The sequence below is a fragment of the Telmatospirillum siberiense genome (genome assembly GCF_002845745.1).
GTDB classification, from domain to species: domain Bacteria; phylum Pseudomonadota; class Alphaproteobacteria; order Rhodospirillales; family Magnetospirillaceae; genus Telmatospirillum; species Telmatospirillum siberiense.
In genome coordinates this window covers 342597-400267 of sequence record NZ_PIUM01000001.1, presented here as the reverse complement: position 1 = coordinate 400267, position 57671 = coordinate 342597, and the positions used below count along the sequence as shown (strand labels likewise).

Annotated in this window: 49 protein-coding genes and 3 tRNA genes (1 of these 52 only partly in view); 28 read left to right on the top strand and 24 right to left on the bottom strand. The window is 62.1% G+C overall.

What is annotated here, in order from left to right:
• The 9 genes from arsA to tcuA form a co-directional block, all read right to left on the bottom strand.
• Nucleotides 1-92, bottom strand: the 5' end (the start) of a protein-coding gene (gene arsA, locus CWS72_RS01850) for an arsenical pump-driving ATPase (RefSeq protein ID WP_101248831.1). 1609 nt of this gene lie to the left of the window's left edge; only the first 92 of its 1701 coding nucleotides appear in the window; its start codon is at nt 90-92; its stop codon lies off the left edge, out of view.
• 7 nt (nt 93-99) lie between these two features.
• Complete coding sequence (gene arsD / locus CWS72_RS01845; RefSeq protein ID WP_101248910.1) at nt 100-465, bottom strand: arsenite efflux transporter metallochaperone ArsD; 366 nt, start codon at nt 463-465, stop codon at nt 100-102.
• A gap of 66 nt (nt 466-531) precedes the next feature.
• Nucleotides 532-1599, bottom strand: coding sequence for an ACR3 family arsenite efflux transporter (gene arsB / locus CWS72_RS01840; RefSeq protein ID WP_101248909.1), 1068 nt, complete (start codon nt 1597-1599; stop codon nt 532-534).
• Between the two features lie 47 nt (nt 1600-1646).
• The gene (locus CWS72_RS01835) at nt 1647-2105 is read right to left on the bottom strand and encodes an arsenate reductase ArsC (RefSeq protein ID WP_101248830.1); all 459 of its coding nucleotides are present in this window, start codon (nt 2103-2105) and stop codon (nt 1647-1649) included.
• Nucleotides 2106-2190: 85 nt separating this feature from the next.
• Nucleotides 2191-2613, bottom strand: coding sequence for an ArsR/SmtB family transcription factor (locus CWS72_RS01830; protein WP_101248829.1), 423 nt, complete (start codon nt 2611-2613; stop codon nt 2191-2193).
• 221 nt (nt 2614-2834) lie between these two features.
• Nucleotides 2835-2911: transfer RNA gene (locus CWS72_RS01825), tRNA-Arg, on the bottom strand.
• A gap of 44 nt (nt 2912-2955) precedes the next feature.
• Nucleotides 2956-3255: an ETC complex I subunit gene (locus CWS72_RS01820; RefSeq protein WP_101248828.1), complete on the bottom strand. Its 300-nt coding sequence runs from the start codon at nt 3253-3255 to the stop codon at nt 2956-2958.
• A 182-nt stretch (nt 3256-3437) separates the two neighbouring features.
• Nucleotides 3438-4529, bottom strand: a complete 1092-nt coding sequence (gene tcuB, locus CWS72_RS01815; RefSeq protein WP_101248827.1) for a tricarballylate utilization 4Fe-4S protein TcuB — start codon at nt 4527-4529, stop codon at nt 3438-3440.
• Entirely contained in the window at nt 4516-5913 is a 1398-nt protein-coding gene (tcuA, locus tag CWS72_RS01810; protein ID WP_101248826.1) for an FAD-dependent tricarballylate dehydrogenase TcuA, read from the bottom strand. Before tcuA ends, tcuB begins: the two co-directional genes overlap by 14 nt.
• Before the next feature lie 258 nt (nt 5914-6171).
• Here tcuA and CWS72_RS01805 point away from each other — a divergent pair, with 258 nt between their 5' ends.
• The 4 genes from CWS72_RS01805 to CWS72_RS01790 all read left to right on the top strand — a co-directional run bounded on the left by CWS72_RS01805 (nt 6172) and on the right by CWS72_RS01790 (nt 13907).
• Entirely contained in the window at nt 6172-7683 is a 1512-nt protein-coding gene (locus tag CWS72_RS01805; protein ID WP_101248908.1) for an FAD-dependent oxidoreductase, read from the top strand.
• A 144-nt stretch (nt 7684-7827) separates the two neighbouring features.
• Complete coding sequence (locus tag CWS72_RS01800) at nt 7828-8538, top strand: GntR family transcriptional regulator (protein ID WP_101248825.1); 711 nt, start codon at nt 7828-7830, stop codon at nt 8536-8538.
• A 130-nt stretch (nt 8539-8668) separates the two neighbouring features.
• Nucleotides 8669-10747: a methyl-accepting chemotaxis protein gene (locus CWS72_RS01795; protein WP_158240467.1), complete on the top strand. Its 2079-nt coding sequence runs from the start codon at nt 8669-8671 to the stop codon at nt 10745-10747.
• Between the two features lie 352 nt (nt 10748-11099).
• Complete coding sequence (locus tag CWS72_RS01790; RefSeq protein ID WP_101248823.1) at nt 11100-13907, top strand: ATP-binding protein; 2808 nt, start codon at nt 11100-11102, stop codon at nt 13905-13907.
• Here CWS72_RS01790 and CWS72_RS01785 read toward each other — a convergent pair.
• Nucleotides 13846-14565, bottom strand: coding sequence for a response regulator (locus tag CWS72_RS01785; RefSeq protein ID WP_101248822.1), 720 nt, complete (start codon nt 14563-14565; stop codon nt 13846-13848). The genes CWS72_RS01790 and CWS72_RS01785 overlap by 62 nt on opposite strands.
• A gap of 419 nt (nt 14566-14984) precedes the next feature.
• On the opposite strand from CWS72_RS01785, the gene CWS72_RS01780 reads away from it, so the two are divergent.
• Nucleotides 14985-16286, top strand: a complete 1302-nt coding sequence (locus tag CWS72_RS01780; RefSeq protein WP_101248821.1) for an MFS transporter — start codon at nt 14985-14987, stop codon at nt 16284-16286.
• Between the two features lie 75 nt (nt 16287-16361).
• On the opposite strand, the gene CWS72_RS01775 is transcribed toward CWS72_RS01780, so the two are convergent.
• A tRNA-Pro gene (locus CWS72_RS01775) sits at nt 16362-16438 on the bottom strand.
• A 229-nt stretch (nt 16439-16667) separates the two neighbouring features.
• Between CWS72_RS01775 and CWS72_RS01770 the strand changes: the two genes are divergently transcribed.
• The 7 genes from CWS72_RS01770 (at nt 16668) to CWS72_RS01740 (ending at nt 23346) form a co-directional block, all read left to right on the top strand.
• On the top strand, nt 16668-17570 hold the full coding sequence (locus tag CWS72_RS01770) for an aldose 1-epimerase (RefSeq protein WP_101248820.1): 903 nt from the start codon (nt 16668-16670) through the stop codon (nt 17568-17570).
• Complete coding sequence (locus CWS72_RS01765) at nt 17567-18442, top strand: SMP-30/gluconolactonase/LRE family protein (RefSeq protein WP_101248819.1); 876 nt, start codon at nt 17567-17569, stop codon at nt 18440-18442. The genes CWS72_RS01770 and CWS72_RS01765 overlap by 4 nt, the downstream gene beginning before the upstream one ends.
• A 361-nt stretch (nt 18443-18803) precedes the next feature.
• A complete protein-coding gene (locus tag CWS72_RS01760; protein WP_146002591.1) occupies nt 18804-19025 on the top strand; it encodes a hypothetical protein in 222 nt (73 codons plus the stop codon).
• Nucleotides 19026-19188: 163 nt separating this feature from the next.
• A complete protein-coding gene (locus CWS72_RS01755; protein ID WP_101248817.1) occupies nt 19189-20292 on the top strand; it encodes a polyamine ABC transporter substrate-binding protein in 1104 nt (367 codons plus the stop codon).
• A 119-nt stretch (nt 20293-20411) separates the two neighbouring features.
• Nucleotides 20412-21554 (top strand): ABC transporter ATP-binding protein, encoded by a 1143-nt coding sequence (locus tag CWS72_RS01750; protein ID WP_101248816.1) that lies wholly within the window; start codon nt 20412-20414, stop codon nt 21552-21554.
• Nucleotides 21555-21598: 44 nt separating this feature from the next.
• Nucleotides 21599-22513 (top strand): ABC transporter permease subunit, encoded by a 915-nt coding sequence (locus tag CWS72_RS01745; RefSeq protein WP_101248907.1) that lies wholly within the window; start codon nt 21599-21601, stop codon nt 22511-22513.
• Complete coding sequence (locus tag CWS72_RS01740; protein ID WP_101248815.1) at nt 22510-23346, top strand: ABC transporter permease subunit; 837 nt, start codon at nt 22510-22512, stop codon at nt 23344-23346. Before CWS72_RS01745 ends, CWS72_RS01740 begins: the two co-directional genes overlap by 4 nt.
• Nucleotides 23347-23375: 29 nt before the next feature.
• Here the strand turns inward: CWS72_RS01740 and CWS72_RS01735 are convergent, their stop codons facing one another.
• The 3 genes from CWS72_RS01735 to CWS72_RS01725 form a co-directional block, all read right to left on the bottom strand.
• A complete protein-coding gene (locus CWS72_RS01735; protein WP_101248814.1) occupies nt 23376-26216 on the bottom strand; it encodes an FAD-binding and (Fe-S)-binding domain-containing protein in 2841 nt (946 codons plus the stop codon).
• 129 nt (nt 26217-26345) lie between these two features.
• Nucleotides 26346-28787 carry an EAL domain-containing protein gene (locus CWS72_RS01730; protein WP_158240466.1) on the bottom strand — a complete coding sequence of 814 codons (2442 nt, stop codon included), beginning with the start codon at nt 28785-28787 and terminating at the stop codon, nt 26346-26348.
• Between the two features lie 113 nt (nt 28788-28900).
• Nucleotides 28901-30583, bottom strand: coding sequence for a methyl-accepting chemotaxis protein (locus tag CWS72_RS01725; protein WP_101248812.1), 1683 nt, complete (start codon nt 30581-30583; stop codon nt 28901-28903).
• Between the two features lie 427 nt (nt 30584-31010).
• On the opposite strand from CWS72_RS01725, the gene CWS72_RS01720 reads away from it, so the two are divergent.
• The 7 genes from CWS72_RS01720 (at nt 31011) to CWS72_RS01690 (ending at nt 38639) form a co-directional block, all read left to right on the top strand.
• Nucleotides 31011-32471, top strand: a complete 1461-nt coding sequence (locus CWS72_RS01720; protein ID WP_101248811.1) for a DegQ family serine endoprotease — start codon at nt 31011-31013, stop codon at nt 32469-32471.
• 201 nt (nt 32472-32672) lie between these two features.
• Nucleotides 32673-33356 (top strand): response regulator transcription factor, encoded by a 684-nt coding sequence (locus tag CWS72_RS01715; protein WP_101248810.1) that lies wholly within the window; start codon nt 32673-32675, stop codon nt 33354-33356.
• Between the two features lie 24 nt (nt 33357-33380).
• Nucleotides 33381-34751 carry a sensor histidine kinase gene (locus CWS72_RS01710; protein WP_101248809.1) on the top strand — a complete coding sequence of 457 codons (1371 nt, stop codon included), beginning with the start codon at nt 33381-33383 and terminating at the stop codon, nt 34749-34751.
• Between the two features lie 81 nt (nt 34752-34832).
• Nucleotides 34833-35294, top strand: coding sequence for a transcriptional regulator SlyA (slyA, locus tag CWS72_RS01705; protein WP_101248906.1), 462 nt, complete (start codon nt 34833-34835; stop codon nt 35292-35294).
• Nucleotides 35291-36445 (top strand): HlyD family secretion protein, encoded by a 1155-nt coding sequence (locus CWS72_RS01700; protein WP_241911527.1) that lies wholly within the window; start codon nt 35291-35293, stop codon nt 36443-36445. Before slyA ends, CWS72_RS01700 begins: the two co-directional genes overlap by 4 nt.
• The gene (locus tag CWS72_RS01695; RefSeq protein WP_101248808.1) at nt 36426-37985 is read left to right on the top strand and encodes a DHA2 family efflux MFS transporter permease subunit; all 1560 of its coding nucleotides are present in this window, start codon (nt 36426-36428) and stop codon (nt 37983-37985) included. The genes CWS72_RS01700 and CWS72_RS01695 overlap by 20 nt, the downstream gene beginning before the upstream one ends.
• A gap of 162 nt (nt 37986-38147) precedes the next feature.
• Complete coding sequence (locus CWS72_RS01690; RefSeq protein ID WP_158240465.1) at nt 38148-38639, top strand: universal stress protein; 492 nt, start codon at nt 38148-38150, stop codon at nt 38637-38639.
• Here CWS72_RS01690 and CWS72_RS27640 read toward each other — a convergent pair.
• Nucleotides 38603-39367, bottom strand: coding sequence for a response regulator (locus CWS72_RS27640; protein ID WP_158240464.1), 765 nt, complete (start codon nt 39365-39367; stop codon nt 38603-38605). The genes CWS72_RS01690 and CWS72_RS27640 overlap by 37 nt on opposite strands.
• 144 nt (nt 39368-39511) lie before the next feature.
• Here CWS72_RS27640 and CWS72_RS01680 point away from each other — a divergent pair, with 144 nt between their 5' ends.
• Nucleotides 39512-42229 carry an ATP-binding protein gene (locus tag CWS72_RS01680; RefSeq protein WP_101248806.1) on the top strand — a complete coding sequence of 906 codons (2718 nt, stop codon included), beginning with the start codon at nt 39512-39514 and terminating at the stop codon, nt 42227-42229.
• 108 nt (nt 42230-42337) lie between these two features.
• Here the strand turns inward: CWS72_RS01680 and CWS72_RS01675 are convergent, their stop codons facing one another.
• On the bottom strand, nt 42338-43237 hold the full coding sequence (locus CWS72_RS01675; protein ID WP_101248805.1) for a glycyl-radical enzyme activating protein: 900 nt from the start codon (nt 43235-43237) through the stop codon (nt 42338-42340).
• Nucleotides 43238-43244: 7 nt separating this feature from the next.
• Nucleotides 43245-45614 carry a glycyl radical protein gene (locus CWS72_RS01670; RefSeq protein ID WP_101248804.1) on the bottom strand — a complete coding sequence of 790 codons (2370 nt, stop codon included), beginning with the start codon at nt 45612-45614 and terminating at the stop codon, nt 43245-43247.
• Between the two features lie 285 nt (nt 45615-45899).
• On the opposite strand from CWS72_RS01670, the gene CWS72_RS01665 reads away from it, so the two are divergent.
• Nucleotides 45900-46379, top strand: a complete 480-nt coding sequence (locus CWS72_RS01665) for an Lrp/AsnC family transcriptional regulator (RefSeq protein WP_101248803.1) — start codon at nt 45900-45902, stop codon at nt 46377-46379.
• A 163-nt stretch (nt 46380-46542) separates the two neighbouring features.
• On the opposite strand, the gene CWS72_RS27635 is transcribed toward CWS72_RS01665, so the two are convergent.
• From CWS72_RS27635 to CWS72_RS01655, 3 genes are all read right to left on the bottom strand, one after another.
• The gene (locus CWS72_RS27635; protein ID WP_158240463.1) at nt 46543-46707 is read right to left on the bottom strand and encodes a hypothetical protein; all 165 of its coding nucleotides are present in this window, start codon (nt 46705-46707) and stop codon (nt 46543-46545) included.
• A 358-nt stretch (nt 46708-47065) separates the two neighbouring features.
• A complete protein-coding gene (locus tag CWS72_RS01660) occupies nt 47066-48028 on the bottom strand; it encodes an enoyl-CoA hydratase/isomerase family protein (RefSeq protein ID WP_101248802.1) in 963 nt (320 codons plus the stop codon).
• 89 nt (nt 48029-48117) lie between these two features.
• On the bottom strand, nt 48118-51222 hold the full coding sequence (locus CWS72_RS01655) for a DEAD/DEAH box helicase (RefSeq protein ID WP_101248801.1): 3105 nt from the start codon (nt 51220-51222) through the stop codon (nt 48118-48120).
• Nucleotides 51223-51659: 437 nt separating this feature from the next.
• Here CWS72_RS01655 and CWS72_RS01645 point away from each other — a divergent pair, with 437 nt between their 5' ends.
• The 5 genes from CWS72_RS01645 (at nt 51660) to CWS72_RS01625 (ending at nt 54264) form a co-directional block, all read left to right on the top strand.
• The gene (locus CWS72_RS01645) at nt 51660-51959 is read left to right on the top strand and encodes an ArsR/SmtB family transcription factor (RefSeq protein WP_101248903.1); all 300 of its coding nucleotides are present in this window, start codon (nt 51660-51662) and stop codon (nt 51957-51959) included.
• Nucleotides 51960-51971: 12 nt separating this feature from the next.
• A complete protein-coding gene (arsN2, locus tag CWS72_RS01640) occupies nt 51972-52412 on the top strand; it encodes an arsenic resistance N-acetyltransferase ArsN2 (protein WP_101248799.1) in 441 nt (146 codons plus the stop codon).
• A 229-nt stretch (nt 52413-52641) separates the two neighbouring features.
• Nucleotides 52642-53442 carry an arsenite methyltransferase gene (locus CWS72_RS01635; RefSeq protein WP_101248798.1) on the top strand — a complete coding sequence of 267 codons (801 nt, stop codon included), beginning with the start codon at nt 52642-52644 and terminating at the stop codon, nt 53440-53442.
• Nucleotides 53443-53498: 56 nt separating this feature from the next.
• Nucleotides 53499-53747, top strand: a complete 249-nt coding sequence (locus CWS72_RS01630) for a carboxymuconolactone decarboxylase family protein (RefSeq protein ID WP_158240461.1) — start codon at nt 53499-53501, stop codon at nt 53745-53747.
• Nucleotides 53728-54264 (top strand): RNA polymerase sigma factor, encoded by a 537-nt coding sequence (locus tag CWS72_RS01625; RefSeq protein ID WP_158240460.1) that lies wholly within the window; start codon nt 53728-53730, stop codon nt 54262-54264. Before CWS72_RS01630 ends, CWS72_RS01625 begins: the two co-directional genes overlap by 20 nt.
• 64 nt (nt 54265-54328) lie before the next feature.
• Here CWS72_RS01625 and CWS72_RS01620 read toward each other — a convergent pair whose 3' ends face one another.
• Together CWS72_RS01620 and CWS72_RS01615 are read right to left on the bottom strand one after the other, a co-directional pair.
• Entirely contained in the window at nt 54329-54556 is a 228-nt protein-coding gene (locus tag CWS72_RS01620) for a hypothetical protein (RefSeq protein ID WP_101248795.1), read from the bottom strand.
• Nucleotides 54557-54777: 221 nt separating this feature from the next.
• A tRNA-Val gene (locus CWS72_RS01615) sits at nt 54778-54852 on the bottom strand.
• Nucleotides 54853-54999: 147 nt separating this feature from the next.
• Here CWS72_RS01615 and CWS72_RS01610 point away from each other — a divergent pair.
• Together CWS72_RS01610 and CWS72_RS01605 are read left to right on the top strand one after the other, a co-directional pair.
• Nucleotides 55000-55890: an N-formylglutamate amidohydrolase gene (locus CWS72_RS01610; RefSeq protein WP_241911526.1), complete on the top strand. Its 891-nt coding sequence runs from the start codon at nt 55000-55002 to the stop codon at nt 55888-55890.
• The gene (locus CWS72_RS01605) at nt 55887-56456 is read left to right on the top strand and encodes a GNAT family N-acetyltransferase (RefSeq protein ID WP_101248794.1); all 570 of its coding nucleotides are present in this window, start codon (nt 55887-55889) and stop codon (nt 56454-56456) included. The genes CWS72_RS01610 and CWS72_RS01605 overlap by 4 nt, the downstream gene beginning before the upstream one ends.
• A gap of 31 nt (nt 56457-56487) precedes the next feature.
• Here CWS72_RS01605 and CWS72_RS01600 read toward each other — a convergent pair whose 3' ends face one another.
• Nucleotides 56488-57006, bottom strand: a complete 519-nt coding sequence (locus CWS72_RS01600) for a copper chaperone PCu(A)C (RefSeq protein ID WP_101248793.1) — start codon at nt 57004-57006, stop codon at nt 56488-56490.
• Nucleotides 57007-57135: 129 nt separating this feature from the next.
• Nucleotides 57136-57567 (bottom strand): DUF2946 family protein, encoded by a 432-nt coding sequence (locus CWS72_RS01595; protein WP_101248792.1) that lies wholly within the window; start codon nt 57565-57567, stop codon nt 57136-57138.
• Between the last annotated feature and the right edge of the window lie 104 nt (nt 57568-57671).

Below are 57671 nucleotides of genomic sequence, written 5' to 3'. Positions count from 1 at the left end.
GCCAGCCCGGTGGCGCAGGACAGCGAGGTCTTGCCGACGCCCCCCTTGCCGGTGAAGAACAGTGTCCGGGTACCGACCGTCGGCAGGGTCATGACGGGATCACCCGCAACAGCCCGACTTGGGAGAGCAGCAGGAAGACGCTTTCTCGCGGGGGGGCTCCTCGTTCGGGAGGCCAAGCTTCCGTGTCAACTGGTCCCGCGACGGATAGACACCGGTCGAAACGATATGCCCATCAAGGACGATGATCGGCAACCGGTCCATTCCGGCCTCCATCTCCCTGAGCACGGCCGGATTGGCGGCGAAGGCCTGAGGATCTTGACCGAGATTGTAACGCTGCACGCTCACCCCCCGCTCGGCCAGCCATTTCAGGTCGGCTGCGAAAGTCACCAGCACGGGATCGACCTCGGGACCGCAAACGCCGGTCGAGCAACACATGGCCGGGTCGTAGATTTCAAGTTTTTTCATGGCTTTGCCTTTTTCATCCTCGCAAGCGGTCGGCATCACTGGAAACCACCTTGCGATAGTTTTGCGTCAGGGCCGGGGCTCTTCTTGAATAACGGGAACGACGTCCTCGATCCCCGCCCCGGCTTCGTACCAATCCTTGGAACTGTTGACGATCTTGACCACCGAGAGCATCACCGGAACCTCGATCAGCACGCCGACCACCGTGGCCAGCGCCGCCCCCGACTGGAAGCCGAACAGGCTGATGGCGGCCGCCACGGCCAGTTCGAAGAAATTGCTGGCGCCGATCAGCGCCGACGGGCCGGCGACACAATGGGCGACCCCCAGCTTCCTGTTGAGCAGATAAGCCAAGCCGGAATTGAAATAGACCTGGATGGTGATCGGCACCGCCAGCATCAGGATGATCAGCGGCTGGGTGATGATCTGCTCGCCCTGAAAAGCGAACAGCAGGACCAGGGTGGTCAACAGCGCCAGCAGGGAAAGAGGCCCGAGTTTCGCCAGCGTGACGGCCAGCGCTTGCGGGCCATTCGCCAAGAGCGCCTTGCGCAGGAGTTGCGAGACGATGACCGGCACGACGATATAGAGCAGCACCGACAGCAGCAGGGTGTCCCACGGCACGGTGATGGAAGACAGCCCCAGCAGCAGGCCGACGATCGGGGCAAAGGCGAAAACCATGATGGTGTCGTTCAACGCCACCTGCGACAAGGTGAAATGCGGCTCGCCCTCGCAAAGGTTGCTCCAGACGAAGACCATGGCCGTGCAGGGGGCGGCGGCCAGCAGGATCAGTCCAGCGATATAGCTGTCGATCTGCCCGGCCGGAAGATAGGGACGAAACAGGGTGCTGATGAAGACATAGCCCAACAGCGCCATGGAGAACGGCTTGACCGCCCAGTTGATGAACAGGGTGACGCCGATGCCCTTCCAATGCTCCCGGACCCGGTGCAGGGCGCCGAAGTCGATCTTCAACAGCATGGGAATGATCATCAGCCAGATCAGCACCGCCACCGGCAGATTGACCTGGGCCACCTCCATCCGCCCGATGGCGTGAAACGGCGCGGGAAGAAAATGGCCAAGGGTAACGCCGGCGATGATGCACAAGGCGACCCAGAGCGTCAGATAGCGCTCGAAAACCCCCATCGGGGCCTTGGCGGCGGCCCCCTTCGTGACGACATCCCGTCTTGACATCAAACTTCTCCCGCGCGTTCCGGACCGACATCGATCAGCTTGCGGATTTTGGTTTCGATCATGGCGTAGACCTTGCGGAACTCTGCCAGCCGTTCCTGGTGCGTGCCCTGGGCATGGGCGGGATCGGGGAAACCGATATGGACCTTGGAGGGATGGCCCGGCCAGATCGGGCAGACCTCACCGGCGGCGTTGTCGCAGACGGTAATCACCAGATCCATCCTGGGCGCGTCCGGCAGGGCGAATTCGTCCCACGATTTCGAGCGCAGCCCTTCGGTGGAATATCCATTCTCCTTGAGCACTTCGATGGAAAACGGGTTGACCCGCCCGGTCGGATGACTGCCGGCGCTGTAGGCCTTCCACTTGCCTCCCCCCAGGCGATTGATCAGGCATTCGCCCAGGACGCTGCGCGCGCTGTTCCCGGTGCAAAGGACGAGAACATTGATGGGTTTGTCGGTCATGATCGCTGTCGATCCTTCTAAGGTTTTCAGGGGTTCGGTGGTCTCTGGGGGCTCGGCCGATATCGTCCCGGCGAAGGCTTCGCGCTCACGAAGGCCCTCCGCAGCAGGATGGCGCCTTGGAGGCCGGAGCGTTCGAAGCGAGAGCGGCGCGCCCTTCGTTGCAAAGAACCTGCACCGGAACCGCGTTGACCAAGGCCAGCATCCGGCGGTCTTCCTCGATGGTCGGATCCTCATTGAGACATCCGCCGATCAGGCCCAGGAATTTGCGGGCGCAAGGATTGAGTTCCCGTTCAGCCAGCCGGTAGTAGACCCACTTGCCGTCCCGGCGTTGTTGGAGCAATCCCGCGATTTTCAGCATGGCCAGATGCTTCGAAACGGTGGCGGGCGCGAGATCCAACACGGCGGTAACCTGGCAGACGCACAGCTCGCCGCCTTCCAGAAGCTTCAGGATGCGCACCCGGCTGGGATCGGCAACGGCTTTGGAAACGGTTTCAAAGGTTTCAAGCATGAAGGGAGATCACCATCGTCATTTCGATAACTGACGAAATGATGGTCTTAAAGACACTCCCTGTCAACGAGATCCAGGTTCCGGCGCAGTGGAGGCCCGGTCAGCGCCCTTCAGGAAGGCAGTAGGCGACCGGAAGGACGCTGAAAATCGGCGAGTTCCGGCGTTTGCCGATCAAGGCTCGAACGCGGTCGCCGCCGATTGTAGAAAAGGACAAAAAAGATTGGCGACCCCGGCTGGATTCGAACCAGCGACAACTCGCTTAGAAGGCGAGTGCTCTATCCAACTGAGCTACGGGGCCGCGGGACCTTCCGGCCTGAAACCGGGCCGGAGGAGCGATCCGGATCAGACGACCCGGTCGAAGCGGAAATTATCGGCGTAGCTTTTAGGCTTCACCTGTTTCAGCGGACGCTCGTCGGCCACGTCGTAAGCCAGCCCTTCACGCTCGGCGAAGGCGACGGCGTCCTCCCTGGTGGCGAAGCGCATCCGCAACTGGGCCAAGGTATCATGCGAACCGTTCCACCCCATCAGGGGATCGGGTTCCTTGCGATCGGACGGCTCGAACTCGACAATCCATTGCCGGCTGTTGGCGCGCCCGGACTGCATGGCGCTCTTGGCCGGACGATAGATGCGGACCTTGGACATGCCGAACTCCCTCTTCGCCTCGAAACGGATCCATGGGTTACCATACCCTTGGCAATCCTTCAACGCGTCTTGCAGGGGACCAAGGGCAACCTGTTCAGGTTAACGTCTGGTCCGGGCGTCGTAAGAGGTGCCCGCGGCTCACGTTCAGCCCTGTCCGTCAGCGAAGATGGAGATTTCGCCCCTTACGACCGCCTTTCCAGGGCATAGCGCAGCAAGGCGCCCGCCCGATAGATGGCATGGACGAACTTGCTGTAAGGCAGCGACAGGAACAACGTCAGGACGAACCCCAGATGCAGGGCCAGGGTGATGCCCATGCCCGATGTTCCGCGCAGGGCCAGCAAGGTCAGTCCGCTGACCGAGGACAAGGCGAGCAGCAGGACGAAGGCGACGTCGCCGCCCAACAGGCGACGGGCGCCGGGCGCCTGGTCGCTGGCCATTTTGAGCCACAGCATGCCGGCACAACCGACGACGATGCCGATGCCGCCCACCGTGCCCAGCACCACGGGCAGGCTGAACAGATGGAAGGGCGAAATCATCGACAGGCCATATTCGTAAAATGTGGCCGTCGCGGTCGAGGCGAAGCAGGCCAGGAAACCGTAAAACAGCGCATGGTGGAACCGGCGGCGCAGGGAGGAGAAGGCCTCGTCCTGGTCGTTGCAGCCATGCTCCTCGCCCAGATTGCGCAAGGTCAGGATATCGCCCAGGGCACGGGCCAAGGGTGCGGGGCGGAAAAAATCGCCCGCCCGACCGCCGATGTCGCTCCAGAAACGAATGAACCCGACCAGAAGGGCGAAAAGCGCGAAAAGCCCGGTCACGCCGGCCACGGCCACCATCACGCCATGGGGAATCACCGCGTAGAACGCACCCGGTCCGGCATGCGAACCGAACAGAACCGCCGGGGATTGGAAAAGCGCGGCGGCTATGAGAACGCCGGCCAGGCACAGGGCGGTCAGAATCGCGATGACGGCGCCGTTACGGCGGAAGGCCCCCGCCAGGAAACCCGGCCAAGCGTATTCCTCGTAGGTCTCGGCCCGCAACTCGGCGAAGGTCCTCGGCATATTGATGCCGAATTCGTGCGGCGGAGCATATTGGCAGGCGTAGTAGCACCCCCGGCAATTGTGGCAGAGATTGGCCAGATAGCTGAGGTCGCCATTGTTGAAGACGCGGCGCAGTTCCATGGCCGGAAAGACCGCGCAGAAGCCTTCGCAATAGCGGCAGGCGTTGCAGATTTCGAGCTCGCGGCGAGCCTCCAGCAGGCTGTCAGTTGTGCGCATGCTTCGCGGCCTCCCTGCCGGCGATCAGACCAAAAACCGTCCCGATGGCCATCCCGATGCCGGCCAGATAGCCGCGTCCCAGGATATTGCCGGCCATGATTTCCCCGGCGGCGAACAGATTGGCGGTGGGCCTGCCGTCGCTCAGCATCACGCGGGCCCGTTCGTCGACCTTCACCCCCAGATAGGTGAAGGTGATGCCGGGACGCAGCGGATAACCGTAGAAGGGCGGCGTGTCGATGCGCCGCGCCCAATGGGTCTTCGGCGGCGACAGGCCATCCGTCCGGCAATCGTCCAAAACCCGGTGATCGAAGGTCCCCGGCCGCACGGCCTCGTTGTAGTCGGCGACGGTCTTCTCCAGGGCGCCAGGCTCCAGCCCCAGCTTGACCGCCAGTTCGGCGATAGTGTCGGCTTTCACCGGGGGAAACACCGAAGGCATGAAAAGCTCGATGCATTTGGCATCGATGATGGAATAGCCGATCTGCGCCTCCTGCTGGGCAACCAACCGGCCCCAGATGGCATAGCGCTTCGGCCAGAAATCCTCGCCCTCGTCATAGAACCGCTGGGCATTGCGGTTGACCACGATACTGAAGGGCACGCAATCGAGGCGGGTCACGATGCCGCCGTCCATTTTCGGCGCTCGCGCGTCGATGGCGACGGCATGGCATTGCTTGGGATCGCCCGCCGTCATCACCCCCTGCTCCGACAGATCGGCGAGAATTTTCCCTTGCGCGTAGGAGGTGCCGCGAATGAGGAAATTGTCGGCGGCTTCGCCCCAATAACGCCTCAGCCAGCCGATGTTGGCCTGGAACCCGCCCGAGGCGGCGACCACCGTCCGCGCCCTGACGGTTTCGGGAAAACCGCGGCAGGTGATGGTCGCCGAACGGATTTCCCCATCCTCAAGGGCGAGATGGGTCACTTCAGTATCATAGAGGATGTCGATCCCCATCCGCTCGGCCGTCAGATAATAGGCGTTGACCAGAGCCTTGCCGCCACCAAGAAAGAAGGCGTTGGTGCGCGACAGACTGAGCGTCCCGCTCAAGGAAGGCTGGAAACAGACGCCATGCTCCTCCATCCAGGGCAGGGCGTCGGCGGTGGAGCGAATGGTGAGGCGGGCCAATTCCTCGTTGGTCTCGCCGCCGGTGACCCGCCGCAGGTCTTCCCAATATTCCTCTTCCAGATAGGCCTCGGTCAGCGTCGCGGTGGGCGCCTGGTGCATCGTCCGCAAATTGCGGGTATGCCGGCTGTTGCCGCCGCGGAAGGCCTTCGGCGCATGTTCGAGGATCAGTACGCTGGCCCCCGCTTCGCGGGCGGAGATCGCCGCGCAAAGGGCCGCGTTGCCGCCGCCGACCACCAAGACGTCATAAGGTTTCGAAAGATCGGTCATCCCCAGGGTCCCATTGTCAGAGGCTGATGGATGCTCAGCCAGTCGCGGTCGCGTCCCGGAGCACAGGCCTTCTGGATGGCGCCGCCCCGTTTCTGTCGACGATTGTATACATTGATATACAAATAGCGTCAACACGTCATGCGAGCATGACAAACCGATAGAACACCATTGTATACGATGGTATTTTACAACTTAAGGTCACAGGGATCCGGATGACACTGCATGACAAGCGGCCGACGAGATGAGACGGCAACCGGAATGGTGACGGAAACGTGGGATGTCCTGGTGATCGGCGGCGGCGGCGCCGGCCTGGCCGCCGCCATCGAGGCACGGGAATTGGGACGTTCCGTTCTTTTGATGGAAAAGAACCGCTCCCTAGGCGGGTCGACGGCATGGGCGGTCGGCTCGATCAGCGCCAGCGTCACGCCGCACCAGATCCGCAAGGGCATTCGCGACTGTCCGCGCGATCATTTCCTTGATATGGCCAAACTTTCCGGAAACTTGGCGGCACGCGACAACGACGAACTGCGGGCCGTGTTCTGCGAGGATCTTCCCGACACCTTCCGCTGGCTCCTCGACAAGGGCATCCGCTTTTTCGGCCCCCTGGGCGAAACGCCGCAGAGCCGGCCGCGGCTGCATGCGGCGCTGCCCAACTCCACCGCCTACATCTACCAGCTCGAACGCCACGCCAGACGCTCCGGCGTCGTCATTCATTACAACAGCAAGGTCAACGAACTGATGATCGAGGAGGGACGCGTAACAGGCGTGCGCGTCTCGGATAACCAGGGGTATCACGAGGTTCGGGCGCGGGGCGGCATCGTCCTTGCCACCGGAGATTTCACCAACAGCCCGTCCCTCAAGATCCGTTTCATTTCGGATGAGGCCGCGAAAATCGAGGCGCTCAACCGAACCGCCACCGGGGACGGCCAGATCATGGGCATGCGCGTCGGGGCCCGGGTGGTCAACGGCGATTTGGCGCTTGGCCCCGAAATGCGATTTCCACCGCCGGCGCGGCCGGGGTTCCTCACCCGGCTGCCGCCCTACCGCGCCCTCGCCGGCGCCTTGGCATGGGCGATGAACCGGCTTCCCTTGCCGCTGTTGCGCCCCTTCATCATGAGTTCCCTGACCACCGCGCTTGCTCCGTCGGCCCATCTTTTCGAAGAGGGGGCATTGCTGGTCTCCTCGGACGGATCGGCCGTCAAGGGGCCGGTGGAGCGCATCCCCTACACCATCGTCCAACAACCGGGCGGGCAGGCTTTCATCATTCTCGATGGGACTCTGGCGAAAAAATTCTCAGCCTGGCCCCACCATATATCCACCGCCCCCGGCATCGGCTACGCCTACCTGCCCGATTACCGGCGCAATCGCCGCGACATCTGTCGCAAGGCGGACAGTATCGAGGAACTGGCCCGGATCTGCGGCATGGCGCCCGCGATACTTCGGGCGACCATCGAATCCGATGACGCCGGGGCGAACCGGCGTATCCTGCGGACAGGCCCCTACTTCGCCCTGGGACCGGTGCGTTCGTTCTTCGTACACGCCGAAGGCGGCCTCGCGGTCACGCCGCGCCTGGAAGTCCTGGGACCGGACGACCACCCCATTCCTGGCCTTTTCGCCGCTGGATCGGCTGGTCAGGGAGGACTGCTGCTGAGCGGATATGGACATCATCTGGGCTGGGCGTTCACCTCGGGTCGTCGAGCCGGCCGCAACGCGGCCTTCGCCGTGACCGACGCCGCGAGAGAAGCGCAACAAGAGCCGGAAACATGCTGATGCATTGAAACATCAGGATGTTTCGATGTACTGAGCCCGCGTGACATCGGGCCACGAAACGCCACGAGAGCGGCCGCAATTTCCATGAGGCCGGTCCCCCTACGCAACAATCACGAGCGACCGATCGACATGCTAGAAGAGCCGATGACCGACATTCCGGAAGAATATCGCAACGCATCCCGCGGGGAATATGTCTATTGCGTTCTGCGAGACGCCATTCAAAGCGGCAAATACCGGCCCGGGGAACGCGTCCGCGAGGACGAGATCGCCAGGGCTCTGGGGGTCAGCCGCACGCCGGTCCGCGAAGCGTTGCATCGCCTGTCGGAGCGGGGGCTTTTGGAACTGGCGAGCGGCCGCGGCCTAGTCGTCGTGGAATTGAACAAACAACAGATGGTCGAGCTTTACGCCATGCGCGAAATGCTCGAAGGCGCCGCCGCCGGTCTGGCCGCCCAACATGCCTCGCCGGCGGAAATCGATACGATGAGCCGACTTCTCGAGGAATTACGCACGGCCGGCGAGGATTCGGAGAAGGTGGCCTATCTCAATCGCCTTCTTCATCAGACCATCTACGACGCGGCTCACAATCGATATTTGCTGCAAACCCTGAACGAACTGCGCGACGCCATGGCGTTGTTGCGCGACACCACCTTCGCCGTGTCCGGCCGGCCGGCCGCCGCCGACATCGAACATCAGGCGATCGTTCTCGCCATTCAGAAACGCAGCCCGGACCATGCCGAGCAAGCGGCGCGCTTCCATATCCGCGAAGCTCAGCGGGCCCGCATGGAGCTTCAATTTCAACTTTACGCGGACAGCAACGGACGCCATCGTCAACCAAGAACAGCCCTCGATTCATAAAATCATAAGTAGATCATTGAAATGTTAATGACGTTAACCGCATTAACATTATTCCTCAATAATATTATTGACATCGATGACGGCACCAGCGGATTTTAGCGATACTGCTATTATTATTTTGGTGAATTTCGTGCGGATCAAAACATTTTTTATTGCCGCCCTGGCAGTCCCGACTCTCGCCTCACTGGCCGGAGGTCTTTGGATCCTCGGCAATTTATGGGGTGTCTACGTCGGTAACGGACAAGCCCGCGACGAAGCCGCCGCTTTGGCGGCTTTGGCCCGCGCGGTCGAAATCTTCGCGGTCCAACGGGGCAATATCAATGTTTCGATGCTCTCCGAGGCTCCGGCCAGCGAAGCGATGCGCGCAAGCATGGCGAGCGAAGCACGGAACACCAAGGCCGCGATGGAACAGGCCGTCGCCCTGACCCAGGCCCTGCAAACCGCGGGCGCCCGGGAGATGGCCGCCACGGTCAATGACATCGACAAGAAAATCGATGCCCTCAACGCCTCGGTCGGCCTCGCGGTGCAACGCCCCAAAGCGGAACGCGACCCGGCCCTTCTCGGCAGCTTCGCCGCGACCATGGTTTCGGCCATGAATGCCGCCACCCCGGTCATGGACCGAGAGGAGCGGCATATCGCCGACGCCTCGAACGAGGTCGGCGATCTGGTGGCGATCGCCCGCCTGGGCATGGATTTCCGGTCGCTGGCCGGAAACCGCAGCATCAACGTCGTCGGCACGCTGGTTTCCGGACGCCCGGCCCCCTTCGAGACACTGTCGACCATCGCCGAATTGAAAGGCGCCATGGACCAGACCTGGAAACGGATTTCCTTCATGGTCGAACAAGCCGGAAAGCCCGCCGCCCTGGTCCAGGCGCTCGAAACGGTCGACAGGAAATTCCGCACCGGTAATGACCAGCTTTACGCGCCCGTGCTGGCGGCAGCCCGCGCCGATGGTCAATACGGCATCGACATTCCCGCCTTCCGCCGGCAGAACATCGCCAATCTGGCCGAGGTCAACGCGGTTCGCGACACCGCGTTCGACATCGCCCTGGAGCGCGCGGACGCCGCACGGAGGACGGCGGGAACCACTTTGCTGCTGACCGGCGGAGTGCTGATCGCGGTTCTGCTGGTCATTCTGGCAGTCGGCTTCGCCTTTGGACGGAGGGTGGTCGCCGCCCTGACCGTCCTCGCCGGAACCATCGAACGACTGGCCGAAGGCAACCACGGCATCACCGTTCCCTATGGAGAACGCGGCGATGAGATCGGCGCCCTCGCAGGCGCCATTGAAATTTTGCGGCACAACGCGGAAAACGCGGCCGCCCTGGCCAGAAAGACCGAGGAGGAACATCTGGCCAAGGAACGTCACGCCGAGAAGATCGATCGCATTTGCTCGGATTTCGGCATTGCCAGCACCGAACTGATCCACCTGATGGACGGAGCGGCGAAGGATGCCATCAAACAATCCTCGGCCAGCGAGAACATGGCCCGGGAAACGCTGAATTCTGCCGGCCTGGCCGGAGAATCGGCGCGGACGGCCTCGGCCAGCGTGCAAACCGTCGCCGCCGCCACCGAGGAATTGTCAGGTTCGATAACGGAAATCGGCACCCAGGTCTCCCACGCCGCCGAAATATCCAAGAAGGCGGTGGCGGAAACGGACAAGGCGAACGACCGCATCAAGGGACTGGCCGATGCCGCCAGCCGGATCGGCGAGGTCGTCAATCTGATCACCGACATCGCCAGCCAGACCAACCTGCTGGCCTTGAACGCCACCATCGAGGCGGCCAGGGCCGGAGAAGCAGGCAAAGGCTTCGCCGTGGTTGCCGGAGAAGTCAAAAATCTGGCCAGCCAGACCGCTCGTGCCACCGAGGAGATCAGCGGCCAGATCGGGGTGGTCCAATCCTTAACCAAAGATACCGTGGACAGCATCGGCGAGGTCAGCGAGACCATTCAAACCATGAACCAGATCAGCACCGCCATCGCTTCCGCCGTCGAGGAACAGGGGGCGGCGACGATGGAAATCGCCCGCAACATCCAACTTGCGGCAACCAGCACGGAAGACGCCTCGACGGCGGTGGACGGCGTGACCGAGATCGTCAACAAGGCGGAAGCGGCATCACGCGCCTTGGCGAGCGCCATGCACGGCCTGGAAAGCCGGGCAACCGAATTGACCGCCAGCATCAACGGTTTCCTGACCGACGTGCGCAGCTGAGGCCGGGCCAATCCTTCGGTGGCGCCGGCGGGGACGCCCACAGATGCTGTGGATAAGAAAAATATCCCCTCGCCCGCTTTGCGGGAGAGGGGACGAGCGAAGCGAGTTGGGTGAGGGGACTTACGCGCGGGAGCGCGGAAAAAGTGTGCAGAAACAAACAAGTCTTTATGTCGCGCAGACGCGCTCACCCCTCACCCGCTCGCTTACGCTCGCCGCCCTCTCCCACAAGGGGCGAGGGCTTATCCGAGCAACGGACGCCGGCGCCCTGCCCTGTTTGCCGATATAAAACGACGACGCCTGAGGAAATGCCGGCCATATTTTGACTTTTCCCGCACTCGACCCAGAGCAGCGAATGTTCAAAAGCTCCATCGCCAAGCTGATCCTGTTTTTTCAATGGGCCTCCATTTCAGCTCTCCTGGCGGCCGCTCTCTATGGCGCCGCCGTCGAGTGGCGGGCCTACCGGGAAGCCAGCCGCATCCTGCAACTCACCGAGACCGATCGGGTTCTGTTCAACGCGGTCACCACCATCCGTTTCGAGGTGGGAACCCACGGCGTCGCGCTTCTGTCCCTGGACGACCCACGGCGGCGGATCACGGAATCGACGCATAAGGTTGATTTCGCCTATCTGAGTGCCGCAGCCGCCATGGCCAATGCCGATATTCCCGAACGCGGCAGACTGATGGCCGCCATGGATGAGGCCTATCGGAATTTGCAGCATCGGCATGTCCTCGTCGGAGAGCTGATGTCCCGCCCGCTCGATACCCGCGATATCGCCGTCATCGAGCCCTGGCGCCAAGCGATCTTCACTTTGGCGGCAAGAATCACCGACGCCTCCGTCGCCGTCGGCAATACCGTCCGCATGCTCGACACCACCGTCGCCGAACTGGTCGAGGTCCGCCGGGTCTCCTATGCCATCCGTGATCGCTACGGCAGACCCTGCTCGGATCTCAGGGGGGAAATTCAAAGAAATCAGCCGCTTTCCCAAAGTGCGTTCGTGATCTGGCGTCAGGATGTCGACGCCTATCTCACGCAATGGCGCACCCTGGACAGTTATCTGAAAAGAAGCGGCGCCGCCCCGCAGTTGATCGCCGACGTCGCCGAAGGGCGGCAAAAGACCGCGGAAATTCAGCGAAAGATGGACGCCGTCATTCTGGGCCTCGACGGTTCGCCCAATCCGGCGATGCCCGCGGCCGATTGGTCCAACATGTGCGTTTCCGCCTATGGCGCCATCCTCAAGGTGGGCTATGACGCGCTCGACCTCGCCATCGATCATGCCCAGGAGCAGAAAACCACGGCGTTGCTGCTGTTCATCGGCGCCATGGCATTGCTGGGTATCGTCCTCTTTCTTGGCGCGGTGATCGTGCTGGCCATCCGGCACCGGCTATCCGGACCGATGGCGACGTTGGTGGCGGTGATCGGGCGGCTGTCCCACCGCGATTTCGCCGAACCGGTGCCCCCCATGCCCTTCCCCGACGAGTTGGCGGCCATGGCCGGCGCGCTGGAAAATCTGCGGATCGGCGCTCTGACGGCGGAACGGTTGCAGACACGTCTCGACGAGGCGCGCAAGGCCGAAATCGAAAAAACGAACTTGGTCAGCAAGGCGAAATCGGACTTCCTGGCCACGATGAGCCATGAGGTCCGCACGCCGCTCAACGGCGTGCTCGGGATGGTCCAACTGCTCCGCCAAAGCCCGCTGTCGTCCCAACAGCGGGAATGGCTGAACGCGATCGCCGATTCGGGAAATCTTCTTTTCTCGGTTCTCAACGACATTCTCGATTATTCGAAAATCGAAGCCGGACAGCTCCATCTGGAAAGCGTGGCCTTCTGCCCGCAAGAGGTGGTCGATACCGTATGCGCGACGATGGCGCCGCAGGCCGCCATGAAACGGGTCGCCTTCGATAAGACGCTGCCGGCGCGTCTTCCCGCATTGCTGCGCGGAGATCCGGCGAAACTCAGCCAAATCCTGCTCAATCTGATCGGCAACGCGGTGAAGTTCACCCCTTCGGGACGGGTCGCCTTGCATGTTCGGCTTTTCACGCCGGAGCCGGAACCCGGCCCCCCCCGGACCCAAAGGATCGGTCTGGAATTCGAAGTAAGCGACACGGGCATCGGCATCGCGCCGGAGGCCATTCCCCATCTGTTCGAAGCGTTCTCCCAGAGCGATTCGTCGATTACCCGCAGGTTCGGCGGGACCGGATTGGGACTGGCCATCTGCAAGCGCTTCATCGAGGCCATGGAGGGAAACATTTCGGTGGTCAGCGCTCCCGGCCTGGGCAGCGCGTTCACCATCAGGCTGCCCTTCGCCCGGACGCGGCGACCGCGGATGAAAAGCCCCAAGACCTTGGCCGGAACGGCTCGCCTGGCTATCCTGATCGCCGAGGACAATGAGGTGAACGCCATGGTCGCCAGGGCCATGCTCGAACGGATGGGGCATTCCGTCGCCGTTGCGCAGGACGGCCTCGGCGCGGTCGCGCTGGCCTCCGAACGGGATTTCGATCTGATCATGATGGATCTGGCGATGCCCAATCTCGACGGCCTTTCGGCAACCCGCCAGATCCGCGCCCTTCCCCACCCGACACGCCGTCACGTCCCGATCATCGCCCTGACGGCCAACGCATCACAATCGGGAACCGCCGAATGCTTTGCCGCCGGGATGACCGGTTTCCTCGGCAAACCATTCCGACAGGAGGAGTTGGACCGCGCCGTCGCCGACGCCATGCGCACCGATCGGACGACCAGCCTATTTTCGCCTCCCGCCCAAAGCGGCGCCATCACGCTGTTGACGGAACGAGCCGATGATCTCGGCATCGAACGCGCCGGCAAAATCGTCGCGATCTTCCGGGATACGACGCCACCTCTCGTTGACGAAATGCGGGCGGCGATGACGGCACGAAATCCGGACGGCGTGGAATCCTGCGCTCATCGCCTCAAAAGCGCGGCGGCCAATGTCGGCCTTGATGACCTGGTTGCGCTCGCCGCCGCCACCGAAAAAGCGGCGGCGCTCGGTGATGCCGAAAAAATGGCGCGCCTCGCCCAACAAATCGTCGCCCGGACGACGGGCGACATCGCCGCCCTCTCCGCCATTTGGGAATCGATCGTCAAGAGGACGAATCAACCCGCTCGGCAAAAACGTAGCCGACCCCGTGTTCGGTCACGATGAACCGCGGAACCGTCGGATCGACCTCGATCTTGCGGCGCAACCTGGCCACCAGCACATCAATGGTGCGGTCGTTGGGATCCCAGTTGCGATGGCTGATTTCGTCGAGCAGGCTGTCGCGCGACATCACCCGGCCCGGCTGGCGCAGCAGCGCCGCGAGAAGTTCGAACTCCCCCCGTGTCAAACGGACATCCTCGCCACCCGGCGCGGTCAGGCGGCGGCGGTCCGGTTCGAATCGCCAGCCGGCGAAACGGATCACCTGTTCGCCCTTTCCCGCTTGCGCCGTCGCCACCGCCAGGCGGCGCAGCACGGTTCTGGCGCGGGCCAGCAACTCGCGCGGCGAGAATGGCTTGGTGACGTAGTCGTCCGCCCCCAGTTCCAACCCCAGGACACGGTCGACCTCCTCGGTCCGGCCGGTAACCAGGATGACGGCAAGATCGGAATGCTGGCGCAGTTCGCGCATGATGGTCAGGCCATCCTCGCCCTGCAACCGGATATCGAGCAACAGCAGGTCCACCGTCTCGCGCGCCAGAATGGCCTTGAGACCAGCGTAGCTCTCGGCATCACTGACCTTGAAACCTTCCTGTTCGAAATAGCCGACGATCGACTCCCGCGCCACCGGATCATCGTCGACCACCACTACATGTTGCCTCGCCGCCATAAACTGCCCTTTTACGCCGGGCTGTGCCGTTGTCGGCCCGTTAACAAAACTCTACACCATAGCCGAACGCCATGCCTCATTCGCCCGTGACCGGGACGAAGAGGGGGTTCGAGGTTCCTTGCGCCGGTAACGCCACCGACCGGACATTTAGCGGAAGGCCGCGATCATTGCAAATGCACACGCCCCTTCGCATATGGATATGGGGTGACCGACCGGGGCCATGGCTTGACCGGCGACAGCGGAAACGAGACGGCCTCCGAAGAAATCCCCGCCACCCAAAAGCCGAAACATCCGTCGATAACGCGGATCTTGGCTTGACAAGCTTGAGCGGGATGTGATTTTCGCAGCTCCTGCTATTTTCATATGGGGTCGATCGTGCGGGAGAGACCACCCCCTCGCGCCTGCATCGGGATTTTTTCATGACCGTTATCAAGACCAGGACGAATTCGCCGGCCCGGATACTCTTTGCGAGTCTGATCGGGACAACCATCGAATTTTTTGACTTTTATATCTATGCGACCGCTTCTGTAATTATTTTCCCGAAGCTGTTCTTTCCGACGTCCGACGCCACTTCGGCTGTATTGCAGTCCTTCGCCACCTTTTCCATCGCCTTCTTCGCCAGGCCCTTCGGCGCGGCGGTATTCGGCCATTTCGGCGATCGCATCGGCCGCAAGGCGACGCTGGTCGCCGCCCTGATGACCATGGGACTGTCGACGATCGCCATCGGCCTGCTGCCCACCTATGCCGATGTCGGCGTCCTCGCGCCGCTGCTGCTGGCCCTGTGCCGCCTGGGCCAGGGCCTCGGATTGGGGGGCGAATGGGGTGGCGCGGTGCTGCTCGCCACCGAGAACGCTCCGGCCGGGAAACGGGCGTGGTACGGCATGTTCCCGCAACTGGGGGCGCCGGTCGGCTTCATTCTGTCCAATGGCAGCTTCATTCTGCTGTCGACGACCCTGGGCGATGGATCGTTCTTCGCCTGGGGATGGCGCGTTCCCTTCATCGCCTCGGCGATCCTGGTCTTCGTGGGCCTGTGGGTCCGGCTGCGCCTGACCGAGACGCCGGATTTCCTCAAAGCCATGGAAAAGCAGGACCGCGTCCGCGTGCCGATCGCCCGGGTCTTCGCCGAACAGAAACGCCTGCTTCTGTTCGGTACCGTGGGCGCCATCGCCACTTTCGTGCTGTTCTACATCATGACCGTCTTCGCCCTGAATTGGGGCACCACGGCTCTCGGCTACACAAAGGCGACCTTCCTGCCGCTGCAGTTGATCGGCGTCACCTTCTTCGGCCTGATGATTCCCGTCTCGGCCCTCGTCGCCGACCGCGTCGGCTATGGCCGCACGCTGATATGGACGACGGTGGCGATGGTCGTTTTCGGCTTTGTCCTGGCCCCCATCTTCGGATCGGGCAGCGTCTTCGGCGTGCTCGCCTTCCTGATCATCGGCTTCTCGCTGATGGGCTTCACCTACGGTCCGCTGGGCACGGCGCTCGCCGAGCCCTTTCCGGTCATGGTCCGCTACACCGGCGCCTCCCTCACCTTCAATCTGGCCGGCATTTTCGGGGCCTCCCTCGCCCCCTATATCGCCACCACCCTGGCGACCGGTTATGGACTGTCGGCGGTCGGCTACTATCTGGCCGGGGCCTCGGTCCTGACGCTGGTGGCGTTGCTGCTGCTCGACCGCAGCACGATGGTCGGCGCCCTACTGCCCGACGAATCGGCGTAATCCTCGCGATAACACCGCCCTCCGCCCGAGGAGGGCGGTGAAAGTCCCAAACGTCAGAATCGGATATGGGGAGCTTGGTCGGGGCGAGAGGATTCGAACCTCCGGCTTCTAGCTCCCAAAGCTAGCGCTCTACCAGGCTGAGCTACGCCCCGGAAGAGGCTTTTCTATGGGGTCTGGAGGAAAAGCGCAAACGGTTTTTCCGCTGTGCGGGACCGGGAAACCAATGCGGGCGCGCGACCGCGAGGCCCGCCGATGCCGGCGACGGTGATGGAAGGGATACACGTTTTATTCGATCTTTCACGATTATTTTTCTCGCCTTGCCGACGAAACGGGCGATGATCTGCCCCGTGATGCCAATCCTCAACGAGGCTTAGGAAAAAGATGACAAACAGCGATTTCGTCTCCCTGACCGCCGGCACGTCCCGACTGACGCTCTGGCCGGAAACGGGAGGGGCGATCGTTGATTGGCAACATGACGGCATTTCCCTTTTTCGCAACATCCCGGACGAGGCCCTGGCCGCGCACAGCGCACGCCGGCTCGGCTGTTTTCCGCTCATCCCCTATTCCAACCGCATCGCCCGCGCCAGCCTCACTTTCGGGGAGGAAACCTACGCGCTGCGCCCGGATCTCAACGGCGAACCCCACAGTATCCATGGCAACGGCTGGTATACCCCCTGGATCGTCACGGAACGGACGGACAAGCGGCTGGTTCTGACCCTCGACCACCAGGCCCGGGGCGACGGCGTGGCCGACTGGCCGTTCTCCTACGTCGCCACGCAAACATTCTCCCTGGGCGAAAGCGGACTGGATATCGCGCTCCGCATCGAGAACCGCGACGGCAAGGCCATGCCGGCCGGCTTCGGCCTGCACCCCTATTTCCGGCGAACACCGAAGGCGCAAATGATGTTCCAGGCCGCCAGTGTATGGCTCAATGGCGCGGACAAACTGCCTCGCGGACAGCAACCCGTGCCATCCGCCTGGTCCTTTGCGACGCTCAGGTCCCCCGCCGAAGCCGAACTGGATCATTGCTTCGCCGGCTGGAACGGCACCGCGCGCATCGTCTGGCCGGAGGACGCTTTGGGGCTTACCATCGAGGCCTCCGCCGAATTCTCCCATCTGGTCGTCTATACGCCGGCCGAACGCGACTTCTTTTGCGTCGAACCGGTCAGCCATATGAACGACGCCATGAATCGCATGGACGTGGATGGCCATGGCGTCGCCGTCCTGGCTCCCGGCCAAGCCCTGGAAGGCGGCGTCCGCTTCCGCCTGGATCGTTTGGCATGAGCTTTTCCTGCCTTGTCGACGCCAAGGCCGAACTGGGGGAATGCCCGGTCTGGTCGGTGCGCGAGCAGGCCCTCTACTGGGTAAACATCAAAGGCCAGGCCATTCATCGCTACGATCCCGGCACCGGACAAACCGCCGTGATGCCGGTCGCCGAACAGATCGGCTGTATCGGATTGGCCGAGTCCGGCGGATTCGTCGCCGGAATGCGGAGCGGGCTATGGCGCCTCGACGCCCACGGAAAGACGCTGACGAAGCTTGCCGACAACCCCGAGGACTGGACGAGCAGCCGCTTCAACGACGGACGCTGCGACCGGGCGGGACGCTTCTGGGCGGGAACCCTTGACGAACCGAAAGCGGGCCGCAACGCCCATCTCTACCGCTATGACGCCCGGGGATTGAAAGCCATGGGGGGCGATCTGCTGACGTCGAACGGCCTGGCCTTCAGCCCCGACGATCGCTGGCTCTACCATGCGGATACCCCGGCCTTCACCATTTACCGGTATGCCTTTGATCGCGTCTCCGGCACACTGGGCCCTCGCGAACCCTGGATTCGCCTGCCATCCCAGGCGGCCGACCGCGCCCGACCGGACGGAGCCGCGGTGGATGCCGCCGGCCGCTACTGGACGGCGCTGTACGAGGGGGGGCGCATTCAATGCTATAGTCCGGATGCGGAGCTTCTTGCCGAATATTCGCTGCCGGCCCGCTGCCCCACCATGATCGCCTTCGGCGGGCCCCGCCTGACCACTCTTTTCGTCACCACGGCACGCGCCGGCCGCAGCCCGGAGGAATTGGCCGTATTTCCCGAAAGCGGCGGGTTGTTCGCCATGGAGATCGAGACGCCGGGCCTGCCCGAGCCATTATTCGCCGATTGAAAATACCGGATCGCCGGATCGCCGGGACGGCTTACGAACGAACAGCGCGAAATATGCATCGGAACACGGAAACCATCAATTGCGGGTAGCAATACCGTTCAGAGAGCTGATCCAATATAGATATAATACGGTCACCATCACCGCCTAATACACCGCGTATATGACAAGAATCCCCGGGTATTCTTTTATAGGATATTCACATTTCTAGTACGATTGGTTAATATCCCATGCACTCTTACGGATAGGCTGTGGACGAAACGTCCGCGCGAGGGCCGCATGGCGGTTTTAATTGGCCGGCAAGGCCAGAGTGGATAGTCGTCGTCCCGGGGAGGGCGGCAAAAGCTCAAGGGGGAATTATATTTTGGCACGCATATCGTCATCGTCGATCCAAGTGGGCGACAGCTTCGTCAAGACCGGCGAGGTTCGAAAGAGCATCTGGGTCGTGACCAGATCATGGACGCATGTCGATGGATTGCTGCATGTGCAACTGGCCAAGCAATCCAGGGAAAGCGAAGTCATCACCGTTTCGGCCATGACTCTGGCGGACGGAGCCTATTTCCGCCCCATCTCCATGCCCCGCTGACCGCATCACCCACCCCCCTCCGATACGTCATCCTGTCAATCGCTTGAAGCCGATTGACAGGACCGTCGATTGTTCGAAATATCTGACTTCGCGCGGGACAGAACCCTTCGTTGGCGTTCGCCCGCCCGCGCGTCTTTTTAAGTCCTCCTGATCGGGGTCGGTGATGCGCGCATTCCTCATCAAGTTACTGGCTGTCGCCTCGGTGGCGATCGTTCTTTCCTCGGCGGCCTCGGCGGAAGAGGAAAAGGTTCTCAACGTCTACAACTGGTCGGATTACATCGCTCCCGACACGTTGGAGAAATTCACCGCCGAAACCGGCATCAAGGTGAATTATGACGTCTATGACAGCAACGAAACCCTCTCGGCGAAACTGCAAGCCGGAAAATCGGGCTATGATGTGGTGTTTCCCTCGGCCTCGCCCTTCCTGGCGCAGCAGATCAAAGCCGGCATCTATCAGAAGCTCGACCGGAGCAAACTGAAGACGTACAGCGGCATCGACCCGGCCGTGCTGAAGACCTTGAGCGGATCCGACCCGGAAAACCAGTTCGCGGTTCCCTACATGATCGCCGCCACCGGAATCGGCTATAACATCGACAAGGTGAAGAAGCTGTTGCCCAACACCCCGCTCGATGGCTGGTCGTTGCTCTTCGACCCGGCGGTGGTGTCCAAACTGAAGGGGTGCGGCTTCAGTTTCCTCGACACCCCGACCGAAGTCTTCGCCGCGGCGCTGACCTACCTCGGCAAGAGCGGCGCCAGCCAATCGGAAGATGATCTGAAGGCCGCCGCCGCCGCGGTCACCGCCGTCCGGCCATCGGTCAAATATTTCCATTCGTCCAAATACATCAATGACCTGGCCAATGGCGACACCTGTCTGGCGCAAGGCTATGTGGGTGATCTGGTGCAGGCGCGCAGCCGTGCCGACGAAGCCGGAAAAGGCGTTCACCTGGGCATCATCATTCCCAAGGAAGGGGCGGTGGTGAATATCGACTCCGCCGCGATTCCCGCCGACGCCCCCCATCCCGACAACGCCTATAAATTCATCGATTTTCTGATGCGCCCCGAGATCATCGCGGCGATCAGCAACACCACCGGCTACGCCAACGCGGTGACGGCCTCCAAGCCCTTGCTGAAAAAGGAATTGCTGAGTGATCCGGCGATCTATCCGCCGGCCGAGGTCCTCGCCAAGGAGTTCCAGGTCCCTCCCGCCCAGCAGGCTTACGAGCGTGAGCGCACCAGGACCTGGACCAGGGTCAAGACCGGCAAATAAGGCCGGACGATGGTAATGGCACGTTTTATGGTAAACGAAACGTGCCATGAGAGTCCGAGCACCGCGCCCCGACCGGGAAATCCGGTCGGGGCGCCTTTCTGAATAAGGAATCTCCAGCCTTGGCACCACCATCCGTCAAGCAGCATGTCTTCGCGCCCTGGAACGACCCCGATGCCAAACCGCTGATTCGCATCGAAGGCGTATCCAAAAGTTTTGGCGACTTCTCGGCCGTCAACAAGGTCGACCTGGACATCTATCCCGGAGAGTTCTTCTCGCTTCTGGGGGCCTCGGGCTGCGGCAAGACCACATTGCTGCGCATGTTGGCCGGCTTCGAGATTCCCAGTGAAGGCAGCATCTCCATCGACGGCGTCGATATGACCGACATTCCTCCCTATGAACGTCCGGTCAATATGATGTTCCAGTCCTACGCCCTGTTTCCCCACATGACGGTGGAGCAGAACGTCGCCTTCGGCCTCAAGCAGGACCGCATGCCGAAAGCCCGGATCGCCGAGAGGGTGAAAGCGGTGCTCGATCTGGTCCAGATGAGCAGCCTGGCGGCCCGCAAACCGCAGCAGTTGTCCGGAGGGCAGCGCCAGCGCGTCGCCCTGGCCCGCTGTCTGGCCAAGGAGCCAAAGGTCCTGCTCCTCGACGAACCGCTGGCGGCGCTCGACAAGAAACTGCGCGAGCAGACCCAGCTGGAATTGGTCAACATCCAGGACCGGGTCGGCATCACCTTCGTGATGGTCACCCATGACCAGGAAGAGGCGATGACCATGTCGGCACGGATCGGCGTGATGAACGCCGGCTCGATCGAACAGGTGGGTACGCCGGTCGAGATCTACGAATATCCGGCCACCACCTTCGTCGCCGATTTCATCGGCACGGCCAACATGTTCGATGGCGTCGTAGCACTCGACGAGCAGAGCCACACCGTCGTCGATTGCCAGGAGCTCGACGCCAGGCTGGTGGTCGGACATTCCAGCGGCGTCGCCGTCGGCGCGCCGGTCACCGTCATGGTTCGCCCGGAAAAAATGATGGTCCAGCGCGAGCCCCCCGAAGAAAGGGTGAACTGCGCCCATGGCGTCGTCAGCGACATCGCCTATCTGGGCGACATCTCGATCTATCACGTGCGCCTGGCCTCGGGCCGCAAAGTCCAGGTGGCGCTGACCAATCTGCGCCATACCAGCGAACAGCGACTGACCTGGGATGACGAGGTCTATCTGACATGGCACCCGGCCAATTCGCTGGTTCTGGTCCAATGACCAACGGCCTGCCGCTGCGCCCTCCTCATCCGCAGGCACCGAAAATGCGCGCGTCCGGCGGCTTGCGAGCTTTTTCGCGACGGTGGGGCCGTGCCCTGGTCGGACTGCCGCCCTACGCCTGGCTGGCATTGTTCTTCCTGATCCCCTTCCTGATCGTCCTCAAGATCAGCTTCTCCGAGACACAAGCCGCCGTTCCCCCTTACCAGCCGCTGATCGGTTGGGCGGAAGACGCCGTTTTGCAGATCAGACTCAACCTCGGCAACTATCGCTATCTGTTCGAAGACGAGCTTTATTTCGACGCCTATCTGAATTCGCTGAAGATCGCCGGCTTGTCGACCCTGTGTTGCCTGCTGATCGGCTATCCGATGGCCTACGCCATCGCCCGCGCTCCCAGGACGATCCGCACGCCCCTGCTGATGCTGGTCGTGCTGCCGTTCTGGACGTCCTTCCTGATCCGCGTCTACGCCTGGATGGGCATCTTGAAGAACGAAGGTCTGCTGAACGCCTTCCTGCTCTGGACCGGCCTGATCGATCAGCCGTTGCAAATGCTGGAAACCGATTTCGCCGTCTATGTCGGCATCGTCTATTCCTACCTTCCGTTCATGGTGTTGCCGCTTTACGCCACCTTGGAAAAGATGGACCTGTCCCTGCTGGAGGCGGCGGCGGATCTCGGCTGCCGACCCTTCCGCGCCTTCCGGTCGGTGACCCTGCCGCTTTCCATTCCCGGCATGATCGCCGGTTCCATGCTGGTGTTCATTCCGGCGGTGGGTGAGTTCGTCATCCCCGATCTTCTGGGCGGCCCGGACACGCTGATGATCGGCAGGGTCTTGTGGTCGGAATTCTTCGACAACCGCGACTGGCCGGTCGCCTCGGCGGTGGCGGTGGCCATGCTGGTGCTGCTGGTGGCGCCGATCATGATCTTCCAGCACACCCAGAACAAAAGCGGCGAAACGTCATGAAAAACCGCGCCATCGCCCTCTATTCGGCGCTCGGTTTCGGCTATGCCTTCCTCTATCTGCCGATCGTTCTCCTGGTGATCTATTCCTTCAACGCCTCGCGGCTGGTCACGGTCTGGGGCGGCGTTTCGACGAAATGGTACGGCGAACTGCTGGCCGACGAGAAGATCCTCGACGCCGCCTGGCTGAGCCTCAAGGTGGCCGTCCTGAACGCCACCATCTCGACCTTCCTGGGCACGTTGGCCGCCGTCGTGCTGGTGCGGTTTCGGCGCTTCGCCGGGCGAACCCTGTTCACCGGCATGATCACGGCGCCGCTGGTCATGCCCGAAATCATCACCGGGCTGGCCATGCTTCTGCTGTTCGTCGCCATGGAACAGACCTTCGGTTGGCCGGCGGGCCGCTCGATGACCACCATCGTCATCGCCCATGTCACCTTCAGCCTGTCCTTCGTTACCGTCGTCGTCCAATCGCGACTGGCCCAGATGGACGTTTCGCTGGAAGAGGCCGCGATGGATCTGGGAGCCCGTCCTGTCAAAGTCTTCCTGGTGATCACCTTGCCGATCATCGCCCCGGCCCTGCTGGCCGGATGGCTGCTCTCCTTTACCCTGTCCATCGATGACGTGGTGATTTCCTCATTCGTCACCGGTCCCGGTTCGACGACACTGCCGATCGTCATCTTCTCGAAGGTCCGCCTGGGGGTAAGCCCGGAGATCAACGCCCTGGCCAGCATCGTGGTGGCCATCGTCTCCATCGGCATCCTCATTTTCGGCATCATCGTGCAGCGCCAGGAGGCCGAGCGCGTTCGATCGCTGAAAACGGCAAGCGATCGGGGATAACCTCACGGAAAGATAGAGAGGCGACGGAATCAGTCTTTGCTCCGTGAACAGGCATCCAGAAGATAGGCGATGGACTGAAAGCTTGCGCCGCTATGCTGTTCCAGTCCGATCTCGCAGGTTCGGCTCGACGAGCAGCCGACGAAATCCGGCGGCGCCCCATCCGTCAGATGACGCAGGGCGTGGTCGTTCAGTTCCGGCCGAAAGAAGCCTTTGTCGCCGGCGAAGCCGCAGCAGGTGACCTCCTCCGGCACCGAGACCCGCGAACTGCAGGCTTCGGCCAGCCGGCGCAGCTTGTCCTGTCCCCCCATTCGCTTCACGCTGCAAGGGAGATGCAGCAACACCGGGCGATCCTGACGGTCCACCGTCAAACGGGGCAGAACCTCGTCATGAAGGAACTCCGGCAAATCGTGAAGCGTGGCCCGCCCCTCGAGAATCCCCTTCATGCGCAGGCTGCAGGGACTGGCATCCATGACCACGCTCAGACGTCCGTTCTCGCTGGCCGCAAGGATGGCCAAGGCCATTTCCTCTCCCTTGCGTCCGGCTTCCTCCTCCAGGCCCTTGCTTTCGAAGGAAAGGCCGCAGCAAAGCGCGTCGAGCCCCTCAGGCACCACGACATCGAATCCCGCCTTGTCCAGCAGGCCGATCACCACATCGGGCAAGAACCGTCCGTCGCCGCCCCGATCCGACGGCCCCATGGTCCGGCTGGGACAAGCGCTCACATAGACCACGCGCTCCCGCCCTCCACGTGACAGCGGGCGCGGGGAGCCCGACCCGGCGTTGGGCATGGCGGCCAAGGCCACCGGACTACCGGGACCGGCGAGACGGCGGAGGGCATGGCTCAGATCTTCAATGACTTTTGCGCCCAGCGCCCGACGCGACGCGCGGGCGGTCAGCAAACCGCCCCGCAAGGCCCGCGTCACCAATCCGAAATGCCGCCCCGCGCGGCCCGCCAGCCAGCGGGTGGCCGCGCCGTGACGTCTTCCCCGCAAGGCCTTGGTAAGAACCGCCGTGTTGATACCCACCGGGCAGACCATGGAACACAACCCGCAGGCGGCGCAGGTATCGATGCCGTGGTAATCATAAAGGCGGCGGATTTCATCGGCGTTTTCGCCCGCCCTCTCGCGGCGGGTGATCTCCCGCCAGCCAACGATCCGATGGCGCGGCGTCAGGGTCAGGCCGGCGGATGGGCAGAGCCGTTCGCATAGACCGCATTCGATACATTTGTCGATGGCGGGAAAGGCCGGCGGCAAGGGTTTCAAATCGTGGATATGCGCCTGGCGGTCATCGGAAAGAATGACACCGGGATTGAGCAGTCCGGAGGGATCGAACAGAGACTTGATTTCACGGATCAAGGCGAAAGCCTGAGCGCCCCATTCGATTTCGACGAACGGCGCCATGGCGCGGCCGGTTCCATGCTCGGCCTTCAGTGACCCGTCGTAACGACCGGCCACCACCTCGGCGATACCGTCCATCAGGCGGCCGTAGCGCTCGACCTCGGAGGCCTTGTTGAAATCCTGCGTAAAGATGAAATGCAGATTGCCTTCGAGGGCGTGGCCGAAGATCAGGGCGTCCTCGTAGCCGTGGGCGTTCAACACCTGGCGCAAATCATGGGCCGCTTCGGCCAGATGATCGAGCGGCACGGCGATATCCTCGGTCACCACCGTGGTGCCGCCCGGCCGCAAGGCGCCGACCGTCGGCAGCATCCCCCGGCGGATCGCCCATTGACGCTCGATCTCTTCCCTGTCGGTGGTCAGATCGGCCGGTATCGACGGCTGCGCGTCGTCGAGCACCGCCTTGACGAGGGCGAGATTGGCGGCGAGGTGCTCCGGCGTTTCGCCGCGGATTTCGATCAGCAGCGCGGAGGCGGCATCCGGCAGAGTGCGGATGTAGGGGGGCATGCCCGGCTTGCTCTCGACGGAACGCAAGGATGGCCGGTCGAGCATTTCGACCGCGGAAACCGGCGTCGCCTTCAAGGCGACGACCGTCCGGCAAGCGCTTTCCATGTCGGGAAAGACCGCCAGGCCCGACGCCCGATGGGGATGATCGGGCACGGTACGGTAGGTGATCGCGCTGATGAACCCCAGGGTTCCCTCGGAGCCGATCATCAAATGGGCCAGGATATCGATCGGATCGTCGAAGTCGATCAGGGCGTTCAGACTGTAGCCGATGGTGTTCTTGATCTTGAACTTGCGGCGAATTCGGGCGCTCAGGGCCTCGTCGCCGCTGGTGCGCCGGGCTAGATCGGTCAAGCCCGCCAAAAGGGAGGCATGGCTTTTGGCGAATGTTTGCCGGCTTGCCTCGTCTCCGGTATCGAGAACCGCGCCGTCGGCCAGAACCACCCGCAACGAATCGAGCGTCCGATAGGAATTCTGCGCCGTACCGCAACACATGCCGCTGGCGTTATTGGCCGCGATGCCGCCGATCTTGCAGGAATCGATGGAGGCGGGATCGGGACCGATCTTACGCCCGAACGGGGCCAGCCGCCGATTGGCCGACGTCCCGATCACCCCCGGCTGAAGGCGAATCCTCGTCCCGTCAGCCTCGATCGTCGAGCCGTTCCACCCCTCGCCCAGCACGGCCAGCACCGAATCGCTGACGGCCTGTCCCGACAAGCTGGTTCCGGCAGCCCGGAAGGTGATCCCCAGGCGGAAGCGATGGCACAAGGTCAGCAGGGAGCGAACCTCCTCTTCCGATTCGACCAACACCACGACCTGCGGGATCAGGCGATAGAAGCTTGCATCGGTGCCCCAGGCCAGGCGCCGCAGCGGATCGGTGATGATCCTCTCCCTGGGCAATGCCTCCGCCAAACGGGTCACGAAAACGTCGAAGGGCGTGGGAAGCCCCTTCGCCAAAGAAGACGACTCTGCCATACGAACCTTTCCGGCCGGCCTCGGCCATCGAGACGCCGGACTCCTTTCCAGGACATGAAATGGAGGGTGTTGTTTAAACCAATCACCGCCGACACGAAAGCTCGGACAGGAATTTCCGGCGCCGTCAGGTCATTGAACCGGTTGCGGATTGGTGACGCGACGCAAGATTTCGGCGAAGGCGCCAGCCGGCATGGGACGGCCCAGATGGTAACCTTGCGCCTCGTCGCAGCCGCACGAGCGCAAACAATCCAGAACCTCCTTGCTTTCGATTCCCTCGGCGACGGTCTTCAAGCCCAGACTGCGGGCCAGGGCGACGATGGCCGTGACGATGGCGGCATCGCTGGCGCTTTGCGTGATCTCGCGGACGAAGGACTGGTCGATCTTGAGCTTGTCCACCTTGAACTGCTTAAGGTAGGCCAGACTGGAATAACCCGTCCCGAAGTCGTCGATGGAAAAAATGACGCCCAGGGATTTCAGCCGCTCCACCGTCTTCATGACGGTGGAAGAATCTTTCACCAGCGCCGACTCGGTCATTTCCAACTCGAGACAGCTGGGGTCGAGTTTCGATTGACGAAGCGCCCTGGTCACCACCTCCAGCAGGTCGCCTCTTTTGAACTGCACGGCGGAAAGATTGACGGCAATGGTGATCCTGGGCAGCCCCTCGGCCTGCCAGGCGGCGCATTGCCGGCAGGCTTCGCCCAGCACCCATTCGCCGATCGGCACGATCAGGCCGCTGTCCTCGGCGATAGAGATGAAGCGCCCGGGCGCCAGCAGGCCCAACTCGGGATGATTCCAGCGGATCAGCGCCTCCGCGCCGATCACCCGTCCGCTGTCGACGACGATTTGCGGCTGGTAATGCAAAAGGAACTCGCCCCGTTCCAGGGCCTGACGCAAACCGGTCCGGATCCTTAAATATTCGTCGGCGTTGGCATTCATCTGTTCTGTAAAGAACCGATATGTATTGCGACCGGCATCCTTGGCGAAACGCGCCGCAGTATCCGCCTTTTTGAACAATTCGTCGAAACTTCCTCCATCTTCTGGAAATACCACCGCGCCCAGGGAGGCTGAAATAGACACCAGTTCTCCTCCGATATCGAACGGCGGGCGCAATTGTTCGAGAATTTTATTGGCCACAGAGGAAACATCGTCGACGTCACCGACATTCGGCATAAGGATGATGAACTCGTCACCGCTTTGCCTGACCACCAGATCGCTGTCGCGAACGCAATCGATCAGCCGATCGGCCACCGCTTTCAAAAGGAGATCGCCGCCGGCATGTCCCAACGAATCGTTGACGCGCTTGAAATTATCCAGATCGAAAAACAGCATCGCCGCCCGGCTGCCCGCCCGTTCCGCCTGGATGATGATCTGGTCGAACAGCAGTTTTCCCAGAATCCGGTTGGGCAAGTCGGTCAGGGCGTCGTGATGCGCCAGGAACTCCACCTGGGCTTCGGCCGCCTTGCGGTCGGTCACATCGTTGGTGATGATGACCGCGCCGGTGATCCGCCGGCCATCGAAGACGGGCGCCGTCCGGGTGCTGTACCAGCGCCGCTCGTCGTTCAGCCCCATGAATTCACAACGTCCGGGCTGGCCGGTTGAAAAGACCTCGCCCAGGGTTCTCTCGACCCGCTCGCGATGTTCCTCGCAGACCCATTCGATAACGGTGCCGCCGATCACCTCGTCCCGCTCCTTTCCCGAGATGCCCCGGTTGGCATAGGTGACGATACCCTTGGCGTCGATCATCCAGATGAGACTGGGCGCGTTTTCGGTAATGACCATCAGATGCCGCTCGCTGGCGTGGAGCTTCTCCTCGGCGCTCTGACGTGCCATGCCGTTTTCCCTGAACACCGCAACGGCACGCGCGATCGCGCCGATCTCGTCACCCCGCCCCCGGAACGGCACCTCGACGTCGAAATCACGCCGAGACAGGCGTTCCATCACGCCGGTCAGCTTCAACAGAGGGCGCGAGACGCTGCGCGCGATCAAAAAGATCGCGCCGGCGGATGCCAGGACGACGATGATGGGGATCAGGGACAGATGCAGCAATTCGGTGGCGAATTCCGCATCGAGATCATCGATATAGACCCCCGTGCCGATCACCCAGCGCCATGGCTCGAAAGAAAGCGCCACCCCGACCTTGTCGATCGCCAGTTCCGTGCCGGTACGGGGGAACCGATAAAAGACGGGCGAGCCTCCGTTCCGGCCGCCGTCGATCAGTTCCTTGATGAAAAAAACGCCGTTGGCATCCTGCAGATCGATGAAATTTCGTCCCTCGCGGTCCGGCAGGTAGGGCAACAAAATGTTGGTCCCGGTTTCATCATAGATGAAAAAATATCCATTCCCCTGGTAACGCAAGTCACGAAGCCTGGCGACGGCCCTCGCCTTGGCCTCAGCCTCGTCGAATTCTCCATTCAGCGCACGCTGCCGGTAAGAGGCGACGATGCCTCTGCCGACATCGGCAAGACCACGGACTTTTTCAATCCGCTCGTCCAGCATCTGGCTGCGCAAAGTGTGCATGGCGGCGACGAGCAGGAGAACCATGCCGATGAGCCCGATGATTCCGGTCAACATCAGTCGAACCGAAATATTCAGAGTGAACGGACGCGCCCTCTTCGGCATGGTCACCCTAAAGTATCAGCGGCAAGCCTCCGATCTTCACTTCAAACAAAGCGACGACCAAAATCTCAAGCCGACCGGATGCGGGCAATGAATTGATCGACCTCACCGCCCAAGGTTTCCGATTGTTTCGATAATTCGGTGGCCGCGTCAAGTACGTGTCCCGCACCGGTCCCCGTTTCTCCCGCCGCTTCGGTAACGCCCGCAATATTGATCGAGACTTCCTGGGTTCCCGCAGCCGCCTGTTCGACATTCCGGGCGATCTCCTGGGTGGCCGCACCCTGCTCCTCGACAGCCGAGGCGATGGCCGCCGAAATCTGGTTGATTTCGCTGATCGTCGCGGAGATGGCCTGGATCGCCGAGACCGCCTCGCCGGTCGCCGATTGCACGCCGGCAATGTGCTGGGAAATGTCCTCGGTGGCCTTGGCCGTCTGATTGGCCAGGCTCTTGACTTCATTGGCCACGACCGCGAACCCTTTTCCGGCGTCGCCCGCGCGCGCCGCCTCGATGGTGGCGTTCAAGGCCAGAAGGTTGGTCTGACTGGCGATATCGTTGATCAGCTTCACCACGCTTCCGATCAAATCCGCCGAATTGGCCAGGCCATTGACGATCTCATTGGTTTTCGCCGCCTGGGCCACGGCGTTTCCGGAGATATTCGCCGCGGCGTTGACCTGGCGGCTGATCTCGCGGATCGAGGAAGTCAACTCCTCGGCGGCGGCCGCCACCGTCTGGACATTGCTCGTCGCCTCCTCGGAAGCGGCGGCAACGGCCGTGGCTTGCTGGCTGGCGTGTTCCGCCACCGAAGACAAGGAGCGCGCGGTCCCTTGCATTTCCGTGGCCGCGGAGGCCACGGTCTCGACCACGGCCTTGACGCTGGCCTCGAAATGGTCGGCCAACTCGCCCATCATCCGGCGCTTTTCGACTTCCGCCGTCTCTTTCGCCCGTTCCTGGGATTGACGCAGATCGGCCGCTTCGCGGGCGCCATCGCGCAGGACGGCGACCGAGCGCCCCAAAATTCCGATCTCGTCGCCCCGCCCGGTATCGCTGACCTCGACGGAGAAATCCTCATGGGCCAGACGCTCGGTAACCGACGCCAGACGGCGCAAAGGCAAGGCGATATTGCGGGCCAGGAACCAGCCTCCGATCACCAGGATCAGGGTGATCGGCCCGATGATTCCGGCGTATTTCACCGCCGCCCTGGAGAATTCGGTATTGACGTCGTCGATATAGATGCCGGTTCCGATCGCCCAGCCCCAGGGTTCGAAATAGAGAGTGGTTGCAATCTTGTCCACCGGCTTGTCCGAACCGGCGCGGGGAAACTGGTAAAACACCGGACGGCCGTTATTGCGCCCCGCCTCGAGCAATTCGCGAATGAAGAAAACACCGTTCTCGTCCTTGAGATCGATGAAGTTCTTCCCCTCGCGCTCCGGTTTCGGCGGCAACAGCACGGTGGTTCCGTCCATGGTGTAGATGAAGTAATATTCGACGCCACTGTACCTGAGACCGCGCAGTACTTTTTTCGCCATCTCACGCGCCGTCGCCTGGTCGAACTCGCCGGCTTGGGCGCGTTCGTAAAACCCCTTGGCCACGTCGCGGGCCACCTCGGACAGGTTGCGAACCTTGTCCTCCCGGTCCTCGATCATCGTCTGGCGCATGAAGGACAGGGCGAAAGCCGCCAACACGACGAAACCGACGACACCTCCCAACACCAATGAAATCAGTTTCGCCGAGATTTTCATACGATTCAGCATGCTTTCCTCCCCATTGCGCCCGTTTCTTAATATTTTAGAAAACATTAACAACCAAAAGCGCAACTAGTTCCTTTGTTTCTCAATCTATAGTTGTTAAGTCTTCTCCAAAATATAATGGAGCCCACTTCTAATAGTACCATACTATGGTAAATTAAATTGACCATAAGTGTAAACAGGATAAGCCTTTCGTCCATGGGAAAACGCCAGCAATTCCGGCGTTCTGCGGCTCATCCCTCACCCTCGAATGCCTCGTTCCCATCCAGGCGATTCTCAATCGAAGGATAGGCGGCAATTCTCAATTTTTCTTAATGTTCCGCCCAGCTTCCGACGAGGCGGCTGCTGGCATCTTGCTGGACAGGTTTCCAAGGCCCGAGCCCTTATCGCCGACAAGGCCGGCCTTTCCTCTTCAGAAAGCAAGGACCAGCAAATGCCACATTCCCTTTTGCCCAAGAAATCGGCCTTCGCCGCGGCGCTCCTCGCCGGTAGCATCCTGGCCGGCGGATTGGTTCCGTCCCTCGCGCAGGCTCAGTCACCGGAACCCCAGCAGGCGGCTCCCGTCGTCAATCAGGCCGGATTTTCCGACCTGGTCAAAAAGGTTCGTCCGGCCGTCGTCAATATCGCCACCCTGGAAATGCCCCACCAGACGGACATGCGCGACATGCCCCAGCTTCCGCCGGGATCACCCTTCGCCGACATGTTCAAACAATTCTACCAACATCGAAACGCCAGACCGGAGCATGCGCTTGGATCGGGCTTTCTGGTCGATCCGGCCGGCTATATCGTCACCAACAACCACGTCGTCGACGGCGCCCACAAGATCACCGTCACGCTGGACGACGGCACCAACTATCCGGCCAAGGTGGTCGGCCGCGACGCCAAGACGGATCTCGCGCTGCTCAAGGTCGACGCCAAGAAACCCCTGCCCTTCGTCGCCTTCGGCGATTCCGACCAGGAACAGGTCGGCGACTGGGTGATCGCCGTCGGCAACCCCTTCGGTCTGGGAGGCTCGGTGACGGCGGGCATCGTCTCGGCGCACGGCCGCAACATCAACGAAGGACCCTACGACGATTTCCTGCAGATCGATGCGCCGATCAACCCCGGAAACTCGGGCGGTCCGCTGTTCAATCAATCCGGGCAGGTGATCGGCATCGACACCGCGATCTATTCGCCCAACGGCGGCAGCGTCGGCATCGGCTTCGCCATTCCCTCGCGCATCGCCTCGAAGGTCGTCACCGCGCTACGCGAGCATGGCCAGGTCGAGCGGGGTTGGCTGGGCGTTCAGATGCAGTCTTTGACACCCGCCCTTGCCAAGGCGGTCGGTCGCACGCCCGACGACGGGGTGATCGTTTCCGACGTGCTGGCCGATTCGCCGGCCCTGCATGCCGGTCTCAAACAGGGCGACGTCATCACCGGCTATGACGGCAAGCCGATCAAGACGCCACGCGATCTGGCTCTGGCCGTCGCAGACACCGCCTCGGGCAAGAGCGTTCCGATGTCGGTCTGGCGGGATGGCCGTGAACAGACGGTCGATGTGCGGGTCGGCACCCAGGCCAAGGAACAGACGGCGTCCAACGATGCTGAAGACGGCAGCGGTCCCTTGGGCATGGCCCTGGAACCCTTGTCCAAGGAAGCCCGCAGTGAACTGGGACTGGGCAGCTCCGTCAAGGGCGTGGTCGTCGCCCAGGTGGAACCGGGCAGCCGGGCCGATGACAGCGGCATCCAGCCGGGCGACGTCATCGTGCGGATCGGCGACGTCTCGGTGACCTCGCCGAACCAGGCGGCCGGCAAGATCCATGAGGCGGAGGCCGCCAAAAAAGAAGCCGTGCCGCTCCTGGTCACGCGCAATGGCACGACCTATTATATCGCCCTGCAACTCACGCAAGGGTAAGGGCCTGTTGATAAATTATGAATCAACAGGCCCTTAAGCCCGAGCGGCGCTTCTCGCCCGCCGTAGCGGAGCGTAGGCGTCATATGAAATCTTAGGGCTTGGAGCGATAATTTCGCGACAAGCCCTAAAACGAAACCCGCAACCGTCGTCCCGATGGCGCCGCCTGAGCGGCGCCATCGGTCCTATCATTTCCGAGGACTCATGAAGATCCTGCTTGTCGAAGACAATGAACGCGTCACGCAGTTCGTCCGCAAGGGACTGCGTGAGGCCGGACATACCATCGACACTGCCGGCAACGGCCGCGACGGATTGTTTCTCGCCTCGTCGGAACATTACGATGTGATGATTTTCGACCGCATGCTGCCCGACGGATTGGATGGATTGACGATCATCGAGATGCTACGCAAAAACGGCAACAGGATCCCCATTCTGATCCTGAGCGCGCTGGGCGATGTGGACGATAAAATCCAGGGTTTGCGCGCCGGCGGGGACGACTACCTGACCAAGCCTTTCGCCTTCGGAGAGTTGGAGGCGCGCCTGGACGCCCTGGCCCGCCGCGCCCAGGGCGCGACCGACAGACAGACCGTCCTCACCGTCGCCGATCTCAAGATGGATCTGCTCGCCCATAAGGTCCGGCGCGCCGAACGGCCGATACAACTGCAGCCCCGCGAGTTCAAATTACTGGAATATCTGATGCGGCATGCCGGCCAGGTGGTCACCCGGACGATGCTTTTGGAAAATGTCTGGGACTATCACTTCGATCCGCAAACCAACGTCATCGACGTCCATATCAGCAAATTGCGCCAGAAGCTCGATACCGAGAACGAACAGGCGCTTTTGCAAACCATCCGTGGCGTCGGCTACCGGCTGGGCCCGGATGCCTGAGCAGCCGCGACAAGACGGGGTGGGATGATGCCGCGCTTGCGCCTCCTGCGCTCCACCGCCGTGCGGCTGGCCATCGGCTATGCGCTGCTGTTCGTTCTATCGGCCTTCGTCCTGGTCGGCTTTTATTGGTGGCGGACATCGGCCTACCTTGAACGCGAGGTCGACGCCGTCATCCTGGCCGACACGCAGGCTATCGGCGACCGCTTGCAGGATTTCGGCCTGTCGGGCGCCATCCAGACGATCAATCAGCGAATCCGGCAACATGCCGACGAACACGCCATTTATCTCCTGGCCGATCCCTCCCTGGCACCCGTGGCCGGCAATCTCGCCGCATGGCCGCTGCGGATCGGGCACAACACCGGCTGGTATCAGGTGGAGTTGGCCCGTGACGACAAGCTTTACGCCACCCGCGTACTCTATGTGGGCCTGCCCCGGGGCTTTCATCTGCTGGTCGGCCGCGACGTACAGGATCTGGTGGCGATCCGCCACTCCATCATCGACAGCCTGGGATCGGTCGTCGTCGTCGCGCTGCTTCTCGCCGTCATCGGAGGGCTTCTGGTACGACGGGCCATTCTGCACCGGGTGGACGCGATCAACCGCACGGCATCGGGCATCGTGCAGGGCGACCTGACCCGGCGTGTCCCCTCGTACGGATCGAGCGACGAATTCGACCAATTGGCCCGAACCATCAATGGCATGCTGCAGCAGATCGAAGTCCTGGTCGACGGAGTGCGCAACGCCTCCAACGCCGTCGCCCACGATTTGCGCACGCCGCTGGCCGAGTTGCGCGGCCGGCTTGAGGAATTGCTTCTCGATCCGCCGGCGCCGGAGGAGACCCTGCGCCAAATCCAGGCGGCGGTCGCCGATCTCGACCGGCTGATCGAAGTATTCAACGCCCTGTTGCGCCTGGCCGAAATCGATTCGGGCGCCCGTCTGGCCGGCTTTCGTCAAGTCCCCCTGGATAGCGTGGCGGGAGAAGTCATCGATCTCTACGGGCCGCTGGCCGAAGACAAGGGGATCGCTTTGCAGACCCACCTGCCCTCGGGCCTGACGGTCAAGGGCGATCCCTTCCTGCTTGCCCAGGCCATCGGCAATCTGCTCGACAATGCGCTGAAATATTCGCCGGCCCGGGGAACGATCTCCTTGGCACTGGAGCAAGGAAAAGACGGCGGCGTCGACATCATCGTCACCGACGATGGCCCCGGCATCGCCCCGGAGGAAATGCCCAAGGTGATGGAACGCTTCTTCCGCGGCAGCGCCGGCCAGGGCAGCGAAGGATTGGGATTGGGACTGAGCGTGGTGGCGGCGGTGGCCCGGCTGCATGGCGGCGCCGTCCAACTTGCCGACGCCAATCCCGGACTGATCGCCACCCTGCATCTGCCGGCCACGGGATGATCCTCCGGAATCGGAACAAATCAGTAGTTGACTATTAATTAGCTCACTACTAAATAGCTCGTCATCGCTTTGGAGGAAGAGATGACGAAAGTGGCGCCACGCGAGCGTATCGGTTTCGATCTGTCGAGAATGGCCCGGCTATGGCGGGCCCGGCTCGACGAAAGGCTCGCCCCCCTTGGCTTGACGCAGGCCAAATGGGTCATCCTCCTTCATTTATCGCGCTCAAACGGGGTTCTGCCGCAGCGGGAACTGGTCGACCGGGTTGGTGTCGAAGGCCCCAGTCTGGTGCGGGTCCTCGACGGCCTTGAGCGCCTGGGAATGATCCAGCGCCGGGACAGCCCCAGCGACCGGCGCGCCAAAACCGTTCATCTGATGCCTGCCGCCGAACCGGCTCTGGATACCATCACGCGGATCGCCGCCGAACTGCGCCATGAAGTTCTGCTCGGCATAGAAGACGAGGAGCTTGAGGTCTGCCTGAAGGTTTTCAGCCGCATGGCCCGAAACATCGGCGCCCATATCGGGACGGAGGCCTACCCGCAGTGAATATCTCGGCCCCTCCCACCCTTCCCCCGACGACCATGCCGCGGTTCCGCGCCACGCGGAGCCTCCTTCTGCTCAAGCGGTGGAAGGGGAAGCTGCTCTTCGCCCTCCTGGCGATCGGACTGACCGTGGTCACGGTCTGGCAATACGGTCGCCTTGCGCATATCACCGAAACCGATGCCAGGGTGATGGCCGACATGGTCACCATGAGCAGCCGGATCGACGGATGGATCGCCAGCCGACCGGTCACCGACGGGCAGAAGGTCGCCGCCGGCCAGACCCTGGTTGTGATCGATCAGCGGGAGGCGAGCCTGCAGATCGACGAGTTGAGGGCCAAGGGGGAATCGATCCGCCTGCAACAGGCCCGCACGCAGACGCAATTGCGAATCGCCGAGACGACGGCGCCCAGCGCCGTCGCGGCGGCGGAAGCCCGCCGCGACGGCAGCCGCGCCGATCTCGCCGCCGCCCGGTCGGAACGGGAACGGGCGAGCCAGGATTATCAACGTGCCGACGCCCTGCTGGGCGAACAGTTCGTCTCGCGCCAGACCTGGGATTTGAGGCGCAGCCAATTGCGCCAGGCCGAGGAAAAAGAACGCAGCGCCGCCGCACAAATGGCCGCGACCGAAACCGCCGTCGCCGACGCCAAGGCGAATCTGGGGCAAATCGAACTGTTGCGCCAACAGTTGGAGGGGCTCACCCATGACGCCGAGCAAGTGGCGGCACAGCTCCATCAAAAAGAGATCGACCTTGCCGACCGCGTCTTGCGCAGTCCCGCCGACGCCGTGATCGATCAGAAATTCGTCGAACCCGGCGAATATGTCATTCCCGGACAACGCCTGGTCATCCTGCATGATCCCGATGCCGTCTGGGTCGAGGCCAACGTCAAGGAAACCAAGCTGTCCGACCTGAAGCCCGGTCAACCGGTGGAAATCAGCGTCGACGCCTTCCCGTCCCGCCGCTTCGCCGGCACCATCGAACGGATCGGCCATGCCACCACCAGCCAGTTCGCCTTGCTGCCCAGCCCCAATCCATCCGGTAATTTCACCAAGATCACCCAGCGCGTTCCGGTGAGGATCGCCGTCCAGCAACCGCCGGACGCCCCCTTGCGGCCCGGCATGATGGTCGAGGTCGACATTGACACCGGCCACCACTGAACAACTGGCCGCCCGCTACGGCGACGGCTACAAATGGTATGCGACGGTCACCGTCATGGTCGGCACCATCGCCATGGTCCTGTCGGCCACCATCGTCAATGTCGCGCTGCCCGATATCATGGGCGAATTCGGCATGGGTCAGGACAAGGCGCAATGGCTGTCGACGGCCTTTCTGGCCTCGATGACGGCCACCATGCTGGCCACCGCTTGGACCATGGCCTCGTTCGGCCGCCGCGCATCCTACAGCATGGCGCTGATCGCCTTCATCATCGGGTCCGTTCTGGGGGGCTTGAGTCCCAACGACGATGTGCTGATCGTCGCCCGCATCATCCAGGGAGCGGCCGCCGGATTGGTGCAGCCATTGGCCATGGTGGTGATCTTCCAGGCATTCCCGCCGGAACGGCGCGGCACGGCCATGGGCATCTACGGCGTCGGCGTGATTTTGGCCCCGGCCCTGGGTCCGACGCTGGGCGGCATGCTGATCGACAATTACTCCTGGCGTTATGTCTTCTTCCTGGGCCCCCCATTCTGCTTGGCCGGAATTTTCATGTCGCAGACTTTTCTGGCCACGAAAAACACGACCCAGTCGCCGTCGTTCGACTGGCTGGGCTTCGGGCTCCTGTCGCTGGGGATCGCCGCCTTCCTCGCGGCGCTGGCCAACGGACAACGCCTGGGTTGGGACTCCCCCCTGGTTACCGGCGGTTTTCTCCTGTCCGTCATCGCCATGTCCGGCTTCATCTGGCAGGAGCAACGCTCGGCCACGCCGATCGTCGCCTTGCGCGTCTATTTGAACCCGCGCTTCGCCGCCGCAGCCGCCGTCGCCTTCATCCTGGGGCTTGGTCTTTACGGCTCGACCTATCTGGTGCCGTTGTTCGTCCAGACCATCCAGGGCTACACGCCCACCGAGTCGGGGCTTCTCCTCATGCCGGCCGGTATCGCGCTCGGTATCGTCTTTCCCTTGGCCGGTCGCATGAGCGACCGCGTGGCGCCGCACGTCCTGATCCTGGGCGGCCTGTTTCTCTTCGGCGTATCAAGCTTCCTGATGACGGATGTCGACACCTCGACCGATTTCTGGGCCTTCGCCGGCTGGGTGGTGATCGGTCGCATCGGCCTCGGCTTTATCCTGCCATCCCTCAATGTCGGAGCCCTCAGGGTCCTCGACCAGTCAATGGTGAGCCAGGGAGCGGGCGCCATCAATTTCGTCCGGCAATTGGGCGGCGCGGTGGGTGTCAGTTTGCTGTCCGTCACCCTGGAACGGCAGACGACGACATATGCTAGTGAATTTAACGCCATGCAAACCGGCGGACAAGCGGCGGCCCATACCCTGGACGTCCTCGCCCTGCTGCTGACCCGGGCCGGCGTCCTGGACAAAGTCACGGTTGCCATCCGCTCCGATGAGGCCTATCGCTTCTTTTCACGCATGATCGCGGCCCAGGCCAGCGTCATGGGATTCCGCGAGAGCTTCCTGTTCGTTGCGGTGATTTTTTTCGCGGCCCTGATTCCCGCCTGGTACATGCGACCGAAAAAACCAAACCGCTAGAGTATCGCGCGTCAAATCTGACGCACGACACTCTGGAAGCGGCCATTGAGGCCGCGGCCAAGCACGCGGATGCGTGCGCTAAGGCCAAGGGCTTGAAAAACGAGTTGGAGCGTGATGCAGATTTAATGCATCACGCTCCAAACCGCATCGGGGAGAATGATCATGGGGAAAGTCCTGTTGGCGGCCATCGACTCTTCACCGCAGCGCCGTCTGGTTCTCGACAAGGCCGCCGAGATCGGCGCCTGCATGAAGGCCGAACTGCATGTGGTCTCGGTCAATGACCTCAGCCGTCATCGCGAAATCAGCTTCGCCGTCCCCAACGGGGAGATGATCGCCGTGTTGGAGGCCGAGATCCACACCGTCCTCGACGAGGCTCGCGATTATCTCGCCCGAATGAAGATGGATTGCCGGACCCATGCGCCCTTTGGGGCGACCGCGGAACAGATCGCGTTGCTGGCCGGGGAGCTGCGGGCCGACGGCATCATCATCGGTCACCGCCATCTCTCCTGGCTGGGACGCCTGGTCGAAGGCTCGGTGGGGTCGGATCTGGTCGCCCGCACGCCCTGCGACGTCCTGATCGTCGTCGAGCCGGACAAAACCCGCACATTCGAGGGCGATCAGGAACCCCTGTCCCGCCCCTCGTCCTTGACGTAGATCCGGACGTAATCGAGCTTGATCGCCGGCTGCAATTCCCTGAGGCGGTTCAGCAACCGTTCGCTTAAAACCGTGGCCGCGCCCAGCAGCAACTCCCCTGTCGGCGCCCGGACGTTTTCGGCCAGAATGGCCCCCACCGCCACCTCATCGAAGGCAACCCGAGCGGTTCCTGGAATTTCCCGCGGGGGCGCCTCCGACGCACGGATGGTCGAGCCCAACGGCACGCGGGGGGTCTGGGATGGGGGCTTGGCGCCCAGCACCCTTTGGCTCACCAGTTCGATGTCCACGCTCTCGTAGACGTCGGTCGTTTTAAGTTCGCGGCTTTCTGCGAATATTTTGGTCAGACGGTCGACCAGGGCCGCTTCGGAAACCGGCTTGATCAGGAAAGCGTCGACGTCGAGGGCCATGGCCGCGCCCACCAGAACGAAATCGGAACTGCCCGTCAACATCAGGACGTTGGTATCGCGCGGGACTTCGGCGGCGCCCGTCCGGATCATCTTCAACACGGTCAATCCATTCTGATGCGGCATGTTGAAGTCGAGAATCAGGACGGACAAATCCTCGCCGCAACGCTTTAGTTGCGCCAACGTATCGGCACCGTCGACGGCCTCGACGATGTCGTCACAGCCGAGCTCCTTAATCATCCGGACTACGAAAAAACGGCTAAAAGACTCGTCATCGGCGATCATGATCCGCCGTCCGGAAAGCATTGTTTTCGAGGCGGACATCTTAAATCCCCTGCTGCAGCCATAGCCTTTCAGGCAGAATAACCTTGCCGGAGACGATCCGGAAGGTTGAATGTTTTCGTTCGGATATCGGCCGGCCCATCCGGCAGTGTTTCCATCCAGCCTAAGTGAAAGACAAAAACGCAGATGACGACGGATAACGACCCATCGGCGGAGATGGGAAAAGACATTGCCATCGGCCTCTTCGACGCGGCCCCCCTGCCGATGATGCTGTGCGCCATCGAAGACGCCGCCGTCCTGGTGGCCAATCGCCGCGCCCAGGAACTCTTCGCCGGCCCAGAGGAAGGCCGGACCATCGGGCTCGATGATATTCTCGGCAAGGAAACCACCACCACCTTCCTTCACAATATCCAGAACGGCGGCTTCATCGACGACTTCGAAGTCATGCTCAACACCCCTTACGGCGAGCAATATTGCGGCACCGTCTCGGGGCAGATCGTCACCCATGCCGGACACCGGCGCCTTCTCGTCGGCATGAACGACATCACCGACCGCAAGCAGGCAGAGGAAACGTTACGTCGATTCTTCGATGGAGCGCCGCTGGCCATGCTTCTCGTGCGGATGCGGGACCACCAGGTCATCCGGATCAATCGCCGGGCCTCCGAACTTTTTCCGCACGATCAGAACGCCGCCGTCGTGACGCTGGAAAGCCACCTGGGAAAAAATCCCACCAGCCGCTTCCTGGAAAAACTGACCGAAGGGGGCTTCGTCGAATCCTTCGAATGCGGATTGGCCACCGGATGGGGACAGAGCCTGTGGGCCAGCCTTTCCGGGCAGATCATCGAGATCGACGACGAGCGTTGCGTCCTGATCGGTTTGCGCGACATCACCGACCGCAAACGCTGGGAAGAGGCGCTGCACGCCGCGAAGGTCGAAGCGGAGCAGGCAACCCAGGCGAAATCGCAGTTTCTGGCGACGATGAGCCATGAGATCCGCACACCGATGAACGGCGTCCTCGGAATGATCGACGTCCTGTCCAACACGCCGATGTCAGACGAGCAGAAGGACATGGTCTCGGTCATCAGCGATTCGGCGCGCACGTTGCTGGCCATCATTGACGATATCCTCGACCTGTCCAAGATCGAGGCCGGCAAGATGTCGATCGAACAAACCCCATTGCGGTTGCGCCAGACGGTGGAGACCACCGTTGAACTGGTGGCGCCGCTGGCCCGCGCCAAGGGATTGGAAATAGCCTGGCGCGTCTCTCCGGATTTGGCCGACGATTATCTGGGCGATCCTACCCGCTTGCGCCAAATTCTCCTCAACCTGTTGAGCAACGCCGTCAAATTCACCGATCGGGGACGGGTCATCGTCCGCCTCGGCCCAGCCGGCGATCGGATTCTTTTCGAAATCGAGGACACCGGCATCGGCATGACCGAAGAGCAACAGGCGCGCCTGTTCCAGCCGTTCTCACAGGCCGACGCCAGCACCACGCGGCGATTCGGCGGAACCGGCCTGGGCCTCGCGATTTGCAAAAAGCTGGTCAATATGATGGACGGGGATATCGCTTTGAGCAGCGTGGTCGGCGAAGGATCCCGCTTCTCCTTCGCCATTCCGCTGGCCGAGGCGCCGATAAAGACCATCCGCGCCCCCGTCTCGTCCATCAGCGGCCTGGCCATGCTCGTCGCCGATCCGCTTGCGGAATCACGGGGTTGCATGGCCGACGCGCTGCGGGCGCAGGGCGTGCTGGTGACCGAAGTGGGCGACGCGCAGTCCGCGGCGAGCGCATTGCGCTCGAATCCCCGCTTCGATGCCGCATTGGTCGATGCAACGTTCGATCCCGCCATTTTTGCCGACATGGAAGATCCACCCGCCGTCTTGTTGATCAGCGCCGAAAAAGATGGCGCCGTCAGCGGAGACTACGCCCGGCAATGGTCGGAAACGGGTTTGACCGGATTGGCCAAGCCGATCCGCTGGTCCGCGTTGACCAGGGCGGTGATGGCGGCTACCGACGGCGCCAACGGCGATCATGACCCGGTCGCGGCGGCAAACGATCCGACGGCGCGGAAAACCGTGAAATCCGACTTGCCCATCCTGATCGCCGAGGACAACCACACCAATCGGATCGTCATCGCCAGGCAGTTGGATTACCTGGGTTTTTCATACGACATGGTCGAAGACGGCGAAGCCGCCCTGACGGCGCTGGCGGAAAAACGCTATGCCCTTCTCCTGGCCGATTGCCGCATGCCGAAACTGGATGGATACGCCCTGACGAGATGCATCAGGGAACGGGAAGAAGATGGACAGCACCTCCCGGTGGTCGCATTGACCGCCAACGCCCTGGCCGATGACAGAAAGCGTTGCCTCGCCGCCGGCATGGACGATTATCTGGCCAAGCCGGTCAGGCTCGACAAACTGGAGGCCACGCTGCTGCAGTGGCTTCCGTCGGCCCCGAACGAAGACGGCGCATCCGACACCGCCCCACCGTCCGCCGCATATGGCGAGCAGGTGCATTCGACCGCGGAAAGGGCTCCGCACATTGCGGAACCCGTCGATTGCGACGCCTTGGGCGATCTGCTGGGAGACAATTCACCGGAACTTCTTTCGACCGTTCTCGCCTCCTTCCTGGAGTTTTTTCCGGCTCTTCTCGAACGGGCCGTCACGGCGGTGGAAAATCAGAACCGCGAGGCCTTGCACGACGCGGTCCATGCGGCAAAAGGCGCCGCACGGTCGGCCTGCGCACCGGAACTGGCCGCTATTCTCGCCGCGCTGGAAGAGAAAGCCGGCAGTCAGGCCGCGTTCGACGAACTCGGGCGGGACCTTGACCTGGCCGGGAAAGCCTACGCCGACGTAAGGGATTTCATCGGCGCATATCACGCGAAGACCGCGCCTGCCGATAGCTGACGATCATCCGAGGGGACCGAGCAGGAACAAGCGGAAGCCCAAACCCGCAAGAACGAAAAGCCAAGCCCCAACAGCCTTGGCGAGACTTGAGCATACGCGGGTTATTTCTCAACAAACGCTTAGGCCAAGGCCGGTCAGCATTCGCTTTATCTCACTGATTTTCGCCTGATCCGGCGGGTCGAAACGGGGAGGGACGAGGCCTCGCGACTCGTGCTTCTTCGCCCCCAGATCATGGTAGGGCAGCAGTTCCATCGTCCTGATCCGCGTCCGGTTCATGGCAAAGGAGGCGAGGTCCCGGAGATTGGTTTCGTCGTCGTTGACCCCCCTGATCAGCGGAACGCGGATAACCGCCTCCGGCCTCATCCGCGAGATGGCGACGACGTTTTCGAGAATCCGGCGGTTGCCGACGCCGGTGAAACGACGGTGCTTTTCCTCGTCCATCAGCTTGACGTCGACAAAAACGGAGTCCAGCCGGGCGACGATGTCCTTGACACCGTCCCAGTCGAAATAGCCGCAGGTCTCGACGCCGGTATCGAGACCGAAGTCCCGGCAAGCGGAAACCAGGCCGCGCAGGAACTCGGGCTGGGCGAACGGCTCGCCGCCCGAGAAGGTCACGCCGCCTCCGGATTCCCGATAGAAGATCATATCCCGCTTCACGGTGCGCATGATCTCCTCGACCGACTGGACGGAGCCTATCCTCCGGCGGGCGCCCCGGGGGCAGGCTTCGGCGCAAAGACCGCAGCCCGAACATTTCTCGAAAGCGAAGATGGCGCCGCCGGCCTCGTCGCGGACCGCCGCGCCGCTCGCGCAGACCGGCGCGCACCGGGCGCAGCGGGTACAGCGTTCGGGAAAATGGGCGATCTCCGGAACGCCCCTCCACGATTCGGGATTGGCGCACCACCGGCAGCGCAGGGGACAGCCTTTCAGAAAGACGGTGCTTCTGATCCCCCGTCCGTCATGGACGGACCAGCGCTGAATCTGAAAGACGTATCCCTTGCCCTGTTCCATGGCCGGCTCACAGCGTCTCGTAGGTCGTCCTCTCGATGATCGCTTCCTGGGCCTCCCGGGACAGATTGACGAACTGCGTGCTGTAACCGGCCACCCGAACCAGGAGATCCCGATAGTCCTCCGGACGTTCCTGGGCCTTGCGCAGGGTTTCGGTTGAAATGACGTTGAACTGCACGTGAAAGCCGCCCAGGGCGAAATAGGCGCGGATGGTCGCCGCCAGGTTCCGGAGGTTCCTTTCCGACTTCAGAAGCTCGGGAGAGAACTTGATGTTCAGCAGCGTGCCGCCGGAATGGACGTCGTGGTTGATCTTGGCGGCCGAGCGCATGGCCGCCGTGGGGCTGGTCAGGTCGGTGCCGGCGTGGGGCGAGATGCCCTCGGTCAGCGGCGTTCCCGCCTTGCGGCCGTCCGGGGTGGCGCCGATCACGCTGCCGGCCGGAATGTAGTTGGAAATCCCCATGAAAGCGGAATTGAAGGGCGAGCCGAACAGGTCTTTGAAGGAACGGACCTCCCGGTGATAGAAGTCGGTCAGTTCCGAGGCGATGGCATCGACGTAATCGTCGTCGTTGCCGTATTTCGGGCAGGCCAGCGCCGCCTGGCGCATCTCCTCGTAGCCGACCCAGTCGGCGGCCAGCGCCTTGCCGATCTCGGCCAAGGTGTATTTTTTCCTCTCGAAGACCAGGGACTTGATCACGGCCAGGGCATTGGCCGAATCGGCGACCCCGATCCCGGTCAAAACCGGCCCGACATTGTATTTGGCGCCGCCCTTGGCCAGATCCGTGCCCGAGGACATGCAGCCGTCGACCAGCAGGGAGAGATAGGGCCTCGGCACGATTTCGGTGTGGATGCGCTGCGCGGTAATGGTGCCGATGACCGAATGTTTGACCAGATGGGCGACCTGACGCAAGTAGGCGTCCTTCACCTCTTCGAAGCTGACGAAGTCGGCGACGTCCTTTTCCCTCAAGCCCATCGCCTCGCCGGTCAGGCGGCTCTTGCCGCCGTTCAGGGCGAATTCGATGGCGGCGGCCAGGTTGACGCTGACGGCGGACGTCCATTCGCCGACTTTCCGGAAATGGGGGACCACGCAGCCGCAGTTGCTCCAGTCGCGGGCGTCCTCGGGCGACAGGCCGGCCGCCAGCAGCATGTCCGAACCGGCGCGGTCGTTATGGACGGCCGGAAAGCCGGTGCCGGTGGCGACCAGACGGCAGACCGCCAGCAGGAAGTCATCCGGCGTATCGGGATGGATACGGACGCTTAAGCCCGGTTGATGGGTCTTCACCGTCTCGGTGGCCTTGAGACACATAAAGGACAGATCATTGGTCGCGTCCCTCCCGTCGCGAGTCCGACCGCCGACCGTCAGGTTCTGGAAGGAATTGTAGCCGGCGAAGAATTTGGCGGTGTTGCTGGAAATGGCCCAGACCCATTCGGACAGCTTGATCCACAGCGCCTCGATCAGTTCCTGGGCGGCATCCCCGGTGATCGTCCCCCGCTCCAGATCGCGGGCATAGTAAGGGTGCATGTACTGGTCGAAGCGTCCCAGGTTGAGCGCCAGCGAATTTTCCGAAAGGATCGAACCCAGCTGGGTAAACCAGACGGCCTGGATGGCTTCGCGGAAGCTTTCCGGCGGATTTCCGGGAACCTTGCGGCAGATCCGGGCGATCTCCGCCAATTCGGCCTTGCGCGCCGGATCGCTCTCCCGACCGGCCAGACCTTCCGCCTCGTCCGCGTAGCGGTCGGCGAAGGCGACGATGCCGTCGCAGACCAGAATGGCCGCGGTATAGAAATCGATCTTTTCCAGGGCCTCGGCCGAGGTTGGCTCCAACTCCCGCAGATAGGCCTCCGCCTCGCGGCGCAGGCCGCGAAAGCCCTTCTTGAAGATGATGTCGAGGTAATCGGCCGTGACCTCGCCGACCGCGCTGCGCCACTTGGAATCGTTGTCGATAATGCCGGTATCGACCAGGATTTTCGCCGTTTCGGGGTTCAGCCGCGACAGGAAGGTCTCTTCGAGAGAATGCCCCTTCCAATAAGGAAAGATCTCGTCACGCAGAACGGTCTTCGCCTCGGGATCGATGCGATAGGGGTCCTGGTTGCGCGAAGCGAAGATGTCCATCTCGTCATCGACCCATTTCCAGGAATATTCCGGACAGACGATGCCGGACCGGCGGAATTCGCCGATCGAGCCGATGATCAATTCATCGTCGAAAATCGTCACCGGAATGCTCTCGCAGACCGCCTTGAAGGCCTTGGCCCGGCGGATCCCGGCCGGTTCCCCTTCGCTCTCCTTGTGGGAACGGGTGAACAGCCGGGCCCGGTTGATGCTGATGGACGGCTTCGATTCGATATAGGATTTGCGAAATTTTTCAATGCGAATGCTGCTCATTTATAATAGCTCCAAAATACTTTTCGCTTTTCCTTAAAGATGATTCCGTCCCCGATGCGGTCATTGCGCCGATGATGGGGAACTTAAGAAAGGATAAGTCGGCACGAAAAAAAGGTGCTGCGAATTTAGCTTGTCAAATGAGAGCATATTTTTGATATTTCTGACTATTCCGGAAGGACATTCTGATAAATTGATATTTTGATGAATTTTCTGCTCCCGTCACTCTTTCTTGGGTGACGGGAGCGGTCTTGATGACGGAATCGCAGGAAAAAAGGGGGCTCGGACATGGAGAGGGAAACACGGGCGCCGGAGCTTTCCGCCCATGATTGGAAGATCCTGAAGACGCTGCAGCAGGACGGGCGGCTCAGCAACAGTGAACTCGCCAAGCGGGTGGGCTTGAGCCCGTCGGCCTGCTGGAATCATACCCGCCGGCTGTTCGAGACCAAGGTCATCCGCTGCGTGCGCGCCCTGATCGATCCCAAGATGGTCGACCGGGAAACGGCGGTGCTGGTTGGCATCGTGCTCGACCGTTCGACCAAGGCGGTGTTCGAGGAATTCGCCGAGGCGGCGCGCACTCTACCGCAGGTGCTTGAATGTTACCTGGTGGCGGGCGAGATCGACTATTTCCTGAAAATCCGGGTGCGCGACATCAGCGCCTTCAACCGCTTCCACAGCGAGAAGATCCTGTCGCTGCCGGGAGTGCGCCAGGTGCGAACCTTCTTCGTTCTGGACGAGATCAAGACGGACGGAGAGCTTCCCCTGTAAGGGGGATCGCGGCCACCGCAAACCCGGCGCAGGCTGCCTCAAACGGACAAAACCCCCAGATTTCCCTGGGGGTTTTGATGGTGGCGGCATTCGGACCGAAAGCCCGAAATACCGTCCTATAAGACGCCGGGAACAGCCGAATGCTGTTCCCCCCGGCGTTTTTTTAGCGATTGGCGACCCTATCGTTCGGCATGGTGCCGGTGATGATGGTGCCCTGATCGAGAATGGCCTGCCCCAAAGCGGCATTGGCGGCACGGCCGGCTTCGGTACCATAGCTACCGACGGCGACAACAACGAAGAAAACAGCGATCATCGAAAACTTCAACATTTGGCTCTCCTGCCAATGTAGTAAAATTACAAACCTTGGAGAGGACAATATGCCGAAGCCGCTCGATCGTGCCATGCAAATTCGTCAACCCTTTCGAGCGAATACGTCAAATCCGCATATCTTCTAGGGATGCCGGTGTGGCTATCGGGCTATTCCGTGTAGTAAAACACCGAATGAAAAATAGCAAGAGACCGCTTATACCAGATCTCGGTGATCGGAACCGATCACCGAGCCCTCAATCGCCAGGCGGGTTTCTCCGAAACCCTTGGCTTCGCGCCAACGATGGCGCGGGTGTCTCAATGGGCCGGACCAAGTCTCGATGAGGCATCCTCATCGAAACTTGGTATTAATCCGGATTTTACGTCGTCCGCCAGCGGGGCTGGCGGTCCTTGTCGACCAGCATGGCCCGCACGCCCTCGAGAAAATCGTCGCTCCGGGTAATTTTACGGGTCAGAACCAGTTCACGATCCAGGCAGGCGCGCAGGCTTTGCCCCACGCCCCGGCGAAGCAGATCCATGGTGACGTCAAGACTTTGCGGCGAAACCGAACGCAATGTCGCGGCGGTTTCAACTCCCCAATCCGAAGCGCTTTCCTCACAGGCCTGGATCAGAGCCTGCCGATCTCCCGCGGAGAAGCTGCGGTCTAGCAGCTCACGCCGGTCGGCCAGAGGTGCCGGGCCGCCCGGGTTTTGCCGTTCGGCGAGAATGCCCTCGATGGCATCCGGATGGCGAATGATCTCCTCTTCCAATCCGGACAGTTCCGACGACGACAGATGATGTGTGGCAAGGCCGCAATAGACAGCGTCGGCGGCGCCGATGCGCGCTCCGGTCAAGCCGAGATAAAGCCCGATTCCCCCCGGCAACCGGGGCAGGAAATAGGAAGCCCCGACATCGGGAAAGAATCCGATGGCGGTCTCCGGCATGGCCAGCAAGGCCCGTTCGGTGACCACCCGGTAGCGGCCGTTGATCGAAAGCCCCAAGCCTCCCCCCATCGCCACGCCGTCGATCAGCGCGACATAGGGTTTCGGATAGGTGCCGATGGCATGAACCAGATCATATTCCTCGGAAAAGAACGCCTCGTTGCGCTCGTGCTCGCCGGCCAGACTGGCCTCCCGGACCGCCCTGATGTCGCCGCCGGCGCAAAAGGCCTTGCCGGCGCTTTTCAAGATGACCGCACGCACGGCGGACGCATGGCGCCAGTCCTCCAGCGCCGAACGGATCTGGCGAATCATCGGAAGAGTCAGGGCATTGAGCGCGCGCGGACGATCGAGAATGATGACGCCGACCCCGCCGTTGAGCGTTGCGATGACCTCAGGATCCATATCCCCATCCATTCTTGGAGTTTGCTTTGCAATGACACGGTTATTTCCGAACGGGCCGGCGGAATCCCCGCCCCTCGCGGAATGACGGATCAAGCCACCTGCTGGTCGAGGCCCGGACCGAACAGATAGTCGATATCATCGAACTCGATCGGCGGAAAATCCTCCCCGCCACCGAGAGTGACCATCGCCAGGGCCGCCTTGCGCGCCTGCAGTTCCACCATTTTCTCCTCGATGGTTCCGGCGGCGATGAGCTTGTAGACGAAGACCGACTTGGTCTGTCCGATACGATGCGCGCGGTCCGAAGCCTGCTCCTCGACGGCGGGATTCCACCAGGGATCGTAATGGATCACCGTATCGGCCGACACCAGATTCAATCCACGGCCGCCGGCCTTCAGGCTGATCAGGAAAAGCGGCACCTCGCCGGCCTCGAATGCGCGGACGGGCTCGGCACGGTCCAAGGTCTCGCCACGCAACTCGACGAAGGAGAGGCCGGCGGCGACCAGCCTCGGCTTCATCAGGTCGAGCATGGAGGTGAATTGCGAAAACAGAAGGATGCGGCGGCCCTCCGAGATCATCTCGGTCACCATCTCCAGCAGGTCGTCGAGCTTGCTGGAACGCTCGACGAGGCGGGCGGAGGGCAACTTCACCAGCCGGGGATCGCAGCAGACCTGCCGCAGCTTCAAAAGAGCATCCAGCACGACGATCCGGCTGCGCATGAGGCCACGGGCGGCGATCTGCTCGCGCACCTCCTCGTGCAACATGGCGCGGATGGTGTCGTAGAGTTCTCGCTGCTCGGGCGCCAGCTCGACGCGGCGCAGCACGACATGTTTCGGCGGCAATTCGGTGGCCACCTCGGATTTCGTCCGCCGCAGGATGAAAGGGCGGATGCGGCGGGCCAATTGGCCGCGGCGGATCACGTCGTTGTTCTTCTCGATGGGGGTGCGGAAGCGCTTGTTGAAGGTCTTCCGGTCCCCCAGCAGGCCGGGCATCAGGAAGGCGAATTCGGACCACAATTCCCCGAGGTTGTTCTCCACCGGCGTTCCCGACAGCCCGATCTTGTGCCGGGTGTCGAGCTGGCAGACGGCACGGGTGGCCTTCGCGTCCGGGCTTTTGATCGCCTGGGCCTCATCGAGAACCACGAGATGCCAGGGAATGTGTTTCATGATCTCGATGTCGCGGGCGAGAACCGTATAGGTGGTGATGACGACCTGAACGTCGGCGATGCGCTCGCGCCGCTCGTGCCGGTCCCCTCCATGCAGGACCATGGTGCTGAGATGGGGCGCGAACTTGCCGAGTTCCGCCATCCAGTTGGGCACCAGACTGGTCGGCACCACGATCAGCACGGGCCGGTCGAGACGACCCGCCTCCTCCTCGATGGTGATATGCGCGATCGTCTGGGCCGTTTTGCCCAATCCCATATCGTCGGCAAGCAACCCCGCGAGGGAATGCTCCCGCAGATGCTGCAACCAGTCGACGCCTTGTTGTTGATAGGGCCGAAGGGTGGCCGTGAAGGTGGCCGGGACGGAAACCGGAGGGATCTCGGCGCCATCGCGGAACTGTTCGGTATAGGACTGGATCGCCGCCGCGTTCTGCCAGCGCGTCGTCAGAAGATCCTCCAGATCGAGAAGCGCCGGAGCCTCCGCTTCGGGCAGCACCAGCGCCTTGCCGTCGCTTCGCCGGGCCGCCTCGAAAAGATCGGCAAAGGTGGCGAGCAGCCGGCGGATCCGATCGGCGGGCAATTTCAAGGTCCGGCCGTCGGCAAGGCGGGTGATCACCTGACCGTCGACGATCCGGCTGTCGTCCATGCCGCCGTGATCGAGGATATGCAGAAGAATCGGCAGCAGGTTCTGCCGCACGCCGTCGATCTCGATTCCCAGTTCGACGGAAAACGCCCCCGGTCCGGCGTCACCGATCTGCAGATCGTAATCACCGACCACCTCCACGACACGCGGGCCGAAATCGCCTTTGACCTCGCAGCGCCATCCCTGCCGCTCAAGCTCGGGGATTCGTGACGTCACGAAGTTTTGCCAGCGGTCGGAAGCATTCTGCCCGCGGAAGAGGAAGATCCGCCGGCCTTTGCCGCCGCCGTCCCCGGCGAGGCGCATCTGCACCAGACCGTCTTCCCTCAATGTCTCAAGGGCGGAGGCCTCTTCCCGCGGATTGCGCCTGACGAAGGTCGCGGCGGCACCGTTTTCCACCCGGACGAACTGTCGCTCGTCATCGGCGTGGGTCACCGCGCCAGCGTAATCGAAATCAAGAACAAGGGCGTCCTGCCGCTGCGTCCGCCCAAAGCCGTCCAGACCATCGAATTGCGTCAGACGAAGAACCGGAACCAATGGCTCCTCGACGATAGCCTGTTCACTGGACCTGTGAGAGATCCGCCGAGGCCGCTCGAACCGCCGGATGTCGGATCGCGGCGCGGATTGGGTCGTCTGCTGCGGCACCCCGATGAGACCGACCGCGCCGCTGGCGGAATCGACATACCAATTCGCCGCTTCACCCAGAAGAACCGCCGATTTCGGCGGCAGATTCGGCACGGCGTTGCGGGCGAAAAAGCGTTCCTCGCCACGCTGGAGCCTTTTGCCGGTGGGCATCCATTTCGCTTGGCCCGACGCCACCAGCATTCCGAGAATCGTTCCCATCACGGACGCCTTGATGCCGGTTCGCGTCACCTCTCCGCCGCCCAGCGCGCGGGCCAGGGCGCGGGCCGGCTCGCCGCTTTCAGGATCGCCGAGGATCTTCCGGGGCGTCGTCGCCTCGATCCGGCTGCTGCCCTCGTGTTCCAGCATGGTGGAAACAAAGCAGGAAAAAGGAACCTGGCCTGGCGAAAGGAGGAAGACAAGGCGACCGCGATCCGTCTCCGCGTTGGTCAGCAGCGCGTCGAAGAAACTCTTCTGCTGCGGCTTGCGCAAAATGGGGAAGCGGTCGAGCGCCGCCAGGGCGGTCGCGGCGGCATGGGGGCAGGCGTGCCGGTCGCACCCGCAATGCGACGCGACGAACAGGCGCCCGTTGCGAAGCGATGGCGTCAGAGTCACGGCATGCCGCATCTCCCCATCCCGCACGACACCTTTTATATCTTCACCGATAAGTTCGACCTCCACCACGCCGTCACGGAGAATCAGGCTGCGGCCTTTGATCAAATTATGGGATTCGAAAGTGCGACCGAGATCTTCGGACGAAAAGCGTACTGGCATTGGAAAAGGAAAATCTCAAGGAGGAAAGCGAATCGTGATTCTTGACGTCAAGACCGGCGCCGTCAAGCCCCGTGAAACAAACCGACGGCCAGGAGTCCGGGTTAATACGAATCCACTCGCCGACCTCGGCGCCTTCGCCGAGGATCCGCAACCCGCGCCCTGCTTCGGATTGTTCCTCGTCAGCCTGAAATTGCATTGCTGCCCTTACGCCGAATAAGAAAGCATCGTAAGCGCTTTGGAGTCCGGCCTCTTCGCGCTTGGCTCTGCGGGAGGGCAGCAAGCGGAAGGCGGAGCGGCTTCCTGCGATTTGCTTGGCCACCCGCCACCTTGATCGCCTGGGCGGCTTAAACCGTCCCTTCGTCGTCAAGCGGAGGACCGATCGCGATGGGCTGAGAAAAGGTCTTGACGGCATCTTATATTTCCATAAATCTGGAATTATGGATGAAAAAATAATCATCGCCGCGCTGTCGGCACTGGCCCAAGAAAGTCGCCTCCGGGTGTTCCGCCTGTTGGTGACCGCCGGACCACCCGGCTTACCGGCAGGGCAGATCGCCGAAGAATTGGCGGTTCCCGCCAACACCCTGTCGTTCCACCTGTCACTCCTGAAGAACGCCGGTTTGGTATCGGTGCGACGGGAAGGGAGATCGCTGATCTACTCGGCCGATTACGACCAGTCCAGGTCTCTGGTCGACTATCTGACCGAGAATTGCTGCAGCCGCCAGCCTTGCTGCGAATGAGGGAAAAGCCCGATGGACGATCCCCGCATTGACGAAATTGCCGGCCACGATCCCCACTTGGCCGCAGAGTTGAGGGCAGCCGGTCTGCCGACAGACGATTTGACCGAGCCTGGCCGCCGGTTTTTCAAATTCGCCGAGCAGGGGCACCTGATCGGCTTCATCGGATGGGAGATGGCTGACGAAGAGACCGCCCTGCTGCGGTCTCTGGTCGTGGCCCCGGCCGGTCGCGGCAAGGGCTCTGGATCCGCCATCGTGAATTGGGCACTGACGCGTCTTGCCGAACTCGGCGCAACGGACGTCTACACCCTCACAACCACCGCCGACGCGTTTCTGATCGGTCTTGGCTTCACCCCCTTGGATCGGGCCGCCGCACCGCCGACCATCCGCCAATCTCGCCAGTTCACCATGTTATGCCCGAGTTCGGCGGTTCTGTTGCACAGGAAGTTGCCATGAGCCTTCGGGCGGTTTCCACCAAAATGAAATAGGAGGCCCCTGATGATCAGAATGGTCCGAGCGCTCGGCCGCCTGCTCAAAAAGGCAATCGCAAGTGCCCCATGGGAGCAGGCGCGACAGGGCGACCCTCATCCTCGTTTGCAGACCTGCTGCCAGTTGGAACGGATGAAAGACGCTTGGCGCGCGAGGCTGTAATCCCAACCAACAAACCGATTGATCGGAGAGCAGAATGGAAAAGACTGATCTGAAAGACCTCGTGCGCCTGCGCTATGGCAACATCGCCGTTCATGGTCGAAACGGGGGATGCTGCGCACCCGCGGAATCCTATTGTTGCGATACCCCCGCCGTACCGCCAACCGCGGAAGATCTCTCGGCTCGCATGGGCTATTCGGCAGAGGAACTGGCCGCCGTGCCCGAGGGGGCCAACCTCGGCCTCGGCTGCGGAAATCCGCAAGCCATCGCCGCTATGAAGCCGGGCGAAGTGGTCGTCGATCTCGGCAGCGGCGCCGGATTCGACTGCTTCCTGGCCGCCGCCCAGGTTGGTCCGACCGGGCAGGTGATCGGCGTCGACATGACCCATGAGATGCTGAAGAAAGCCCGCGAAAACGCCGCCAAGGTCGGCGCCGCCAACGTCGAGTTCCGTCTCGGCGAGATCGAGCATCTGCCGATCGCCGACAGCGTGGCGGACGTCGTCATCTCCAACTGCGTGGTCAATCTGTCGTCCGACAAGCCTCAGGTCTTCCAGGAAGCGTTCCGCGTCCTGAAGTCCGGCGGCCGTGTGGCTATCTCCGATGTCGTCAACATGGTCCCATTACCCGAAAAGCTGGCGTCGAACCCCGAGCTCTTGTGCGGCTGCGTTGCCGGCGCCGCCCCCACCAACGAGGTGAAGCGATGGCTTGCCGAAGCTGGTTTCATCGATGTTCAGGTCGACGCAAAGCCCGAGAGCCGCGAGGTCATCAAGGATTGGGCTCCAGGGAGCGCCATCGAGGATTTCGTCGTGTCGGCCATGGTCACGGCGCGGAAGTTGTAACGAAACGTCACCCCCTGGCGTCTAAGGAAATGACACCATTTCACAGGAGATTTTCCATGGACGAGCGTATGAAAGAACTGGTGGCGGCCGGCGCGTCGGCGGCGGTCAACTGCCATCCCTGCCTTCAGCATCATCTGGCCGAATGCGATCGGCTGGGCATCGATCGTGACGAGGTGAAGGCGGCGGTGGAGGTCGGGATGATGGTCAACCGCGGAGCTGCGGCAAGAACGAAGGACCACATTCAGACCCTGTTGGGAACGGATGTCGGTCCCAAAGGTGGTGGACATGGCTGCTGTGGTTCTTGAGGAATTGGCCGCGCATCGGAAGACGGTGCGCGGCGTCCTCATCCGATTGGTGAAAGATGAGGACCTGGCCGACGATCTTGTGCAGGAGGCGCTGTTGCGCGCCTCCCGCGCTGCCGACGGCATGCGGTTGGAGGCATCACCGGCGACCTGGCTGACCGCCATCGCGCTGAATGTGGCTCGCGATCACTTCCGAGCGGTCAAGCGCATGCCGCCGTTGACATCGCTGGATCAGGCCACCGACATCCCGGTGCCCCACCACCCGGAAGGCGACATTTTGCAGGCTGAAATGTCGGGCTGCATTCTTCGGCATGTGGCGCGATTGCCCGAACGCCAACGCGATGCCGTGTTGCTCCACAATTTCGCCGGCTGCAATCATCAGGAGATTGCGGTGGCCCTGGGCGTGTCCGAAGGGAATGCCCGGATCATCCTCCATCGCGGCTTGGCGGCGTTGCGCGTCAGCCTCAGTGCGGAATGCATGCTGGACTTCGGGGCCGATATCCCTTGTGAGCGTAGATAGTCGCAGGCGAACTCTCAGAAGTTTCAAGAAATCCGGCGTGGCTCCAGGGCACGTAGCGCTTCCGTCAGCTTGGCCAGGAGGCGGTAAAGGTTGCCGATGACACATAATCGGCTTGCTGGCAGATTGGAGCATGTTCGTCGCGATTGCCGGCGTGCACGGGCCACACAAAGGTGTGGGCGTCGATAATCCGGATGGCATCCGTGCCGCCGACCTTTACCGAAGATAGAACCAGGATCAGCGCCAGGGCGGGCAACAGGATGGTCGAGGACACAAGACCGAGCACGACCGCCAATGAAGCTGCCGACGATCGAGCCGGCGGAAGAGCACATGCGAAAGCCGAAAGGCTTTTAGCGACTTCCTTAACGGAGCCTTTTGTCCAAGGAAGGGAACTCGGCATGCCCAATTTTGTGCCCAAAATTTAGTGGAAAATTGGGCACGAAGGCCTATTTCCGGGGGGGGGGACTTACCAGGGCCATAACGGACGAAACCCCTAGGTTTCCCTAGGGGTTTCGATGGTGGGCGCTACAAGGATTGAACTTGTGACCCCTTCCATGTCAAGGAAGTGCTCTCCCGCTGAGCTAAGCGCCCGTCCGGCTGACCCGTTTGGTCCGGCGCCGTGAGGGGTGCGTTTTAGCCGCAACCGCGCGGCTTTGCAACCCCCAAAAATGAGGCTGCTGACGAAGATATGCGAACAGCGTCGGGGGGATGACAGAACGGGCCATTTGCACTAAACCCATGAGCATGGATACAGCGGCTCAACAGGATCCATTCGATACGGTTCTGGACATCCAGATGCCGGCCGAACAACGCGTGCCCGTCGTCTTCGCCTCGCCGCACAGCGGCTGCTATTATCCCGAGGATTTCCTTGCCCAGTCGGCGCTTGATCCGCAAACCCTGCGCCGCTCCGAAGACACCTATGTCGACGATCTGTTCGCCGCCGCGCCGGCTCACGGCGCGCCCCTGCTCCGCGCGCGCTTTCCCAGGGCCTACATCGACATCAACCGCGAGGCCTATGAGCTCGATCCTCAGATGTTCGACGGCCCGCTGCCGGTCTATGCGAACGTCGATTCCCCCCGGGTCAGCGCTGGCCTCGGCACCATCGCCAGGGTCGTCTCCACGGGAGCGGAGATCTATCGGCGTAAACTCAGTTTCGCCGAGGCCGAACGGCGCATCGAGGGCATCTACCGCCCCTATCACGCTACCTTGACCCGCCTCATCGAAGAGACCGAACGCCGTTTCGGCTGCTGCCTGATCGTCGACTGCCACTCCATGCCCTCGATCGGCGGCCCCACCGACGCGGACACCGGCACCTCCCGCTTCGATGCCGTGCTGGGCGACTGTTTCGGCACGTCCTGCGCGCCCTTCATCACCGAGGCGGCGGAAAAGACCCTGCGCGATCTGGGTTTTCGCGTGGTCCGCAACACTCCTTATGCCGGCGGCTACACGACCCGCCATTACGGAATTCCGGCGCAAGGCCGCCATACCCTTCAAATAGAGGTAAATCGCAGGCTCTACATGAACGAGACGACCCATCGGAAGATACCGGGCTTCACCCGGCTGCAGCAGGATCTGACCATCCTGATCGCCACCCTCACCTCTTTGCCGACAAGCGACCTTCGGCCATGAGCAGCAATCCCCTGCCGATAACCCTGCGCGATTCGCAAGAATCCGACATGGCCGCCATTCAGGCGATCTATTCCTATTATGTGACGCGCTGTTGCGCCTCCTTCGAGGAGGTGCCACCCACGGTCGAGGAAATGATCGCCCGACGCGCCAAGACGCTGGCCCGTGGACTGCCGTATCTCGTGGCCGAATCCGACGGAGAGATCGTCGGCTATACCTATGCCGGCCCCTTCCGCGTCCGCTCGGCCTATCGCTACACCATCGAGGATTCGATCTATGTCGCCCCCGGCGTCGTTCGCCGCGGTGTCGGCGTCACCCTGCTGGGCGGCCTGGTGCGGCGCTGCACCGACCTGGGCTATCGCCAGATGATCGGGATTATCGGCGATTCCGCCAATCAAGGCTCCATCGGCGTCCATCGCAAGATGGGATTTGTGCAGGAAGGCGTCCTGCGCGGCGTCGGCTTGAAATTCGGGCGCTGGATCGACGTGGTGATCATGCACCGGCCGCTTGGCGACGCCGACGAGGGTCTGCCGGCTAAAAATCAGCTGGGTCTGCCGCCGATTCCCTGACGGCAGACCCTTCCGGTTCAGCGCACGCAGGTCATTTCGCGTCGTGATGTGAATGGTCGTGTTCGTGCATCGGCGTCCCCGACGAATCACCGCCCGGGCCGTTGGAGGAAACCGATTCCACCAGGACATCGACGGTGACGCGGCCGGCCTGGGCGAAGGTCAGGACCATCGGAAACTTTTCACCCATCTTCAAGGGAGCCTTGAGGCCCATCAACATGATGTGCTGCCCGCCCGGACTTAAGGTGGCATTGCCGCCGGGCGGAATGTCGACTCCGTCCAACGAGCGCATTTTCATGACGCCATCCTCCATCAGGTTGGTATGGAGTTGGGCGCTGGCGACCGTCGTCTCCACGCCGACCAACCTGTCGCCGGTCTTGCCGCTGTTGGTGACCGTAAAATAGGCGGCACCGTTGCTGGCGTTGCCGGCCGTCGCCCGTGCCCATGGGTGGCCGATCAACAGATCGCCCGCTTTATATTCGTGCGCCGAGACGGCAAAGGGTGTCAGGCCGGCGAAAAGAAAAGCGGCGACGATAATCGAATGAACTCGCATCAGTGATATCTCCCTCGGGGCCGACGGCGTTCCGTCGAGGGCGGCCCCTGACGCCGGGATCCGCGATCCACGACGTCACTGCGGACTCCCCGCCCGCATTCCGGCGGGGAAATGAAAAACTATTGAGGATCAGGCGATGGGAGGCGCCCTGGGTGCGTTGGCCCGCGGCGGACGGGCCGTGATCGGGGAGACGGGGGCGACGAACCGGCCCACGACCGACCTCGGGACGGAAAGCGGCGCGATCTCGGGCATTGGAGATGAAAGGTCGACCCCCGCCTGCAGCAGGAGCAGACAAAAAACGCAGATGGGAGCGTGACGTCCGCCGGCAGGATCGGAGGCGGGGCCCTCTTCCGAAGAAACCCGCTCGATGCCGTGCACGGAACAGGTTTCCCGCAGACCGAAGGCGGAAAACCCCTCCATCGCAACCGCTGGCAATGCCGGAGCCGGCAACATCGCCTCGGCCAGCACGATGACTTGAAGCAGTGCGGCCGCCAGACAAGCGATGCCCCCGCGCCACCCCATCCGCAGGAGGGTACGCGGGAAACCGCAGGTTTCGGCCATGCTGGGCGATCTCGTCCTCATCCATGCCGACTATCAGCCAATGATAGAATGATGTCAATTTGCAGAAATCATCAAAAAGCCTAGGGATTTCACATGGGAAAAAT

Excerpts from the sequence above, each read along its gene's own strand:
- arsD (WP_101248910.1), bottom strand. The coding sequence starts at position 465 with ATGAAAAAACTTGAAATCTACGACCCGGCCATGTGTTGCTCGACCGGC.
- arsB (WP_101248909.1), bottom strand. The coding sequence starts at position 1,599 with ATGGGGGTTTTCGAGCGCTATCTGACGCTCTGGGTCGCCTTGTGCATC.
- CWS72_RS01835 (WP_101248830.1), bottom strand. The coding sequence starts at position 2,105 with ATGACCGACAAACCCATCAATGTTCTCGTCCTTTGCACCGGGAACAGC.
- CWS72_RS01830 (WP_101248829.1), bottom strand. The coding sequence starts at position 2,613 with ATGCTTGAAACCTTTGAAACCGTTTCCAAAGCCGTTGCCGATCCCAGC.
- CWS72_RS01820 (WP_101248828.1), bottom strand. The coding sequence starts at position 3,255 with ATGTCCAAGGTCCGCATCTATCGTCCGGCCAAGAGCGCCATGCAGTCC.
- tcuB (WP_101248827.1), bottom strand. The coding sequence starts at position 4,529 with ATGCGCACAACTGACAGCCTGCTGGAGGCTCGCCGCGAGCTCGAAATC.
- tcuA (WP_101248826.1), bottom strand. The coding sequence starts at position 5,913 with ATGACCGATCTTTCGAAACCTTATGACGTCTTGGTGGTCGGCGGCGGC.
- CWS72_RS01805 (WP_101248908.1), top strand. The coding sequence starts at position 6,172 with ATGGTGACGGAAACGTGGGATGTCCTGGTGATCGGCGGCGGCGGCGCC.
- CWS72_RS01800 (WP_101248825.1), top strand. The coding sequence starts at position 7,828 with ATGACCGACATTCCGGAAGAATATCGCAACGCATCCCGCGGGGAATAT.
- CWS72_RS01790 (WP_101248823.1), top strand. The coding sequence starts at position 11,100 with ATGTTCAAAAGCTCCATCGCCAAGCTGATCCTGTTTTTTCAATGGGCC.
- CWS72_RS01785 (WP_101248822.1), bottom strand. The coding sequence starts at position 14,565 with ATGGCGGCGAGGCAACATGTAGTGGTGGTCGACGATGATCCGGTGGCG.
- CWS72_RS01780 (WP_101248821.1), top strand. The coding sequence starts at position 14,985 with ATGACCGTTATCAAGACCAGGACGAATTCGCCGGCCCGGATACTCTTT.
- CWS72_RS01770 (WP_101248820.1), top strand. The coding sequence starts at position 16,668 with ATGACAAACAGCGATTTCGTCTCCCTGACCGCCGGCACGTCCCGACTG.
- CWS72_RS01765 (WP_101248819.1), top strand. The coding sequence starts at position 17,567 with ATGAGCTTTTCCTGCCTTGTCGACGCCAAGGCCGAACTGGGGGAATGC.
- CWS72_RS01755 (WP_101248817.1), top strand. The coding sequence starts at position 19,189 with ATGCGCGCATTCCTCATCAAGTTACTGGCTGTCGCCTCGGTGGCGATC.
- CWS72_RS01745 (WP_101248907.1), top strand. The coding sequence starts at position 21,599 with ATGCGCGCGTCCGGCGGCTTGCGAGCTTTTTCGCGACGGTGGGGCCGT.
- CWS72_RS01740 (WP_101248815.1), top strand. The coding sequence starts at position 22,510 with ATGAAAAACCGCGCCATCGCCCTCTATTCGGCGCTCGGTTTCGGCTAT.
- CWS72_RS01735 (WP_101248814.1), bottom strand. The coding sequence starts at position 26,216 with ATGGCAGAGTCGTCTTCTTTGGCGAAGGGGCTTCCCACGCCCTTCGAC.
- CWS72_RS01730 (WP_158240466.1), bottom strand. The coding sequence starts at position 28,787 with ATGTTGACCGGAATCATCGGGCTCATCGGCATGGTTCTCCTGCTCGTC.
- CWS72_RS01725 (WP_101248812.1), bottom strand. The coding sequence starts at position 30,583 with ATGCTGAATCGTATGAAAATCTCGGCGAAACTGATTTCATTGGTGTTG.
- CWS72_RS01720 (WP_101248811.1), top strand. The coding sequence starts at position 31,011 with ATGCCACATTCCCTTTTGCCCAAGAAATCGGCCTTCGCCGCGGCGCTC.
- CWS72_RS01715 (WP_101248810.1), top strand. The coding sequence starts at position 32,673 with ATGAAGATCCTGCTTGTCGAAGACAATGAACGCGTCACGCAGTTCGTC.
- CWS72_RS01710 (WP_101248809.1), top strand. The coding sequence starts at position 33,381 with ATGATGCCGCGCTTGCGCCTCCTGCGCTCCACCGCCGTGCGGCTGGCC.
- slyA (WP_101248906.1), top strand. The coding sequence starts at position 34,833 with ATGACGAAAGTGGCGCCACGCGAGCGTATCGGTTTCGATCTGTCGAGA.
- CWS72_RS01690 (WP_158240465.1), top strand. The coding sequence starts at position 38,148 with ATGGGGAAAGTCCTGTTGGCGGCCATCGACTCTTCACCGCAGCGCCGT.
- CWS72_RS27640 (WP_158240464.1), bottom strand. The coding sequence starts at position 39,367 with ATGTCCGCCTCGAAAACAATGCTTTCCGGACGGCGGATCATGATCGCC.
- CWS72_RS01680 (WP_101248806.1), top strand. The coding sequence starts at position 39,512 with ATGACGACGGATAACGACCCATCGGCGGAGATGGGAAAAGACATTGCC.
- CWS72_RS01675 (WP_101248805.1), bottom strand. The coding sequence starts at position 43,237 with ATGGAACAGGGCAAGGGATACGTCTTTCAGATTCAGCGCTGGTCCGTC.
- CWS72_RS01670 (WP_101248804.1), bottom strand. The coding sequence starts at position 45,614 with ATGAGCAGCATTCGCATTGAAAAATTTCGCAAATCCTATATCGAATCG.
- CWS72_RS01665 (WP_101248803.1), top strand. The coding sequence starts at position 45,900 with ATGGAGAGGGAAACACGGGCGCCGGAGCTTTCCGCCCATGATTGGAAG.
- CWS72_RS27635 (WP_158240463.1), bottom strand. The coding sequence starts at position 46,707 with ATGTTGAAGTTTTCGATGATCGCTGTTTTCTTCGTTGTTGTCGCCGTC.
- CWS72_RS01660 (WP_101248802.1), bottom strand. The coding sequence starts at position 48,028 with ATGGATCCTGAGGTCATCGCAACGCTCAACGGCGGGGTCGGCGTCATC.
- CWS72_RS01655 (WP_101248801.1), bottom strand. The coding sequence starts at position 51,222 with ATGCCAGTACGCTTTTCGTCCGAAGATCTCGGTCGCACTTTCGAATCC.
- CWS72_RS01645 (WP_101248903.1), top strand. The coding sequence starts at position 51,660 with ATGGATGAAAAAATAATCATCGCCGCGCTGTCGGCACTGGCCCAAGAA.
- arsN2 (WP_101248799.1), top strand. The coding sequence starts at position 51,972 with ATGGACGATCCCCGCATTGACGAAATTGCCGGCCACGATCCCCACTTG.
- CWS72_RS01635 (WP_101248798.1), top strand. The coding sequence starts at position 52,642 with ATGGAAAAGACTGATCTGAAAGACCTCGTGCGCCTGCGCTATGGCAAC.
- CWS72_RS01630 (WP_158240461.1), top strand. The coding sequence starts at position 53,499 with ATGGACGAGCGTATGAAAGAACTGGTGGCGGCCGGCGCGTCGGCGGCG.
- CWS72_RS01625 (WP_158240460.1), top strand. The coding sequence starts at position 53,728 with ATGGCTGCTGTGGTTCTTGAGGAATTGGCCGCGCATCGGAAGACGGTG.
- CWS72_RS01610 (WP_241911526.1), top strand. The coding sequence starts at position 55,000 with ATGAGCATGGATACAGCGGCTCAACAGGATCCATTCGATACGGTTCTG.
- CWS72_RS01605 (WP_101248794.1), top strand. The coding sequence starts at position 55,887 with ATGAGCAGCAATCCCCTGCCGATAACCCTGCGCGATTCGCAAGAATCC.
- CWS72_RS01600 (WP_101248793.1), bottom strand. The coding sequence starts at position 57,006 with ATGCGAGTTCATTCGATTATCGTCGCCGCTTTTCTTTTCGCCGGCCTG.
- CWS72_RS01595 (WP_101248792.1), bottom strand. The coding sequence starts at position 57,567 with ATGGCCGAAACCTGCGGTTTCCCGCGTACCCTCCTGCGGATGGGGTGG.